The organism is Hahella sp. HN01, from assembly GCF_018986435.1.
GTDB lineage: Bacteria > Pseudomonadota > Gammaproteobacteria > Pseudomonadales > Oleiphilaceae > Hahella.
Window position 1 is genome coordinate 1 of record NZ_JAHMIN010000016.1, and the last position, 57671, is coordinate 57671.

Annotated in this window: 47 protein-coding genes and 1 tRNA gene (1 of these 48 running past the window's edge); 18 read left to right on the forward strand and 30 right to left on the reverse strand. The window is 53.8% G+C overall.

Annotated elements, in window-relative coordinates:
- The first annotated feature begins 27 nt into the window (after window positions 1-27).
- From KP814_RS16250 to KP814_RS16260, 3 genes are read left to right on the forward strand one after another with little or no spacing between them, the layout of a single operon-like run.
- A complete protein-coding gene (locus KP814_RS16250) occupies window positions 28-444 on the forward strand; it encodes a single-stranded DNA-binding protein (protein WP_216737734.1) in 417 nt (138 codons plus the stop codon).
- A gap of 30 nt (window positions 445-474) precedes the next feature.
- Window positions 475-693, forward strand: a complete 219-nt coding sequence (xisR, locus tag KP814_RS16255; protein WP_216737735.1) for an excisionase family protein — start codon at window positions 475-477, stop codon at window positions 691-693.
- Complete coding sequence (locus KP814_RS16260) at window positions 690-1943, forward strand: Arm DNA-binding domain-containing protein (RefSeq protein ID WP_216737736.1); 1254 nt, start codon at window positions 690-692, stop codon at window positions 1941-1943. Before xisR ends, KP814_RS16260 begins: the two co-directional genes overlap by 4 nt.
- Window positions 1944-2056: 113 nt before the next feature.
- Here the strand turns inward: KP814_RS16260 and KP814_RS16265 are convergent.
- From KP814_RS16265 to KP814_RS16275, 3 genes are all read right to left on the reverse strand, one after another.
- Window positions 2057-2147, reverse strand: a tRNA-Ser gene (locus KP814_RS16265).
- Between the two features lie 124 nt (window positions 2148-2271).
- Entirely contained in the window at window positions 2272-3096 is an 825-nt protein-coding gene (locus tag KP814_RS16270) for a protein-glutamate O-methyltransferase CheR (protein ID WP_216737842.1), read from the reverse strand.
- 69 nt (window positions 3097-3165) lie between these two features.
- The gene (locus tag KP814_RS16275) at window positions 3166-4110 is read right to left on the reverse strand and encodes a chemotaxis protein CheV (RefSeq protein ID WP_011398482.1); all 945 of its coding nucleotides are present in this window, start codon (window positions 4108-4110) and stop codon (window positions 3166-3168) included.
- Between the two features lie 179 nt (window positions 4111-4289).
- On the opposite strand from KP814_RS16275, the gene flgA reads away from it, so the two are divergent.
- From flgA to KP814_RS16290, 3 genes are all read left to right on the forward strand, one after another.
- Complete coding sequence (flgA, locus tag KP814_RS16280; protein ID WP_216737737.1) at window positions 4290-5000, forward strand: flagellar basal body P-ring formation chaperone FlgA; 711 nt, start codon at window positions 4290-4292, stop codon at window positions 4998-5000.
- A gap of 125 nt (window positions 5001-5125) precedes the next feature.
- Window positions 5126-5440: a flagellar biosynthesis anti-sigma factor FlgM gene (flgM, locus tag KP814_RS16285; protein WP_216737738.1), complete on the forward strand. Its 315-nt coding sequence runs from the start codon at window positions 5126-5128 to the stop codon at window positions 5438-5440.
- A gap of 18 nt (window positions 5441-5458) precedes the next feature.
- Complete coding sequence (locus KP814_RS16290) at window positions 5459-5923, forward strand: flagella synthesis protein FlgN (RefSeq protein WP_216737739.1); 465 nt, start codon at window positions 5459-5461, stop codon at window positions 5921-5923.
- A 120-nt stretch (window positions 5924-6043) separates the two neighbouring features.
- Here KP814_RS16290 and KP814_RS16295 read toward each other — a convergent pair whose 3' ends face one another.
- Entirely contained in the window at window positions 6044-6802 is a 759-nt protein-coding gene (locus KP814_RS16295; protein ID WP_216737740.1) for a type II secretion protein ATPase, read from the reverse strand.
- Between the two features lie 319 nt (window positions 6803-7121).
- On the opposite strand from KP814_RS16295, the gene KP814_RS16300 reads away from it, so the two are divergent.
- Genes KP814_RS16300 through KP814_RS16315 form a run of 4 tightly spaced genes read left to right on the forward strand, consistent with a single transcriptional unit; the run spans window position 7122 to window position 11525 of the window.
- Window positions 7122-8429, forward strand: coding sequence for a diguanylate cyclase (locus KP814_RS16300; protein ID WP_216737741.1), 1308 nt, complete (start codon window positions 7122-7124; stop codon window positions 8427-8429).
- Entirely contained in the window at window positions 8429-9019 is a 591-nt protein-coding gene (locus KP814_RS16305) for a peptidylprolyl isomerase (RefSeq protein ID WP_371824065.1), read from the forward strand. The genes KP814_RS16300 and KP814_RS16305 overlap by 1 nt, the downstream gene beginning before the upstream one ends.
- The gene (mnmC, locus tag KP814_RS16310; RefSeq protein ID WP_216737742.1) at window positions 9016-10896 is read left to right on the forward strand and encodes a bifunctional tRNA (5-methylaminomethyl-2-thiouridine)(34)-methyltransferase MnmD/FAD-dependent 5-carboxymethylaminomethyl-2-thiouridine(34) oxidoreductase MnmC; all 1881 of its coding nucleotides are present in this window, start codon (window positions 9016-9018) and stop codon (window positions 10894-10896) included. The genes KP814_RS16305 and mnmC overlap by 4 nt, the downstream gene beginning before the upstream one ends.
- 53 nt (window positions 10897-10949) lie before the next feature.
- Window positions 10950-11525 carry a CBS domain-containing protein gene (locus tag KP814_RS16315; protein WP_216737743.1) on the forward strand — a complete coding sequence of 192 codons (576 nt, stop codon included), beginning with the start codon at window positions 10950-10952 and terminating at the stop codon, window positions 11523-11525.
- A 13-nt stretch (window positions 11526-11538) separates the two neighbouring features.
- Here the strand turns inward: KP814_RS16315 and KP814_RS16320 are convergent, their stop codons facing one another.
- The 4 genes from KP814_RS16320 to smc all read right to left on the reverse strand — a co-directional run bounded on the left by KP814_RS16320 (window position 11539) and on the right by smc (window position 21665).
- Complete coding sequence (locus KP814_RS16320) at window positions 11539-14223, reverse strand: hypothetical protein (protein ID WP_216737744.1); 2685 nt, start codon at window positions 14221-14223, stop codon at window positions 11539-11541.
- A gap of 246 nt (window positions 14224-14469) precedes the next feature.
- On the reverse strand, window positions 14470-16518 hold the full coding sequence (ligA, locus tag KP814_RS16325; protein ID WP_216737745.1) for an NAD-dependent DNA ligase LigA: 2049 nt from the start codon (window positions 16516-16518) through the stop codon (window positions 14470-14472).
- A 178-nt stretch (window positions 16519-16696) separates the two neighbouring features.
- On the reverse strand, window positions 16697-18055 hold the full coding sequence (gene zipA / locus KP814_RS16330) for a cell division protein ZipA (protein WP_216737746.1): 1359 nt from the start codon (window positions 18053-18055) through the stop codon (window positions 16697-16699).
- A 121-nt stretch (window positions 18056-18176) separates the two neighbouring features.
- Window positions 18177-21665 (reverse strand): chromosome segregation protein SMC, encoded by a 3489-nt coding sequence (gene smc, locus KP814_RS16335; RefSeq protein WP_216737747.1) that lies wholly within the window; start codon window positions 21663-21665, stop codon window positions 18177-18179.
- 251 nt (window positions 21666-21916) lie between these two features.
- Between smc and KP814_RS16340 the strand changes: the two genes are divergently transcribed.
- The gene (locus KP814_RS16340) at window positions 21917-22114 is read left to right on the forward strand and encodes a DUF6316 family protein (protein WP_127969476.1); all 198 of its coding nucleotides are present in this window, start codon (window positions 21917-21919) and stop codon (window positions 22112-22114) included.
- A gap of 19 nt (window positions 22115-22133) precedes the next feature.
- Here the strand turns inward: KP814_RS16340 and KP814_RS16345 are convergent, their stop codons facing one another.
- The gene (locus tag KP814_RS16345) at window positions 22134-22799 is read right to left on the reverse strand and encodes a GntR family transcriptional regulator (protein ID WP_011398496.1); all 666 of its coding nucleotides are present in this window, start codon (window positions 22797-22799) and stop codon (window positions 22134-22136) included.
- A 178-nt stretch (window positions 22800-22977) separates the two neighbouring features.
- Between KP814_RS16345 and KP814_RS16350 the strand changes: the two genes are divergently transcribed.
- The gene (locus KP814_RS16350) at window positions 22978-24099 is read left to right on the forward strand and encodes an alkane 1-monooxygenase (RefSeq protein ID WP_216737748.1); all 1122 of its coding nucleotides are present in this window, start codon (window positions 22978-22980) and stop codon (window positions 24097-24099) included.
- Window positions 24100-24261: 162 nt separating this feature from the next.
- On the forward strand, window positions 24262-25302 hold the full coding sequence (locus tag KP814_RS16355) for a diguanylate cyclase (RefSeq protein ID WP_216737749.1): 1041 nt from the start codon (window positions 24262-24264) through the stop codon (window positions 25300-25302).
- A gap of 19 nt (window positions 25303-25321) precedes the next feature.
- Here the strand turns inward: KP814_RS16355 and rluB are convergent, their stop codons facing one another.
- The 13 genes from rluB to sdhC all read right to left on the reverse strand — a co-directional run bounded on the left by rluB (window position 25322) and on the right by sdhC (window position 40785).
- Complete coding sequence (rluB, locus tag KP814_RS16360) at window positions 25322-26293, reverse strand: 23S rRNA pseudouridine(2605) synthase RluB (RefSeq protein WP_216737750.1); 972 nt, start codon at window positions 26291-26293, stop codon at window positions 25322-25324.
- 35 nt (window positions 26294-26328) lie between these two features.
- Window positions 26329-26958 (reverse strand): SMC-Scp complex subunit ScpB, encoded by a 630-nt coding sequence (gene scpB, locus KP814_RS16365; protein WP_253938428.1) that lies wholly within the window; start codon window positions 26956-26958, stop codon window positions 26329-26331.
- The gene (locus KP814_RS16370) at window positions 26948-27826 is read right to left on the reverse strand and encodes a ScpA family protein (protein WP_216737752.1); all 879 of its coding nucleotides are present in this window, start codon (window positions 27824-27826) and stop codon (window positions 26948-26950) included. The genes scpB and KP814_RS16370 overlap by 11 nt, the downstream gene beginning before the upstream one ends.
- A 2-nt stretch (window positions 27827-27828) precedes the next feature.
- Window positions 27829-29004 carry a tryptophan--tRNA ligase gene (locus KP814_RS16375; RefSeq protein WP_253938437.1) on the reverse strand — a complete coding sequence of 392 codons (1176 nt, stop codon included), beginning with the start codon at window positions 29002-29004 and terminating at the stop codon, window positions 27829-27831.
- Window positions 29005-29259: 255 nt separating this feature from the next.
- Window positions 29260-30135: a succinate--CoA ligase subunit alpha gene (sucD, locus tag KP814_RS16380; protein ID WP_216737754.1), complete on the reverse strand. Its 876-nt coding sequence runs from the start codon at window positions 30133-30135 to the stop codon at window positions 29260-29262.
- The gene (sucC, locus tag KP814_RS16385) at window positions 30135-31301 is read right to left on the reverse strand and encodes an ADP-forming succinate--CoA ligase subunit beta (RefSeq protein ID WP_127969468.1); all 1167 of its coding nucleotides are present in this window, start codon (window positions 31299-31301) and stop codon (window positions 30135-30137) included. Before sucC ends, sucD begins: the two co-directional genes overlap by 1 nt.
- Before the next feature lie 319 nt (window positions 31302-31620).
- The gene (gene lpdA, locus KP814_RS16390) at window positions 31621-33054 is read right to left on the reverse strand and encodes a dihydrolipoyl dehydrogenase (RefSeq protein ID WP_127969467.1); all 1434 of its coding nucleotides are present in this window, start codon (window positions 33052-33054) and stop codon (window positions 31621-31623) included.
- A 113-nt stretch (window positions 33055-33167) separates the two neighbouring features.
- Window positions 33168-34403: a 2-oxoglutarate dehydrogenase complex dihydrolipoyllysine-residue succinyltransferase gene (gene odhB / locus KP814_RS16395; RefSeq protein WP_216737755.1), complete on the reverse strand. Its 1236-nt coding sequence runs from the start codon at window positions 34401-34403 to the stop codon at window positions 33168-33170.
- A gap of 31 nt (window positions 34404-34434) precedes the next feature.
- Entirely contained in the window at window positions 34435-37275 is a 2841-nt protein-coding gene (locus KP814_RS16400) for a 2-oxoglutarate dehydrogenase E1 component (protein WP_216737756.1), read from the reverse strand.
- A 292-nt stretch (window positions 37276-37567) separates the two neighbouring features.
- Window positions 37568-38272 (reverse strand): succinate dehydrogenase iron-sulfur subunit, encoded by a 705-nt coding sequence (locus tag KP814_RS16405; RefSeq protein ID WP_216737757.1) that lies wholly within the window; start codon window positions 38270-38272, stop codon window positions 37568-37570.
- Between the two features lie 21 nt (window positions 38273-38293).
- A complete protein-coding gene (sdhA, locus tag KP814_RS16410; protein ID WP_216737758.1) occupies window positions 38294-40066 on the reverse strand; it encodes a succinate dehydrogenase flavoprotein subunit in 1773 nt (590 codons plus the stop codon).
- Between the two features lie 3 nt (window positions 40067-40069).
- Complete coding sequence (gene sdhD, locus KP814_RS16415) at window positions 40070-40417, reverse strand: succinate dehydrogenase, hydrophobic membrane anchor protein (protein WP_216737759.1); 348 nt, start codon at window positions 40415-40417, stop codon at window positions 40070-40072.
- Window positions 40411-40785 carry a succinate dehydrogenase, cytochrome b556 subunit gene (sdhC, locus tag KP814_RS16420; protein ID WP_216737760.1) on the reverse strand — a complete coding sequence of 125 codons (375 nt, stop codon included), beginning with the start codon at window positions 40783-40785 and terminating at the stop codon, window positions 40411-40413. Before sdhC ends, sdhD begins: the two co-directional genes overlap by 7 nt.
- A 617-nt stretch (window positions 40786-41402) precedes the next feature.
- Between sdhC and gltA the strand changes: the two genes are divergently transcribed.
- Complete coding sequence (gltA, locus tag KP814_RS16425; protein WP_216737761.1) at window positions 41403-42677, forward strand: citrate synthase; 1275 nt, start codon at window positions 41403-41405, stop codon at window positions 42675-42677.
- Window positions 42678-42782: 105 nt separating this feature from the next.
- The gene (locus KP814_RS16430) at window positions 42783-43670 is read left to right on the forward strand and encodes an NAD(P)-dependent oxidoreductase (RefSeq protein WP_216737762.1); all 888 of its coding nucleotides are present in this window, start codon (window positions 42783-42785) and stop codon (window positions 43668-43670) included.
- 91 nt (window positions 43671-43761) lie between these two features.
- On the opposite strand, the gene topA is transcribed toward KP814_RS16430, so the two are convergent.
- Window positions 43762-46377 carry a type I DNA topoisomerase gene (topA, locus tag KP814_RS16435; RefSeq protein ID WP_216737763.1) on the reverse strand — a complete coding sequence of 872 codons (2616 nt, stop codon included), beginning with the start codon at window positions 46375-46377 and terminating at the stop codon, window positions 43762-43764.
- Window positions 46378-46601: 224 nt separating this feature from the next.
- Here topA and KP814_RS16440 point away from each other — a divergent pair, with 224 nt between their 5' ends.
- Window positions 46602-47300 (forward strand): hypothetical protein, encoded by a 699-nt coding sequence (locus tag KP814_RS16440; RefSeq protein WP_216737764.1) that lies wholly within the window; start codon window positions 46602-46604, stop codon window positions 47298-47300.
- Window positions 47301-47419: 119 nt separating this feature from the next.
- Here the strand turns inward: KP814_RS16440 and fadA are convergent, their stop codons facing one another.
- Window positions 47420-48595 carry an acetyl-CoA C-acyltransferase FadA gene (fadA, locus tag KP814_RS16445; protein WP_127969457.1) on the reverse strand — a complete coding sequence of 392 codons (1176 nt, stop codon included), beginning with the start codon at window positions 48593-48595 and terminating at the stop codon, window positions 47420-47422.
- 34 nt (window positions 48596-48629) lie between these two features.
- Window positions 48630-50777 carry a fatty acid oxidation complex subunit alpha FadB gene (gene fadB, locus KP814_RS16450; protein ID WP_216737765.1) on the reverse strand — a complete coding sequence of 716 codons (2148 nt, stop codon included), beginning with the start codon at window positions 50775-50777 and terminating at the stop codon, window positions 48630-48632.
- A gap of 564 nt (window positions 50778-51341) precedes the next feature.
- On the opposite strand from fadB, the gene KP814_RS16455 reads away from it, so the two are divergent.
- Window positions 51342-52172: a hypothetical protein gene (locus KP814_RS16455; RefSeq protein ID WP_216737766.1), complete on the forward strand. Its 831-nt coding sequence runs from the start codon at window positions 51342-51344 to the stop codon at window positions 52170-52172.
- Between the two features lie 45 nt (window positions 52173-52217).
- Here KP814_RS16455 and KP814_RS16460 read toward each other — a convergent pair whose 3' ends face one another.
- Window positions 52218-52694 carry a hypothetical protein gene (locus tag KP814_RS16460; protein ID WP_216737767.1) on the reverse strand — a complete coding sequence of 159 codons (477 nt, stop codon included), beginning with the start codon at window positions 52692-52694 and terminating at the stop codon, window positions 52218-52220.
- A gap of 201 nt (window positions 52695-52895) precedes the next feature.
- Between KP814_RS16460 and KP814_RS16465 the strand changes: the two genes are divergently transcribed.
- A complete protein-coding gene (locus KP814_RS16465) occupies window positions 52896-53324 on the forward strand; it encodes a universal stress protein (RefSeq protein ID WP_216737768.1) in 429 nt (142 codons plus the stop codon).
- A gap of 37 nt (window positions 53325-53361) precedes the next feature.
- On the opposite strand, the gene KP814_RS16470 is transcribed toward KP814_RS16465, so the two are convergent.
- The 4 genes from KP814_RS16470 to KP814_RS16485 form a co-directional block, all read right to left on the reverse strand.
- Window positions 53362-54051, reverse strand: coding sequence for a hypothetical protein (locus KP814_RS16470; protein WP_216737769.1), 690 nt, complete (start codon window positions 54049-54051; stop codon window positions 53362-53364).
- 143 nt (window positions 54052-54194) lie between these two features.
- A complete protein-coding gene (locus tag KP814_RS16475) occupies window positions 54195-56090 on the reverse strand; it encodes an ATP-binding cassette domain-containing protein (protein WP_216737770.1) in 1896 nt (631 codons plus the stop codon).
- A gap of 69 nt (window positions 56091-56159) precedes the next feature.
- Window positions 56160-56969: an MOSC domain-containing protein gene (locus KP814_RS16480; protein WP_216737771.1), complete on the reverse strand. Its 810-nt coding sequence runs from the start codon at window positions 56967-56969 to the stop codon at window positions 56160-56162.
- Between the two features lie 187 nt (window positions 56970-57156).
- Window positions 57157-57671: the 3' portion of a chemotaxis protein CheV gene (locus tag KP814_RS16485; protein WP_216737772.1), read on the reverse strand. It continues 418 nt past the right edge of the window; only the last 515 of its 933 coding nucleotides appear in the window; its start codon lies beyond the right edge, outside the window — the gene reads right to left on this strand; the stop codon is at window positions 57157-57159.

The window sequence follows — 57671 nt, forward strand, 5'->3', positions numbered from 1 at the left end:
CTCAATTAGGATCAAGTAGGAGATTTTATGTTTATTAAATTGTGCGCCCTCGGGCGTGACGCCGAACTGAGATACACCCCAAGCGGACAGGCAGTGGCTACGCTCGCCCTCGCCTACAGCATCGGCCACGGCGACAACAGGCGGACCCAGTGGATCGACGGCGCGCTCTGGGGGGACCGTGCGATCTCGCTGGAGCCACACCTGACCAAAGGCACAAAGCTGGTCGTGACGGCTGACGATTTGGAGTTGGAGCAGTTCACCAAGGGCGACGGCACACCCAGCGCCAAGATTCGCTGCAGGATAGTAAAGGTCGACTTTGCGAGCCCGAAACAAACCCAGCCTGCACCGCAACCATACAGGCCAGCAACGCCGCCACAGCCACCAGTTCAGATGCCAACCACAGGCCAGGCATATGACAACTTTGACGACGACATTCCTTTTTGAATGACACAAATCTAAACCAAAAGGACTTTTATGAACGACTTAAAAAATATTTCCGTAACGCCCGCTAAATGGGTTGCCCCGAAGCTTCTTATAGCAATTTTCGGGATCACTGTAGGGGCGGCAAAAAAATACCGCGAGCGCGGCAACTGGTGCGAAGGCATCCACTACAAGCGCCATCCAGGCAACTGCCGTGGATGGGTATACAACCGAGAAGAAATTGAAAAGTGGCTAGGAGAAGCTGCGGCATGAGTCTACCGAAGGGTATAACGAAGTTACCTCCCGGTGTAGAAATTCACGGTCAATGGCTGCGGATACGTTTTTCGTACCGCGGCCGGTACTACCGGGAACCCATCACCACGAAGATCACCAAGGGAAATATTGAGTACGCAAAAAACAAGCGCCAAACCATTAAGAATGAAATCTTAGAGGGACGGTTTGACTACGCACACCACTTCCCCAACTCACCCAACGCCCTAAAAGTTGATGGCTATGAAGCCACCGACATTAAGCGCACGGTGGAGGCAGGCATAGAGAAGTGGCTGAAAGTTCAGGAGGCGAAGAAAGCCCCCTCCACTTTCAAAAACTACAAAGTAAAAGCCAAGCACGTCCAGCGAAAGTTCCAAGCGCGGAGAATTTCAGACGTCACAAAATCCGATCTGGAACTATTCCAGACCGAGCTACTAAAAAGCGGCCTGAACCCAAAGACCGTAAACGACATATTCACGATAGTTCGGGGCGTGTGGGCAGATGCTTTTTCAGATGGGTTACTGAAGAGTAACCCGCTTGAGCGGATCAACAACCTGGAAAACGAAAAGGAGGATACAGCAGACCCTTTTACTTCCGCCGAACTGGAGCAGCTTGGAAAGCTCACGGACTACAGGCCGCAAGACGTGCATCTGATTATGTTCAACTGCTGGGCGGGGCTATCGGTATCAGAGGCGATCGCCCTCGCCTGGGAGGATGTCGACACAACAAGATGGACAATCAAAGTACAGCGCGCCCGCGTGCATTCTGAATACAAGGTGCCGAAGGAGCGCTCAAGGGTGCGAGAAGTAGAATTGATCGACCCTGCCATTGAATGGCTAAAACGTCAGAAACCATATTCGTTTATGCAGGAGCCGCACGAAATCAGAGTCAGGCAACGGGATAACGTCACGTTCAAATATGAGACCGTGCGCTTTGTATTTCTAAATGCGATTTCAAATCAGCCGTGGTACGACAACAGCCTTAGAAGATGGCAGGCCTATCTATTACGAAAGGCAGGAATTAGACACCGAGGACCCAACCAATGCCGGCACACTTTTGCAAGCCAGCTTTTAAGTCGCTACGTTCCGCAGGAGTGGATTGCGCGCCAACTTGGTCACTCTGACACGACAATGATAAAAAAACATTACGGGAAATGGATTCCTGATGATTCTCCCAGCATGGCTCGCTGGGTGTCAGAAAAGCTCTCAGATTCGCCCAAAAATAGCCCAGAAAAAAATCAGGTTTTTTCTTAGTAATCAGAAGGTTATATGGGACATAGCAGATCTAGAAACTTGCTGTATTAGCCCAGATTTAGCCCAAGCCGCATGCCTGAATTTCTAAATGATTGAATTAGAAGGGAATTCAATGGCGGTGAGGGAGGGATTCGAACCCTCGATACGGGGTGACCGTATACACGCTTTCCAGGCGTGCTCCTTCAACCGCTCGGACACCTCACCAGAGAACCAAAACAGGATTATTGCAACCCGTGTTTTGAGGTGCGCTAATGTATACGAATGCCCCTCGAAAGGCAACCTCTAATATTCCCTATCGCGCAAATATTTCACTGCGGCTTGCGGGGAGCTACTTCGCTCTATAAATGATGCCCGGGCTGCAGTGCACCATCTCGAACTTATCCGGGAGATTCCCCAGGGACTCCGAGGCGCCGAGAATCAGATAGCCGCCCGGCTTCAGAGCGGAGTGCATGCGGGACAGAATGTCCTTCTTCAGCTCCGCCGAGAAATAGATCAGCACGTTGCGACAGAAAATCACGTCGAACTTTCCTAGTAATGAATAGGAGTCCAGCAGGTTCAATGATCGAAACTCCACGCAACGAGCAACCTCCGGCTTGATTTTCCAGGAACCGTTGGGGGTCTTGGTGAAGTAATTGGTCATGCGCTCCTTGGACAACCCTCGCCCAATGGCCAGCATTTCGTATTCGCCCTTGCGCGCGGCGCTGAGCACACTGGCGGACAGGTCTGTCGCCACAATGCTGAGGGAAGCGCGCATGCCGCCCAGGTTTTTACGACGGTATTCATCCGTCACCATAGAAATGGAATACGGCTCCTGCCCTGTTGAGCAAGCCGCCGACCAAACGCGAATCTGTGTGACACCTTTGTTGGCGTTCAGCTCTGGGAGTATTTTTTCTTCCAGAATCCGGAATGGATGAACATCCCTGAACCAAAGGGTTTCGTTGGTGGTCATCGCATCGACCACCGCCTCCCGCAAAGGTGAGCGCATGGATCGACTCATTTTGTCGACCAGCTCGCCCACGGTCTCAATCTTTTCATCCGCCATAATTCGCCGCAGGCGGCTTTGCACTAAGTATTGCTTGTTATCGCCTAGTACAATGCCACATGCTTTTTGGAGGAAATCCCGAAACTTATCGTAGTCTGCGTTATTAACCAGAAAATATCCTGCCCTGACCGGTTATGCGCCAAGCGCGTCGACAGCTGAAGGTAATTACGCCAGCCGGTGTTATTGTCTTCTTTCTTCTATCGTTTTCAGCACAGATGTCACTCGCTGCGCCAGCTCATCGGGGTTGAACTTGGCCATGAAATCATCTGCGCCGACTTTCGCCACCATCGCCTTGTTGAAAACGCCGCTTAAAGACGTGTGCAGCATGATGTACAAATCCTTCAATGAAGGATCATTTTTGCAGTTGGTCGTCAGCGTGTAGCCATCCATTTCAGGCATCTCTACGTCTGAAATCATCAGACTGAGATGATCGTCAATGCGACTGCCGTCAGCGACCAGCGAACGAAGATAATCCAAGGCCTGGCGACCGTCATTTTTGGTGACGACCTCAACGCCCACCGCATCCATACAATGTACGATCTGGCGGCGCGCCACAGTGGAGTCGTCCACCACCAGCACTTTATGCTCAATCGCCTTGGCGGCCAGTTCCTTATCGATGAATTCATCCGCGACGGTATCCCGAGTTGGAGAGACCTCGGCGAGAATCTTCTCCACATCAATGACTTCAATCAGCTTGTTTTCCAAGCGGGTCACCGCCGTCAAATAATTGTCTTTGCCTGCGCCTTTTGGCGGCGGATGCATATCTTCCCAATTCATATTGACGATACGCTCCACCCCGGACACCAGAAAGCCCTGGGTCTTACGGTTGTATTCCGTGATGATGACAAAGCAGTTGTTGACGTCTTTTTCAGGAACGGGCATCTGCCCGGTGGCCATTCCCATGTCAAGTATAGGGATGGTTTCACCGCGAATATGAGCCACACCCCTGACCACCGGATGTCGTTTAGGCATCATTGTCAGCTTCGGGCATTGCAGAACTTCCTTAACCTTAAAAACGTTAATTCCGTATATCTGCTCACCCTGCAGCCGAAACAGGAGCAACTCCAGGCGGTTCTGTCCGACTAACTGAGTACGTTGGTTTACGCTGTCTAATACCCCGGCCATAAAGGGCGCTCCGCTGTTTGTTGTAGATTACCGAACTATCGGATCGGGGCGCTGACGAGGTGGCGCCCCGCATGAGCTCGCCAGCCCGGCACAGACTTTGCGTGCCTTGTCGCACACCGTCATTTTATTGGCGACGCGCAAGCGGCTACCCGGTAGCTAAGTAAAGCATAGGACAAAAAATGAAAATACGCATAACCGGCTTGATGTATATCGGCATTCTCGTTTTTTCAGCCCCGGCCTTATGCAATTCCATTCCGGTCTGGCGGCAACAAACTTCCGTTGCTGTGGAAGAATTTATGATGCGATTCGCTGCAGCGGCGGCTGAACAGCTTCAGGAACGGGTTGTTTATGAGGTCTCCGAACCTGACTCCCGCCTTAACTTCTCCCCTTGTGAACAGACGCCAGCTGTCAAGGAAGCCAGCTCCAACGGCGGAAGACTGACGCTAAAGGTAAGCTGCGACACCCCAAGCCCCTGGCAGATCTACGTGCCCGTACAAATGGAGCGGTATAGACAAATCGTGACCATCAAATCCGGCGTGCCGCGGGATTACGCGCTGGCGCCAGAGGATCTGGAAACCAAAGAGTTGAATATCATCGACTTACGCTATGGTTTCTACACAAATACCGCAGACGTGGTCGGCATGATCACGCGACGCCCTGTCACAGCAGGCTCCGCGCCCTATCCAAATATGCTGGAAGCGCCTAAACTTATTAATAAGGGCGACATGGTGGTGATAGAAGCGGCCACTTCCCACTTCAGCGTGAAAATGCCGGGGGTCGCCATGGCGGATGGCAGACGCGGTCAACAGATCATGGTGAAGAACAGCTCCAGCAACCGCATGGTACGGGCGGAAGTCATAGGATCAGGCCACGTCAGAACGCCCCTGTGAACGTACAGGTCGCGCTGTTTCAGGTAGAATGGCGACATTCATAAAATAATTCTGAAAATCTCGCTAAAGTTTCCCTGCATTGAGCCGATAAGTTAGTTAATTAAAGTTTTTAAGAGAGTAAGGCCATGAATATCAAGGGTGTCGGTTCACCTCCAGTGAACGATATCAAGTCCCGGGAAAACCTGCAGAAGACTGAGAAAGTCGATGTAGACGCCGGGAAAAATGCGGCGGCTCCCGAAAAAAGCGGAGATTCCGGGGATAAAGTCGTCCTCAGTTCGCAGGCTCAGAACATCAGGAAAGTCGAACAGCAACTGGCGAAACTGCCCGACGTGGATAGCGAACGGGTGGAAAAGATCAAAAAAGCGCTGGCCGACGGGTCCTATCAGATCAATTCACGCAGTGTGGCAGAGAAATTGCTTAATTTTGAGCAAGACTTCTGATAACACTGTGAGGGCATCATGTCCGCCGATCTGAAAGTATTTATTGATCTGCTTAAACAGGATCTACAAACTCTCTCCCAACTTGAAGATGTGCTGCAGCAGGAACGCGACTCTCTGGAGCAAAGCGATATTGAAACGCTGCAGCGCATCATCGAATGCAAGCTCCCCCTCCTGCAACAAATCGAAAGCCATGCGCGCACTCGTACGCAGTGGGTCAGCAAAACCGGTCTGCCCATCGATCGCTTTCTCTCTCTGCTGAAGGAAAAAGCGCCTCCCGTGATGAAGCTTTACCGCCAGTGCGAAAGCAGCCTCGCCAACATACACAAGCTGAATGAAGTCAACGGACGCATTATCGCCCGCTCACAGCAGCGCACGACCAAGATGATGCAGATCATCCGCGGCCAGTCCCAGCAAATGCAGCTGTACGGCAAAAACGGCGTGGAGAAAAGCGTTGGCGACGCCCAGGCCATCGCGCAGGCTTAGATTCCTGGACATAAAAAAGGCCGCAAACTGCGCGGCCTGAAACAACATCGTCTAAGGAAAAGATCCGCAACCGACGGAGCGCTCTAACTACCTCGCCCGCCGTGCGGAGGAACCGTCTACTCAGTAGGGTTTCACCACGATATACGAGTTATCGCTAAACTCGATCCCTTCCAAATGAATACTGCCCATGGTGGGACCATCCGCCGATACCCCCATCGGCCGAATATTGTTGAAACTGACCCGCTCGATATGATTCGGAAGCGTCACGTTCATGCCGCCGTCTTCATTAAACAAAGGTTTGATGCGGGAGGGATCGATTTGCACGCCGACCACTTCAACTTCGGCGTCCAGGACATTAGTGATTGGAAGCAATAGTTTTCCGAGAGACCCGAGCACCTGAACCCCGTCCAGCCCAGGCAATTCATCAGGATTATCAGAATTCTGACCTTCCAGCTGGGCCTTCGCGGCCATGTTGTAAAATTGCTGGAACTCTTCAGTGAAACCCTGCGCGCCGACATTGCTCATTTCACTGTCATCCAGCGCCTGCAGCCCCGACGCATTTTGATACAGGGTTTCAGAGGCTACCGGTGAAGATTCATTTTCAGACTGAGAGGCGGCGAACGCCACCATGGGCTGGAACGGCGCCACGGCCATAGCGACGAACGCCGCGGCGTAGCGATACCGGCTTTGGTGCCGGAGGGTACGTTGCAGCTCCTTGTCAGTTATCCAGCCAAAATCTACTAGCAATTCACCAAGGCGTTGACCATTAACGGTCTGCGCCGTTAATGCTTCATTAAGCTGACCTTCGGTAATGTATCCCCGGTTCACCAGGAGGCGACCTAGGCGGGATCTTTCAATAGCTTGCTGCTGAGTCGCCATGACTATAACTCCTTTTTTATTGAGTAGTAGCTCTTTAATAATGGAAGATGTTTAAAACTTGTACACCCGAGATAGGTTAATTTTTGTATGGGTTTTGCTATCGCCTACAACCAAGTATTAATGACTTACTACCGAGTATTAGCGGCCAACGCCGCAATATCTCTCGCCACAACGCCTAGATGCCTGAAACTTTTAAGGAATTTCTAATAATTTGTCGCTTATAACGCTGGCGGTAAAAGCATGGTTGGTTACACTTTTATAGAAGAGCCGGTTTTCAATACCTGAGACGCTTGCAGCAACCACACCCCAGGGGGCGGATTTGTCATTACCGAACAGTCACCAGGATATGTCCGCAGATACCGCGACCTACGTTCGCAGACTGCTGGACAACGGCATGCACGGACTGCAATTCGAAGGCGAATTGGAAAGCGAGTTTGAGCGTTATCACTTGAACCGTTATCTGCATCTGAACCGGGTATACCCACTACTGGGCGCGCTGGTGCTGGTGTTCTTCACATTCGCCGATCATTTAGTGATTCCCGCTCTATTTGAACAAACCCTGCAAATCAGAGTAGCGGACGCTCTCGGCATCATTCTGGTGACGCTGGCCAGCCGACTCGCCTGGGTGCGCAATCGTTATCAGATGACCCTGTGCCTGGGGGCGTTGTGCATTCACCTAAGCCTGATCGCCATCGCCATGAAGGCCGCCGCCATTGATCAGTTTCATTACCAGACCGGCTCGATCATCTCCGTCATATTCGTCTGCACGGTGCTGCGCCTGCAGTTCCACTACATATTTCCCTTTGCCCTACTGATGTGGCTGTCCCAGGTGCTGGCGATGCACTTTCTCATGCATCTGCACGCCTCGCAGTTCACTGAGCTGCTGTTCCTGCACACCTTTGTCACGCTGATTTCAGTATTGGTGTGTTATCGGGTGGAATACGAAACCCGTAAAAACTTCCTGCAACAGTTGCTCCTGCTGTATGAGCAAGAAGAGCTGCGCGCCGCCCATGCAGAACTGGAGCGGCTTTCCTTGATGGACAGCCTGACCCAGGTCGCAAATCGCCGCCACTTCAACAAAAGTCTGGAGACGGAATGGAATCGTTGCCTGCGCGACGACAAACCTCTGGCGCTGTTGATGGTGGATGTGGACTTCTTCAAAGCCTATAACGACGCCTACGGACATCAGCGTGGCGACGACTGCCTCATTAATGTCGCCGACTGCCTGACGCAAACGTCTCGTCGCGCCGCCGACTTGGTCGCCCGCTACGGCGGCGAAGAGTTTGCCGTCATTTTGCCTCATGCGGATCAGGCGTCAGCGCAGCGTCTAGCGGAACAGATTGTGCGCCAGATCTACGAACTCAACATAGAGAACGAAGGCTCACCGGAGCTGAAACGCCTGACCGTCAGCGTAGGTTTCAGCGCGCTCGCCCCATCCCAGGGCGACGCCCCCAACACATTGATTTCTCAAGCCGACAGCGCGCTTTACATGGCAAAACGAAAAGGTAAGAATCGTGCCCACGGTTTTCCCGCCAACGAGACCTCTGAGACAGCGGAACCCGTCAGCTCAGAGGACGAAGGCGAACCGAACATCCACGACGAATCCGAAAGCAATGGAGAAATCTAGTGAGACACAGCGTAAATGCGGGCAAAAGAGGATTACTTGGCCTGGCTTTCTGGGCGATCAGTTTGACGGCGATGGCCGCCGACCTGCCGACAGCCACCATCAGCACTTCCGAGGGCGACATCAAGATCAAGTTGTTCAGCGACAAGGCGCCAGTCACCGTTGAGAACTTCGTCGGCTATATCAAAGACGGCTACTACGACGGCTTGATCTTTCACCGCACGATTCCCCAATTCATGATTCAGGGCGGCGGCTTCAAGCCCGACATGGAGAAAAAAGACACTAAAGCGCCGATCAAGAATGAATCCGATAACGGTCTCGCGAACGATCGCGGCACCCTGGCCATGGCCAGAACCAATGATCCTAACTCCGCCACGTCGCAATTCTTCATCAATGTTATCGATAACGCCTATTTGAACGGAGCCAAAGGCAGACCCGGCTATGCGGTATTCGCCGAAGTCGTGTCCGGCATGGATGTAGTGGACAAGATCGCCAACGCGCCGACGCAGAACACCGGCCCTTATCAGAACGTGCCAGTCAAGACCGTCACTATTAACTCCATCAAACTGGATGAGGTTGCAAGCCAGCAGTGAAAGGTCCGCAACTTGATTACGCAGACCTCTCCTGGTCCGACAACGGCGCGCCGATCTCCAACGCTTACGGCGACATCTACTTCTCCAAGGAAAGCGGCCCGGAGGAAACAGATCATGTCTTCCTCACGGGCAATCGCCTGAGAGAGCGTTTCAGCAAGGCGCCGCCGGGCTCCCTATTCACCATTGCGGAAACCGGCTTCGGCAGCGGCCTCAACTTCCTGATGGCCTGGGCGCTTTGGCAAGAATGCGGTCCTGCGGACGGCCACCTGCATTTCACTTCCGTGGAGTTTTGTCCACTGGCGCTGGAAGATCTGACTCGATGTCACCAGGCCTGGCCGCAACTGGCGGAGTTCGCCCGGCAGTTACAAGCGCAATACCCCGCCCCCATGCGGGGCGTGCACCGTTGTCGCTTCATCGATCAGGGCGTCACATTGACGTTATACCTGGGCGATGTGGTGGACTGGCTGACCGATTGCCGCTTTAAAGCCGACGCCTGGTTTCTGGACGGATTCTCGCCAAAACAGAATCCCGAGATGTGGAGCGAATCGTTGTTTCCGCTGATCGCCAGCCACGCTGCGCAGGGTTGCACCGTCGCCACGTTCTCCGCCGCAGGCTTCATCCGTCGCGGCTTAAAAGAGCACGGCTTCAATGTCAGCAAAGCGCCTGGGTTCGGCTATAAAAGAGACATGACCGTCGGCGTATTCCAGACGGAAGAGCCAAGCCAACCCTCCGCCCTTCCCCGCAAGGAAGCCGTGGTGGTTGGATCTGGCCTGTCTGGCGCTAATGTCGCTTATGCCCTCGCTACTCGCGGCTGGAAAGTAACCGTACTGGAAGCAGCGGATCAAATCGCCCCGGACGCGTCAGGCAACCCACAGGGTGCGTTGTACATAAAGCCCGGCGTTGAGTGGAGCATCAACACACGCATCCACGCCAACGCCTTTTTGTACGCCAAACGCTTTTACTCGCAGATCGCCAACCTGCCTGCGCCCATATGGAATCCCTGCGGCGTGCTGCAACTTGCGCATAATGACAAGGAAGCCGTCAGACAGCAGAAGTTCTTCCGACACAATCACTACCCAGAAGAGGTTATCCATCCTCTCACCCAGCAGGAAGCGTCGGAACTTGCCGGCGTCAGCCTGCCAGCCAGCGCCATGCATTTGCCCGGCGGCGGCTGGTTGATTCCGCCGCAGCTATGCGCTCACCTGTTGCAACACCCTAACATTGAGGTGAGATTGAATTCGCCGGTCAGCGCATTAGAGCGCACCAGCGAAGGCGACTGGCGCATCCATATCGATTCCGGTGAGTCCGCACAGAAACTGGAATGCGCTACCGTGATATTGGCAACCGCCAACAATCAGGCCATGCTACCGACTGCAGCAAGCTCCCTCCCCCTCAAACCCATTCGCGGACAAGTCACCACGTTACAGGTGGAGCCCGCCGCATTACCGCAGTTGAATACGGTCTTATGCGGCGAGGGCTATCTGATGCCGCCTATTGAAAACCGACTGGTTACAGGCGCTACGTTTAAGCCCAACTGCGCCGACGCGCTGGTGACTGAGGCGGATAACAACGCTAATCTTGAGCAGCTGTTCCAGCTTACTCCCGCCTTGCGCGACGAGCTAACTGAACGCCCGCCCACCCTGCAAGGACGCGCCTCTGTCAGAAGTGCGTTGCCGGATTACCTGCCCGCCATCGGCCCGCTTATCCCAGAACAGGGAGAGAAAGGTTTATTGATCGTGACTGCAATGGGCTCCAAAGGTCTGGCGTTGGCGCCGCTTGCCGGCGAACTGATAGCAGACAGGCTGGAGGGAACGCCAGCGTCCATCGAAGACAGTCTGATCCAGCGCGTTTTGCCAACCCGCTTCGGCCAGGAGTAGACTGATTGCATTGGGGCGCCAAGCGCGGCGCCCTGTCGCAAGGAGCTTCGTTCATGCCGATCTACCTGGTCGACGCTGGTCACCGCATCATCACGCCGTTGAGCGTGGACCCTCGGGTCAAATCCGTGGAAGAGCTTAAATCCATCTCCGCCATTCACCCCATTGGTCCTCAAGATCAGGGTGCGCGAGAAAACTTTCCCTACTCCGGCAGCGAACAAGGGGGCGCAGCAGAAGGCGATATTTCCCGCCTTAGCGCCCAAGACGTCATGTCATCGCCCGTGCTTTACGGCAAACAGGAATGGAGTCTGGATGAGGGATTGCGCTTTTTACACGAGCACAAAGTAAGACATCTACCGGTGCGGGACGATCAAGAAGTGGTGGGCTTTCTTGTAGAGCGCGAGCTATTGCAGGCGAAACTGGAGCAGCCAGAAGCGACGCTGGCCGCTCTATGCGCGCCTTACCTGATGGTCGGCGACGACGCCGATCTACGCCGGATCTCTCTGGTCCTGGTAGAGAGAGATCTGGACGGCGCGTTGGTGCGCAATGTTCAGGGCGATGTGATTGGCGTACTGACCGCCACCGACATCCTGAAAGCCATCGCCCATTTCGAGGTGGAAGCCTGGGCTTAACCCAGGCCGACCATCAGCAGTCTCCGTTAGGGTCCGCCCGGCAGGCGGCGTTCAAGTCCACGCCATCGACAGTGGAGAGCGCCTTCAGGGTTACCGTCACGCCGCTGTCAGTCTGGGCTTCTTCCACCGAGATCAACTTAGCGCTGCCGAAGGTGGCCAGATTAGAGAGCTTTTCGTTGGCCGCCGCGCCGCGCTGGAAACGCCAAATACTCTTCAGCTTATTTACCTGCTCGCCTTCGCCCGGCTCTTCCCCGTCATCCAACACTTCTTCTTTCACAATGTCATAACGGGCCAGCCAGCCGTCCTCACCGCCCTGAGCTGCGCCAGCGTCAAATATATCCCCCGCCGTCACGCCTGACACATACACTTCATTGCCCAGGGACTTAACATCCAGCACAGAGTCCGCCGCCGCGCCGCCGATTTGCGCATAGGCCGTAATCTCACTGGCGTTTTGATGGTAGGCGAGGTAACCGTCCTGGCCGCCGCGATTGCTCTCTCCACTGACCAGCACGCCATGGGTGTAACCAGCGGAGACGAAACCTTTACTCACCGTACTGACATCGAGCGCCGCATCGTTAAAGCTGGAGCCGATCTGAGCCACACGGCGAGGATCGCCATCGTCGTTATAGGACACAGCAACGGCGTCATAGCCGCCAAGACTGGAGCCGTTATCCTCCACCGCGCCATCGCTGAAACCGACGACATTATGATTGGAGGAGGACTCCGGCGACGCTCCCAGCAACACATCGTCACCAGAGGAGCCAAAGGTTTTGGCGAACATGAGAGCGCCGTTTTTATCAAACTTAATCAGCATGGCGTCGCGACGCCCGGAGTTTTCGCCTTCACCAACCAAGCCTGACGTTGCGCCGACCACCAGCACTTCCTGACTGAGGTCGACAGACAAGGCGCCGGGCTCGTCATCCCAAACGCTGCCAATCTGCTTGGCCCACTGTAATTCGAAAGCGCCGACATTATTGATGCGCTGATACTTCTGCACCACCACATCCTTACCGCCCAGGTCGCTTTCCTGCAGCGGCTCCACGGGAGGCGCGAACAAACCGCCCACCTCAAGTAGCGCGTATATATCCTGGGTGATCTCATCCTCGTTGGCCGGATTGATCTTCTCATACAACCAGATGTCTTTGATGCGCACGGCGTAGGTCGCCGCTTCCAGCTTAATGCTCTGATGCAAGACGCCAAAGCGGTCATAGATCATGATGTCCGAGTTAACAGGTTTGCCGCCTTCTTCACCATTCATTCGTGCAAGAAACAGTTCCGACTGGGACCCCGAAATCGCCTCGGAGACGCTGGCGCCGCTATTGAGCGGCAACTCCACCGCATTCAACCATTGGTTTATGTAGACAGCCAGAGGCTCTTCGTCAGGATTCACCGTGCCGCTGCGTCGCCAATTAAAGGTCACTTTCTCATCCCGCAACGTAGCGTCGCCATTCGCCGTCGCCTGCAGCTTGACGGTTTTACTGGTTTCGCCCGCCTCAAAAGGCACGCTGACGCCGTCCGTAATCAGGCTGCCTGCCCCACCGTCCCCGGTATAAAGACGCAAATCCGCATCTGCGCCCTCAAAGTCGCCGTCGCTGTTATCCGCATCCACGACAAACTCTGCATAAACCGTCTGTTCCGGCTCCTTATCCAGCGTCACTTCCACATTCAGATAATTGCCTTCCGACACCGACGTCTTGGACACCTTAAAGCTGGCGACAGGCTCATTGTCTGTGATGGAGATAGTGGTATTGACCGGATCGGCGAACTCAAGCAGCCCACCTTCGTAGTGAGTGATCGACACCGCAATGTTCTCAGTTTTTTCCGCATCGCGATCGTCATTAATAAATACCGGAATATGACAGTAACGCACGCCCGGATCATAGGTCAGAAAGCCGTCCGCAACAGGGACGACCAGCCCGTCTTTTCTCGCTGTCTCGATAAGAAAATCGCTTCCCGGCGTCGCGCCGTCGCCCGAACCGCTGGTCAGAGAGTAGCGCAGTATGACGCGCTGAACCGAGGGCTGCTCCAGAAATACCGGCAGGTAGTGGAGCTTGGGACGCACCGCCAGCGAATCATCCTGCTGACGCTGTTCAAAGAAAGCGATGTCTTCCTCAGAGAACAGCGGCGTCCCTTCCGCGTCGGTGAAGCACAGCGGAATGACTTCCTTTTCCTCGCCCTCGTCTTCCCGACCGTTATTGTTGGCGTCGATCAACTTCGAGGGACGCTCGCCAACGTCGTTTTCCGCGACCGTCAGCGCTTCCGATTCATAGGTATTGGTGTCGACGAAAATAGAAAAGCGGGTCTCTCCTACACTGGAGCCGTCAGACACCGTCAGCGAAACTTCCTGCGCCTCGCCAGGCGTCAGCGCGTCTTCCGCCGTTCCGCCTCCATTAACGCCGGGAATCCCCCGCATAATAACGCCTTTGCGGAAGGTGTTGTCGACGTACTCCAACGCCAACCAGCGCGGCTGGTTGGTCATGGAAAAGTCCACCAGCCCATCGCCGCCGTCCACACCAAACTCATAGGTGTATTCAACGCCCAGATAAGCGGTTCCTGGTGGTTTTCCCAATATGCGAATGGCTTCGGGCGGCGCGGTATCGCTGCCGCAGGAGGCGAGTAGTAGAGAAGTGATAACCAGCGCAGGCGTTTTCAGCGCCAACTTAACTCCGCTGCGCTGGGCCAGACCCAGGTGACCCATAGATGTGCATTCCACGCTTTATTATTCAAGTTTTACAAAATCTTATAAAACTTTGTTTTTTGTAACCACAGCAGGGGGCCAGAAACCCAACCGGGATCACACTGCCGCCTTTTTATTTGCATCCGATTATTTGTATCCGACAGATAATTCCATTTCTTTGAAAGCGACTAGCACCGTGCTTATCAGCCCCTGGAATGCAAAACGGCCGCAGAAGCGGCCGTTGCAGGGAATCAAAGATCAATGCAATCAGGCGTCGCCGCCCAAATACGCTTGATGCTCTTCCAATAGCTGCTTGAATGCATCTTCATCCAGCACCTTCACGTCAAGATCCTGCGCCTTGGTGAGTTTAGAGCCCGCCTTCTCTCCCGCCACCACAAAACTGGTTTTGGCGGATACGCTACCAGACACCTTCGCGCCGAGACGGGTTAATAAATCCTTCGCTTCGTCACGGCTGTAATCCGCAAGCGTGCCGGTAACCACAGCGGTTTGACCGGACAGCGGCAGCGTCTCCGTGCTGCGCACGACCACTTCAGGCCAGCTCACGCCCTGATTCAACAGCGCACCGATCGTTTCCAGGTTATGCTCCTGTTGAAAGAAGGAACGAATATGGCCTGCGCTGATAGGACCGATATCCGGCGTTTCCACCAAGTCCTCCTCCGTGGCCTGCTTCAGCAGATCCAGAGTTGGGAAGTGTTGCGCCAATACCTTGGCTGTGGCTTCTCCCACTTCCCGGATGCCCAAAGCATAAATGAAGCGGGCGAATGTCGTCTGTTTGGAAACTTCAATTGCATTAATCAGGTTTTGCGCCGACTTGTCCCCCATGCGCTCCAACCCGGCTACATCCGGCGCTTTCAGCGAATACAGGCTGGCGGGTGAGTCGATTAATTCTTTCTCCACCAGCAACTCAACCAGTCGGTCGCCCAAGCCATCGATATCCATGGCTTTGCGGGATGCGAAGTGCTTGATCGCCTCTTTCAGCTGCGCAGAGCAGTTCTCGCCAGAGCAACGCGCTGCCGCTTCACCCTCCAGCTGCAACACATCGGAGCCGCAAAACGGGCAGTGCTTAGGAAAGTCTACTGGAACAGCACCTTCTGGACGACGATCTAGCACCACGCTGACCACCTGAGGAATGACATCCCCCGCTCGGCGAATGATGACCGTATCACCCACATGCACACCCAAGCGACGAATCTCATCCATATTGTGCAGCGTAGCATTGCTGACCGTAGCTCCCCCGACGAATACCGGATTCAAGCGCGCCACAGGTGTCATTACACCGGTCCTGCCTACCTGAAAGTCCACCGCTAACAACTCAGTCATTTCCTCATGGGCGGGGAACTTATACGCGATCGCCCAACGCGGAGCCCGCGAGACGAACCCCAGCTCCTGCTGCAGATCAATACGGTTAACCTTGAACACCACGCCATCGATTTCGTATGGCAATTGGTCACGAATGTTCATGATATGGTGGTAGTAATCCAGGCACTCCTGCGCCCCTGACGCCAACTTCATCTGGCTGTTTATCTTCAGGCCCCACTGCTGCAGTTGAGTGAGGATATCGTGCTGCGTACCCGGCAATTCACCTTCGAAATAGCCTACGCTGTAACAACACATTTCCAGCGCCCGCTTGGCGGTGATGCGCGGATCAAGCTGGCGCAGACTTCCCGCCGCCGCGTTACGCGGGTTAACGAACGTTTTCTCGCCCTTCGCCGCCGCGTCTTTGTTGATGGCGTCGAAAGCGGCCTTGGGCAGATAAATTTCACCGCGCACTTCTAATTCTGCGGGATACCCTTCCCCACGCAATTTAAGCGGAATATTTTTTACCGTCTTAACATTGGCGGTAATGTCTTCACCCGCAGAACCATCGCCGCGAGTCACGCCACGCACCAGATATCCATCGCGATACAACAGGCTGATAGCGATGCCGTCCAGTTTCGGTTCACAACAGTAGTCAATGCGCGCATCTTCCGCTTCCTTGAGGCGTTCACGCACGCGTCGATCGAAGTCCAGCAGATCCTGCTCTTCAAACGCATTGTCCAAAGACAGCATGGGCAGACGGTGAGATACGGTCTCGAAGCCATCCGCAGGCGCAGCGCCCACGCGCTGAGTCGGCGAGTCCGGCGTAATCGTCTGCGGAAATTCCGCCTCGATTTCGCGCAGCCGACGCATAAGACGGTCGTACTCCGCATCGGGAATCGAGGGGTCATCCAGTGTGTAATAACGGTAGTTATGATCGTTGATGGTTTCGCGAAGCGTATTCAGCTCTTCCTGAATGGCGGCAGGGACTTCCGACATGAGTTCATTCTTCCGAGGCAGATTATTGAATAATTATCAGACGACTCCGCCGCACGGGACCCCCAATGCGGCGGAATTGCTAGGTCTTTGATTCGGATTAAAGTATAGCGAATATAACGACAGTATTTTTCGTTACAAGCCAATACTCCGGGACATTCCCGAAAGCGGCGCCCCGGGTTTATACCCGGGACGACAACATGCGACGCTCAAACTCCCTGACGCGTTGACGGCAGTGCTCAATAGTCTGCGCCGTCATGACGCTGCGATTTTCATCCTTGAGTTCGCCGCCCAGATTACGCACCAGGCATTGCGCGGTTTCCACCATGTAGTCGAAGGCGCGCATACTGTTATCCGGTCCAGGCAAGCGCACAAAGAAGCATACGCCAGGAAAGCGCTGCGACGCCATGTCTTTTCCGAATACGCCGGGCTCCATAGCGTTCGCCATACTGAACTGGACAGGACCCTCATCGAAGTCATGTTCGTAACGATGAAAGATCGCCATATCGCCCATCTGCATGCCGCAGGCCTCGACCAGATTGCGTAACGCAACGCCATCGAAGCCTTCTTCGTCCTTGCTCAGCACATTGATCACCAGTATCTCTTGAAGCGTCTTGGACGACTTTCCTGGCGAGCCTGCCCTGCCTCCTTTCTCCTCACGACTTTTCGGCGCCTCATCGCTACGCGGGGTTCCTGCGTGGAGCCCGGTCTGTTGCTGAATCGCGCTGATTTTCTTCAGAAACTTGTCTTTAAACGCAAGCATAGGTTCATGTTGGGATTCCTCATGGGCGACCGGCCTGTCTATCGGCTCCGCATGCAGATCCTCTTCCTTTTCAACTTCATCCTGTGGCTCTTCCTGCTCGAACTCCACCTCAGGCTCTGGCTCATGTTCATGCAGACTGTCGTATCCGCCCTGATATCCCTGCACGCGGAAATTATCCCGCTTCAGAAACTCTTTATAGGGGCTGTCTCTGTATGGGCCGTCGTCATCCGCTTCCGCGTCTTCTTCGACGTACTCCTCTTCATACTGTTCATCCCTAACCTGCTCGAAGCGTTGATAAGGCGAGAAGCTTTCCTGCTCTTCCGGCAGGCGCTCTTCTATCTCGTCCTCTTCCACAAACTCCGGCTCTCTGCGTCCATAGCCCTGGTTTGACATGGACTCTTCCAACGCCTCATCCACTTCCAGAATCGGCGGCTCCGCCATGTCCTGGTCGTAGGGTTCTTCGTCCTGCCGACGCTCTCTTTCTTTAAGCTTCTCAGAGGGTTTGAAGGTAGGTTTGTATTTGACTTCCTTAATCGGCCGAGTGTAGTTCTGCTCCGCAGCTGGCTTGCCGTCTTTGATCACCCTGAAGCCACTGCCTGGCAGTTCTGGATTAAAGTCATCATCGATAGGCGTATTTTCGAAGTTGCCTCCCATACCCTGGGAGATTTCCAATGAATCCTTGCGCGCTCTTCTGACTCGGCGAAAACCATCTATAACCACGCCCAGGATTATGAGCAGGCCTATCATGATCAGCCATTCACGCAAACTGATATCCATTAATCTAATATCCCCAACTAAACATCATCATGGTATTCGCCAACCTGATCCCGCCTGTATTTCTTATCGATTGGCGAGTTAATTTATTCAATTCGCCGCTGCTTTACAATCCAGCGCGCCCTTACAACGCAGCCATTGCGGCCGCTTCTTCAACATCCACGGAAACCAGTCTCGACACGCCGGGCTCATGCATAGTAACCCCCATCAAGTGATCCGCCATTTCCATGGCGATCTTGTTATGGGTAATGTAGATGAACTGCACCTGACCCGACATTTCTTTCACCATTCGAGCATAGCGCCCCACGTTGGCGTCGTCCAATGGCGCGTCCACTTCGTCCAACATACAGAACGGCGCGGGGTTGAGCTGGAAGATGGAAAAGATCAGCGCAATGGCGGTAAGCGCTTTCTCTCCACCCGACAACAAATGAATGGTGCTGTTTTTCTTGCCCGGAGGCCGCGCCATAATGGCGACGCCGGTTTCCAGCAAGTCTTCCCCGGTTAACTCCAGATAGGCGCTACCGCCGCCAAAGACACGGGGAAACAAATTCTGCAGACCTTCGTTGACCTGATCGAAGGTTTCCTTGAACTTGTTGCGGGTTTCGCGATCGATTTTGCGAATCGCGTTCTCCAAGGTCTCCAATGCTTCCTGCAAGTCCTCATGCTGACCATCGAGATAGACTTTACGTTCGGCCTGGGCTTCATATTCCTCAATCGCCGCCAGGTTGATCGCGCCGAGACGCTCCACTTTACCGACGATTTGCTCAATGTCCCGTTGCAACTGTCCTTCGTCCGTATCTTCCGCCAGCAGTCCGATCACATTCTCGAGGTCGTACTGATCCTCCGCCATCTGGTCCCGCAAGGCGTTTTTACGAATATCCGTTTCCCGATGCTGCATGCGTAAAGATTCAATCCGGCTGCGCATGTTCTGGATCACCATTTCATTACGCTGCCGAGACGACTCATCGCCCTGCATCAACTGCTCCAAATCCGCGAGGCGGTTACGTTCGCGGGTCAGGATGTCCTCTTGTTGCATACGCAACTCAAGATAACCTTCGAGACGCTCCTGCAACGCATCATCTGGATCTTGCAGAGTCTGCAGGCTTTCCTCCACCCACTGCATACGTTCACGGTTGCGCCGCAAGTTGGCGTCGCTTTTTTCCAGCGCCTGTCGTATCGACTCTCTCCGCGTGCTGAGCGCGCTGGCGCGTAACTGCATCTGGTGCGCATGCTCCCGATCCATACGCGCCTGAGTGCGCAAACCATCCAGCTTCTGCCGGACGTCATCGCGGCGATTGAGCAACTGCTCCTTCTTTTCCACGCTGCCTTCCAGGTCCATCAAGGCGGCGTTCCACACGCCCTTGCTTTCCTGCAGCCCCATCTGTTCTTCGTCAATCTGGAACTGTATCTCCGCAATCTCTGCGGCGATAGACTCCACTCTGCGTTGGACCTGCTCGCGTCGCGCTTCTTTAGCACTCAAATCGGATTTGGTCTGCAACAATTGCTTGTTGATCTCAACCGATTCCTTTTGCAGCGTTTCCCTTTCTTCATCAAAACGACTCAGGGCCGCGTCAATGGTTTCCTTATCCTGAGACAACGACGCCAACTCCGCCGCCACCTCTTCCATTTCCTGCTCGATTTCCGCCAACCGACGATTGCGCGCGAGCAGACCATCGCCAGTCTGTTTCGCCGGCGGGGCCATAATCCAGTCCCGGCCGACCTGCATGCCGTCTGGCGTCAAAAAGAAAGCGCCATCAGACAGCTCAGAACGACGACCAATCGCCGCAGCAAAACTGTCGGCGGAACGAACGCCGTCCAGCCACGCCGCCACCGCACTGTTGACGGAGCTAGCGCTGGCGAACCGCAATGCCTCGCTGGCGACCTCGTCCTCACACACCAGCGCCACACCTTTGGGCGGGGCATCCTGCAGGCGAGTCAGAAATTCACGGCTGACCACGCGCGCGGACAAGCGAGCGCCCAGCACCGCTTCAAGCGCTGGCTCCCATTGCACCGCAACGCTCAACCGCTCTCCCAGCGTCGGCGCGTGATCAATCTCATGCAGCGCCAGCCACTCCAGCGCCTCCTGTCGGGAAGCCTGGCTATCGTGCTTTTGCAATGCCAACAGCGACGCCTGTTCGCCCTTCAGGGTTTGTTCACGGGTACGAGCGTCATTGATTCTGGCGTTGAGCGATTCTTTACGTTCCTGCTCTCCCTGCTCACGCACCCTCATTTCCTGATGAGACAGCGCCTGTTGATCCGCATGCATTTCCAGCTCCAGCATGCGTTCGCGCAAAATCTCCAAATCTTCATCATCATGAGCGCCGCCGATGAGGCTTTGCTCATCCGCCAGCTTACGCTTGCGCTCCATCAACTGCTGAACCAGTTTCTCCGCCTGCTGAATACGGGACTGCTCCACTTCCGCCGTTTTCTGCAGGTGCGCGGAGCTACGGGAAAAGTCATCCCACTCCTGTTGCCACAATTGCATGGCGTCTTCAGCCTGCGCCAACAACTCCGTGGACTCTTCTGATTTGGCCAGATGCTCTTCCAGCTCCGGCTCAATCATCATCAGCTCTTCTTCCAGCTCCTGAAGATGTTGCTGCTCACGCTCCAATTCTTCATTCAGTTCGCGATTGGTTTCCTGCAACTGCTGCATTTCCGCCTGCAATTGCTGCTCGCGCTCTTTCGCGTTGCGAATCTGCTGTTCCAGTTTGGCGATCTCAGCGCCACTGCCGTAATAATCCGCCTGCGCCCGATTCACCGCTTCATTGGCGTCCGCCCGTTTCTCACGAAAACCTTCCAGGCGGCTGTCAAGAGAGGTGCGTTCGTACAACAGACGCTCCAGCTCAACCTCCTGGCCGCGCAATTCTTCCTGCACACTGGTGGCGTCTTTATCCAGCGTTCGCCATTTCAGAGCATTTAACAGCGCGCGCTTGTCGCGTTCTTCCGCTTTCAACTCTTTGTAACGCTCCGCCGCCTTGGCCTGGCGATGCAGATGCTGCAGCTGTCGATCCAGTTCTTCCCGAATATCAGAAAGCCGCTCCAGGTTTTCCCGAGTCCGCTTCATCCGGGACTCGGTTTCCTTGCGTCGCTCCTTATACTTGGAGATCCCCGCCGCCTCTTCTATAAAAACCCGCAACTCTTCCGGCTTTGATTCAATCAGACGGGAGATCATGCCCTGTTCGATAATGGCGTAACTACGCGGCCCCAGACCGGTGCCTAGAAACAGATCCGTAATGTCTTTACGACGACATTTGTTGCCATTGAGGAAATAGAGTGACTGCGCGTCACGGGTGACTTTGCGCTTGACGGAAATTTCGTTGTAGCTGGAGAACTCGCCCTGCAACACGCCGCCGGCGTTATCGAAGATCAGCTCGATGGAAGCCTGTCCCACCGGTTTTCGGGTGTTGGAGCCATTGAAAATGACGTCCGTCATGGACTCACCGCGCAGGTGCTTGGCGGAACTCTCCCCCATCACCCAACGCACGGCGTCAATAATATTAGATTTGCCGCATCCATTAGGCCCCACCACCGCAGCCATATTGCTGGGGAAATGCACGGTTGTCGGGTCTACGAACGACTTGAAACCGGCAAGCTTGATGGATTTTAGTCTCATGATGCGGAGGCTGCAGGAGCTGTCACAGGGTTTGTCCAGATATGGAGCGGGAGTTTAACGGATTAAACCCGGGCGGACCAGCGCGAAACGCAGCGCTCCCGCGGCTCTAGGCTAAGCGCTTGTATCCGCTGAAATTGTGATGTGACAAGGGCTCAGCAGCAATGATGGGACAGAGCGTCGCAAAAATTATTGATTGAAAATCAGCCAACATGTCACTAAATTAATCTTTAGTCGAACAGGAGTTGTACGCAATGGAAATCAGCAAACGTAGTAACGACCAGCAATCGAACAAACATCACCGCTCAGACCGCTTCTTCGCTGTGGAAGGCAAGTGGTACTACCGCACGCGGGAAAAAATCCATCTAGGGCCTTATGAGGCGCTGGAGGAAGCGGAAGACGGCCTGATCGCCTATCTTCGCTATCTGCATGTAGCGGAACGCAGGGAGTAGTTCGTCCAAGTATTGGGGGTCAGGAAGATTCCTGCAGGATACTGATCACCAGATTCTTTTGATGCTCCGCAAAGCTCTCGATAACCAGCTTCACGCCAGCGAAGTCCCGCTGCTGCACGGCTTGTAATAAGCCGTTGTAGAAGTTCATTGATTGGTAAAGCTCCCCTTTCTTGCGCCTGATCGCCAAATGGTACGTGCGACTGATCGCCGGGCGCAGATTTTCCAGAATTTCCTCAAGATAGGGATTGCTCACCAGCGTCAGGCAGTAACTCATCACCGAAAAACCACTGTCGATGACCGATTCGAATGACGCCTCCTCATTCATCACTGCCCGGTTGATTTGCTGCACCTGGTTCATAACCGGGGCCAAATCGCTCTCCCGCCAGCTCTCCGCTACTTTACGCGCCAGCATCACCAGCAATGACGCATACACGTCATACAAACTTTCCACCTGATTGACGGTGAGGTCCGACACCACTGCGCCACGACGCGGATAGATTTCGATTAAATGACGACGCTCCAGAATCAACAATGCTTCGCGCACTGAGCCGCGACTGACTTCCAGGTCGCCAGCCACCTTAAGCTCCTGAATACGCTCATTGGCCCGCAACTCTCCAGTAATGATCAATCGACCTAAATGTTGCGCAATTTGTTCGGCCAAGCTTTCCGGCGCCTGAAACTTCATATCGGTGTGTTCCTAAAAACTCAGTTTAAGCAAAGAGTTGCGGTAAGAGACACGATTCTAGCATACCCCCGCCCAATGAAAATGGAGGAGTAAAAGTAAAAACTCCTTGATCAAATTGTTTGATTGTCAAACAATAAAACAAAAATCACTCCTCAAATAACAAGAAAAGGAGCCTCCTATGCTTGGACCTATTCGTCCACAACTTATGCTGCAAATAAAGAAGTGGGGGTATCTGATTTTCATGATCCCCCTGGGTCTCCCTATTCTGAGCTGGGCGCTGACTTCCCATTTCGGCCTGGGTGACGCAAGCGCCTGGATGACGATATTGTTCGTATTCGGCATTGTTCCGGTTTTGGACGCACTTATTGGCAAAGACGCCAGCAACCCGGATGAACAACTTCACACGCCCCATTTGGAAAAAAGTCTGTACTACCCCCTGCTGACCTTATCCTGCGTCCCCGCCTATCTATTCCTGATCATTTGGGGCGCGCACATTTTCAGTAGCGATCTCTATCACTGGGCGGGAAAGATTGGATGGCTGCTTTCCATAGGCGTCGTCGGCGGACTGGCTATTACGGTCGCTCATGAGCTGATCCACAAAAACTCCGTCCTGGAGCAAACAGCAGGCGGCTTACTACTCGCTATGGTGGGTTATGGCGGGTTTAAGGTGGAGCACATTCGGGGACACCATGTAAATGTCGCCACTCCGGCGGACGCCTCATCATCCCGTTACAACCAGTCCCTCTATCATTTCCTGCCTCGCGCCATTTTCTCCAATGTCAAAAATGCATGGGTGCTGGAGCAACGGCGGCTGGCCAGGAAGGGTCTGTCGCCACTCTCCCCTTACAACGAGTTGATCTGGTGGTATGGCGTCAGCGCAGCCCTGTTGGTGGGTTTTACTTTAGTTTGGGGACTGATAGGCGCACTGTTCTTTGTTGGCCAGGGAGTAGTCGCCATTTTGTTGTTGGAAACCGTCAATTATCTGGAGCACTATGGTCTGCATCGGCGCGCCAAAGACGGTGGGGGCTATGAACGCGTCACCCATCAGCACTCATGGAATTCCAGCTACCTGCTCACCAACCTGATGCTGTTTCAGCTGCAGCGGCACTCAGATCATCACGCCAACGCCAAACGCCGCTATCAAGCGCTGCGGCATTACGACGAATCTCCGCAACTACCGGCCGGCTACGCCACTATGGTGTTGCTGGCGCTGGCTCCGCCACTCTGGCGTAAGGTTATGAACCCTAAAGTGAACCATTACTATCAGCAGGACACAGGCGCAGCGGAGAATCCTCAATAAAGTTAAGGTTTTTCACTCTCTTGCGGCCGACAACAATTTGACGCCTGTTGCCGGTCGCCCCCTTCTTAGCGCCGAATCCCCGTCACACCGGCAAGTTCCTGCCTAGGTTCAATTGACTACATATTGCTGTTTTTCAAAGAATTAAAATCCGCTGGCATTGAAATGGCAGAGTTAGCCTTGCAAGCGCCGTTTTCGCCGTTGACGGCGGATATCTCAAGGCATAAGCAATACGCAAGTAGTATCTATCGACGGGAGCATTCCATGTCCAACCTGACCACAGAACGAATGAGCGCTGATAACAAGGTTGTTGCCCTCGCCACTTCCAATGACTCGCTGACTCTGCGGCTGGAGCACGTCGCCGGGACAATGCTGCGCAAGCTGCAAACGACGCTTGAAGTTGAAGAGTTACTGCAGATTTTCGTGGGTGAAGCCAGCGCGCTGGTCGCCATAGACGGCTACTCCCACGTTTATAACAATCGTACTTGCGGAGCGCGTAAGCGGGGAACGCCGCATCAATTGAATTATCGCCTCACGCTGGCGGAAGAAGCCTTGGGAGAAATCACTTTCTATCGGGGCGAGCGCTTTACAGACAGCGATATCCATATTATCGAAACACTGCTTGGCAGCCTGGTGTACCCTCTGCGTAACGGTTTGCGCTACCAGGAAGCCATGAACGCCGCGTTGTCCGACTCCTTGACCGGCGTCGCCAACAAACGGGCTTTTGACTATCAGTTACATAGAGAAGTGTCTCTGGCGACCCGTTACAAATACAAGCTGTCGATGCTGTTTTTCGATATCGACTACTTCAAGAAGGTCAACGACACCTATGGGCACGCCGCTGGCGATGCATTGCTGCAACAGTTGGCCAAAGTGGTTCAGGATAATTGCCGTGATTCGGATCTGTGCTTCCGTTTCGGCGGCGAGGAGTTCGCCATGTTGCTGGCCAAAACGGAATCAGAGGGCGCCTACGCCATTGCAGAGCGTCTTCGTGAGGCCGTTGCAAACACCACATTTCAACATGAAGGCCATGATATCTCCTTCACGATCAGCATTGGCGTAGCGACCTACGATGGCGTTGAGAATCGGAATGACTTTCTGGAGAGGGCGGATCAGGCCCTGTACGACGCCAAGCATGCGGGTCGCAACAGGACCAAAATTGCGCCCCAGGATCAAGAAGAGACGCTGACCCAGGCGGCGAACTGAGTTCGCCGCCATTCAACCCTTACTGAGGTTTACGTCTGCCAGGGCCTGGTTTACGACCCGTTGTTTGACGTGAGGGCGCCGATCTGCGCTCGTCCGAAGCGGCGGCCGGTTTGCGCGCAGGGGCGCGAGTTCCAGTACGGCCATTCGAGGGTTTAGGCTTGGAAGCGCCGCTCTTGCCCTGCTGACGCTGCAATTTTTCCTTTGTATGCGGCGTCAGAGACGCAATCGTCTTCGGCTGCATTCCCGCCATTTCATACAGTACATTGACGTCTTTTTGTCCCGCCATCTCCCAATTGCCCAAGCGAACACGGCTGGGCAGGAACATATAACCATAGCGCACCCGCTTCAAACGACTGACGGTAACGCCTTGGGACTCCCAAAGGCGACGCACTTCGCGGTTGCGGCCTTCCTGTAATACGACGTGAAACCAACGGTTGCTACCGCTACCGCCGGCTTCCTTGATGTCCGAAAATTTGGCGAGACCGTCTTCCAGCAGCACGCCGTCCTGCAGTCGGGCCACCATTTCTTCAGTCACTTCGCCATGTACGCGCACCGCGTACTCACGGTCAATCTGTGAAGAGGGATGCATCAATCTGTTGGCGAGTTCGCCGTCTGTCGTGAAGATCAACAAACCCGTGGTATTGATGTCCAGACGTCCTACCGCCACCCAACGACCACTTTTCAGTTTAGGCAAACGCGCAAATACGGTGGGACGACCTTCCGGGTCCTTGCGGCTGGTGACCTCACCTTCCGGCTTGTTGTATACCAGCACCATGGTTTCCTCAGCGTCCACCATGGAGATCTTGTGGCCATCGACCGAGATCTTGTCCTCAGCGGTGACGCGGTCGCCCAAATGCGCGACTTTGCCGTTGACGCGTACGCGACCGCCACTGATCCACTCTTCAGCCTCTCTACGGGAGGCAAGCCCTTGCCGGGCGATCACTTTCTGAAGTTTCTCGCCCTGCGCCTTTTCACCGGAAGGTTCTATCATCTATTTCGCCTTAACTGTAATCACCAACACCCTCATCAATGCAATGTGGCGTCGGAGGATGGCGGATCGGCTTCCATCGTTTCGGAAGTGTCCGCCGCATTTACTTGCAGATCCAGTTCCAGAGCCCGGCCGATTTCCTCCAGGCTTCTGACCTCCGCCAAGGGCGGCAACTGATCCAATGTCTTTAAATTAAAATAGTCGAGAAATTGGCGCGTGGTGGCGAATAGCGCCGGCCGGCCCGGCACGTCCTTATGACCAACGACGCGCACCCATTCTCTTTCCTGCAGCGTTTTCATGATCTGGCTGCTGACCGCCACGCCGCGAATGTCTTCGATGTCGCCTCGCGTAATGGGCTGTCGATAAGCAATGATCGCCAACGTTTCCAGCATAGCGCGGGAGTAACGCTGCGGACGCTCTTCCGTCAGACGCCCCACCCAGGGCGCAAACTCATCGCGCACCTGGAATCGATAACCGCTGGCCACTTCCACCAGGTTGACCGCACGCTTGGCATAAGCCGCCGTCAATTCTTTAAGCGCAGCCTTAACCTCATCCCGTTGCGGCGGCGTAAAGTCCTCGACGAACATCGTCATCAACTGATCCACCGTCAGGGGTCTGTCACTGGCGAACAGCATCGCCTCGATCAACTGCGTCAGATTAACCGCCATCGTCACCTTCGCTCGTTTCCACCTCAGGTTCGTTCTCGACTTCACCCCGGGCGCGCACATGAATTTCGCCAAACATTTCGGTTTGGACCAATTCCAACAAAGACTCTTTTACCAGCTCCAGCACCGCCAGAAACGTCACCACCACACCTAATTTTCCCTCATCAAAGGGAAACAGATCCGTAAACAGGGTGAAGTGGTCCGCCGACACTCTTTCCAGCACCTGGGTCATACGCTCCCGGGTGGAAAGCCTTTCTTTTTCAATCTGGTGATGCTCAAACAGCTCCGAGCGTTTCAGCACTTCCTGCAGCGCCAATAAAACTTCCGTCAACGACACATCCGGGTGCTTTTTTTCCCGCTGCAGTGTGGGTATTTCCGGATTCGCCGTATAGAAATCGCGATCCATGCGCGGCAATTCATCGATACGTTCCGCCGCTGTTTTGAAACGCTCGTATTCTTGCAAGCGTCGAATCAATTCCGCGCGTGGGTCTTCCTCTTCCTCATCATCGTCCTTGCGCCGCGGCAACAGGAAGCGGGATTTTATTTCCGCCAACATCGCCGCCATCACCAAATACTCCGCCGCCAACTCGAAGCGCATATCCTCCATCACCCGAATGTAATCCATGTACTGACGGGTGACGTCCGACACGTTGATATCAAGGATATCCATATTCTGCCGACGGATCAGATACAGCAACAAATCCAGCGGGCCTTCAAACGACTCCAGGAAAACTTCCAGCGCGTCCGGTGGAATATATAGATCCGAAGGCAGCTCGGTAAACGGACTGCCCCCCACCATCGCCAAAGGCAGTTCCTGCTGAACCGGAAGCTGCTCTGTCTGGCTGTCCGAGGGGGCGTCGGCGTTTTGCATTATCAGTCGTACGCCAGACCTATGGCGCTGCGAACTTCTTCCAAGGTCGCCTTAGCGGCGTCTCTCGCGTGATCGCAGCCTTCTGCGATGATGCTGCGCACCAGTCCAGGGTCTTCTTCGTAGCGCTTGGCGCGCTCACGCATTGGGCGTTGTTCTTCTATGATGGCGTCGGCCACCGGCTTTTTACACTCAATACAGCCGATACCGGCGGAGCGACACCCTTGCTGCGCCCAGGACTTAGTGGCTTCGTCAGAATATACTTGATGCAGCTGCCACACCGGGCATTTATCTGGATCACCGGGGTCCGTGCGGCGCACCCTCTGTGGGTCCGTCTGCATGGTGCGAACTTTTTCCGAAATGCTGTCTGCGTCTTCACGCAAACCAATCGTATTGCCGTAGGACTTGGACATCTTTTGACCATCCAGACCCGGCATTTTCGCTTCAGGCGTCAGCAATGGCTGAGGTTCGGGCAGAATAACTTTGCCCCCGCCTTCAAGGAATCCGTATAAACGCTCTCTGTCGCCAAGTGATATATTTTGCTGCTCTCGCAGCAGCGCCCGTGCTGTCTCCAGCGCCTCGCCATCGCCCTGCTCCAGATAGCGCTTGCGCAGGCTCTCGTACAGTTTGGCTGTCTTCTTGCCCATTCTTTTGATCGCCGCTTCAGCCTGCTCTTCAAAGCCCGGCTCACGACCATAAAGATGGTTGAAACGCCGCGCCACCTCGCGCGTCATCTCTATATGCGATACCTGATCCGCTCCTACCGGCACCCAGCCCGCGCGATATACCAGAATATCCGCGCTTTGCAGCAACGGATACCCCAGGAATCCATAAGTGGCCAGGTCTCTTTCTTTGAGTTTTTCCTGTTGATCTTTATAAGTCGGCACTCTTTCCAGCCAACCTAAAGGCGTGATCATAGATAGAAGAAGATGCAGTTCCGCGTGCTCTGGAACACGTGACTGTACAAACATGGTGGCGGAGCCAGGGTTGATGCCCGCAGCCAGCCAGTCTATCACCATTTCCCACACAGACTGTTCAATGTCGTAAGGGGTTTCGTAGTGAGTGGTCAGAGCATGCCAATCGGCGACGAAGAAGAAACATCCGTACTCATGCTGTAACTGCACCCAGTTTTTCAGCACTCCATGGTAATGACCCAGATGGAGTTTTCCCGTCGGTCGCATTCCCGACAACACACGACGCTGCGAATCCACAGAGGCCAAGTTATTTCCCCAAGTTTTTATTAAAGCAACCAGTTGTGACGGCGTCAGAAATTACGCCAAAAATGAGTCTAATTGCGTGGGATTATAGCGTTAAAAGGGCGGGAGTGAAATTTGGGAGTAGAATGCCGGCCTTTATACCGACTGGGTTGAAGGCGATAACCATCTGCGAAAAATAGAAAAGCCGCCATATGGCGGCTTTTCAGACAGGCGGAAAACTTATTTCCAGCCAGTCACTTCAGCCAGCGCCTTGCCGATATCGGCCAGACTTCTAACTGTTTTAACGCCAGCCTGCTCCAGCGCTGCAAACTTTTCAGCCGCAGTGCCTTTGCCGCCCGCGATGATCGCGCCAGCGTGGCCCATGCGCTTACCAGCAGGCGCTGTTACGCCGGCAATGTAAGAAACAACAGGCTTGGTGACATTGTTCTTGATGTACTCAGCCGCTTCTTCTTCCGCAGTGCCGCCGATTTCACCGATCATGACGATCGCTTCAGTCTGGGCGTCCTTCTGGAACATTTCCAGAATGTCGATGAAGTTGGAGCCAGGAATCGGGTCGCCGCCGATGCCCACGCAAGTGGACTGGCCGAAACCGAAGTCAGTGGTCTGCTTAACGGCTTCATAAGTCAGGGTGCCGGAACGGGAAACGATACCGACTTTACCTGGCTTGTGAATGTGACCAGGCATGATGCCGATCTTGCATTCGCCAGGAGTGATAACGCCTGGGCAGTTAGGTCCGATCAGACGCACGCCCAGCTCGTCGCACTTCACTTTCGCATCCAGCATGTCCAGAGTAGGAATGCCTTCAGTGATGCACACGATCAGTTTGATGCCTGCGTTAGCCGCTTCCAGGATGGAGTCTTTACAGAAAGGCGCAGGAACGTAGATAACAGACGCTTCCGCGCCAGTTTGTTCTACAGCTTCTTTAACTGTGTTGAACACAGGCAGACCCAGGTGAGTCTGACCGCCTTTACCAGGAGTCACGCCGCCAACCATTTTGGTGCCGTACGCAATTGCCTGTTCAGAATGGAATGTGCCCTGGGAGCCAGTGAAACCCTGGCAGATGACCTTGGTATTTTTATCGATCAAAATACTCATTATTTACCCTCCGCTGCTTTAACCACGGCTTCAGCAGCATGAGTCAGACTTTCCGCTGCGATAATGTTCAACCCGCTGTCGGCAAGTTTCTTAGCGCCCAGCTCGGCGTTGTTGCCTTCCAGACGTACGACCACAGGAATCTTGACGCCAACTTCTTCCACAGCGCCGATGATGCCGTCAGCAATCAGGTCGCAACGAACGATGCCGCCGAAAATGTTGACCAGAACCGCTTTTACGTTGTCGTCGGAGAGAATGATTTTGAACGCTTCAGTCACGCGCTCTTTAGTCGCGCCGCCGCCTACGTCCAGGAAGTTAGCGGGCGCGCCGCCGTGCAGCTTAACGATGTCCATGGTGCCCATGGCCAGGCCTGCGCCGTTAACCATACAGCCGATGTTGCCTTCCAGCGCAACGTAGTTCAGTTCCCACTTGGCAGCATGAGCTTCGCGCGGATCTTCCTGCGAAGGATCGTGCATGTCGCGAATGCGCGGCTGACGGTACAGAGCGTTGCCGTCCACAACCACTTTCGCGTCCAGACAGTGCAGGTTGCCGTCTTTAGTGATAACTAGCGGGTTCACTTCCAGCAGCGCCAGATCCAGATCTTGGAACAGTTTCGCCAGGCCCAGGAAAATTTTAGTGAACTGCTTAACCTGATCGCTGTTCAGACCCAATGCGAACGCCAGTTCACGCGCTTGATAAGGCTGTGCGCCCACCAGCGGGTCGATAACTGCTTTCAGGATTTTTTCAGGAGTCTCTTCAGCGACTTTCTCGATTTCAACGCCGCCTTCGGTAGACGCCATAAACACGATGCGACGCGTGCCGCGATCCATTACCGCGCCCAAGTACAGTTCCTGATCGATGTCCGTGCAGGACTCAACCAGAATCTTGTTAACAGGCTGACCTTTCTCGTCGGTCTGATAGGTTACCAGGTTATGACCAAGCCACTTCTCAGCAAATGCCTTAATCTCTTCCTTGGAAGATACTAACTTAACGCCACCCGCTTTACCGCGGCCGCCTGCGTGAACCTGCGCTTTAACCACCCACTGGCTTCCGCCAATGGAGTCAGCGGCAGACATGGCCTCTTGTGCGGACTCACAGGCAAAGCCCTTGGAGACGGGCAGACCATAGTCCGCAAAGAGTTGCTTAGCTTGATACTCATGAAGATTCATAACGTTTTCCGCTTTTTAGTCAGCTTTCGACTTATTTACCACCGTGCAAACGAGCACAACGTTTCACGTTCTCGCGAGCAGGCTTCCAGCATGAGACTCAAACTTCTCAGCCTGCGCGCAAAACTGCGCCATGTCCGCTTAGGTGACCTCTCTAACACACTCTTTATATCGAGAGCCCAGTTTTGGCGCCCTGTCTCTTCAACGGCGGCCGGCCAGACGCTTTGACGTCTCACCTACGCCGCATTCGCCGAAGGGGCGGTCGCGCTCCTTCCCGACGCTCTCAAAACAAAAGGAGGGGCAATCCCCTCCTTATTCAGCCTTAGCGCTTCTTGCGCTGGGCAATGTGGATGGCTTTGCCTTCCACCGCCAGAGCCGCTTCGTGCACCGCTTCGGAAAGCGTTGGGTGCGCGAATACAGTCATGGCCAAGTCCTCGGAGCTGGAGCCGAACTCCATCGCAATCACGCCCTGAGCGATCATTTCTGACGCCTGAGGACCTACGATATGCACGCCAAGAATACGGTCAGTGTCCTTATGAGCCAGAATCTTCACCATGCCCATGGTCGCGTTGGCGGCCATAGCGCGACCGCTTGCGGCGAATGGGAATGTGCCGACCTTGTACTCTTCGCCTTCCGCCTTCAACTGCTCTTCTGTCTTACCAACCCAGGCGATTTCCGGATGAGTGTAGATAACCCAGGGAATGCAGTCATAGTTGACGTGACCTTTGTGGCCAGCGATACGCTCCGCCACAACGATGCCTTCTTCAGACGCTTTGTGCGCCAGCATAGGGCCGCGCACGACATCGCCGATAGCCCATACGCCCGGCATATTGGTCTTGCACTGGTCATCAACAAAGATGAAGCCACGCTCGTCCAGGTTTACGCCAGAATCAGCGGCCAACAGATTGTCGGTGTTCGGCGCGCGGCCGACTGCGACAATCAACTTGTCCACTTTCAGTTCATGGTCGCCTTTGGTGTCGCTGTATGACACTTTCACTACGCCACGCTTCACTTCAGAGCCAGTCACCCGGGCGCGCAGACGAATGTCCAGGCCCTGTTTGGTGAACTGCTTGAGCGCTTCTTTAGCCAGTTGCTGATCCACTGCGCCCAGGAAAGTATCCTGCGCTTCCAGAACCACGACTTCAGAACCAAGACGCGCCCAGACGCTACCCAGCTCCAGACCGATAACGCCGGCGCCGATCACGCCAAGACGCTTGGGAACTTCGCTGAACTCCAACGCGCCGGTAGAGTCGACAACGTGCTCGTTAAGCGGAGTAGGAGGAATTTCGACTGGACGGGAGCCCGTTGCAATGATGACGTTTTCTGCGTCATATACGGTAACGTTGCCCGCGTTGTCAGTGACTTCCACTTGCTTGTTGGCCAGCAGTTTACCTGCGCCATGGATGGAAGTGACACCATTCGCCTTGAACAGAGAAGCGATGCCCTGAGTCAGGTTCTTGACGATGTTGTTCTTGCGACCCTGCATTTTGGCTACGTCGACCGTTACGTCTTGCGCCATGATGCCGTGGGTTTCAAAGTCGTGTTTGGCTTCTTCAAATTTGTGTGAAGACTCCAGCAGCGCTTTGGAAGGGATACATCCCACATTCAGACAGGTGCCGCCAAATACTGGCTTGCCTGCTTCGTTGCTCCATTTTTCCACGCACGCCGTTTTCAATCCGAGCTGCGCCGCGCGTATCGCAGCGACATATCCACCGGGACCCGCACCGATGACGATTACGTCGAATTTATCTGCCATATTACTTTCCAATTCTTAGTTATAGGTACATAAAAGGTTTTGCGACAATGCCCCTCCGCAACCGCGCGGAGGGAGCATGACGCGCCGGAAAACTCGGCGGCGAAAGCGCTGGATCAGATATCCAGCAGAATCCGCGCAGGATCTTCCAGCAGATCCTTGATAGTCACCAAAAACTGTACCGCTTCCTTACCGTCGATCATGCGGTGGTCGTATGACAGCGCCAGGTACATCATCGGCAGAATCACCACTTGGCCATTTACAGCCATCGGACGCTCCTGGATTTTGTGCATACCCATAATAGCGGTTTGCGGCGGGTTCAGGATCGGCGTAGACATCAACGAACCGAAAACGCCGCCATTGGAAATGGTGAACGTTCCGCCAGTCATGTCTTCGATTGACAGCTTGCCGTCGCGCGCTTTCTTACCGAAGTCGCCGATGGTGGATTCAATTTCCGCCAAGCCCATTTGATCTGCATCGCGCAGGATAGGCACAACCAGACCGCGCTCGGTGGATACCGCTACGCCAACGTCCTGATAACCGTGGTAAACGATGTCGTTACCATCGATAGAAGCGTTCACAGCGGGGAAACGCTTCAACGCTTCACAGGCCGCTTTAACGAAGAAGGACATGAAGCCCAGTTTCACGCCGTTATGACGCTTCTCGAACAGATCTTTGTATTGCTTACGCAGATCCATGATCGGCTTCATGTTGACTTCGTTGAAGGTAGTCAGCATTGCAGAGTTATGCTGAGCATCCAGCAGACGACGCGCGATGCTGGCGCGCAGACGAGTCATCGGCACGCGTTTCTCTGGGCGCGCTCCCGCTGGAGATTCAATAGCAGGCATAGCCGGCGCCGCTGCAGGTTGAGCGGAGGACTTCACTTCAGCAGTAACGCTGGTAGTGTTGGAAGACAAGTGGTTCATCACGTCTTCCTTGGTCACTCTACCGCCTTTACCTGTGCCCTGAATGTCGGAAGGATTCAGATTGTTCTCTTCCGCCATTTTGCGCGCGGATGGGCTCAGAATCGCTTCCTGACCCGCCTTGGCTTCAGTCGCCGCAGGCGCAGCCTGTGGCTTTTCTTCCGCAGCGGCAGGCGCCGCCGTTCCAGCCGCGCCTTCTTTAAATACTGCAATAACTTCTTCGCTAAGCACCGTCTCGCCTTCGCCTTTGAGAACTTTCTCAATGACGCCGGCTGCGGGCGCTACAACCTCGAGCACCACTTTATCCGTCTCGATATCGACCAGTAGCTCGTCCCTAGCCACGGATTCCCCAGGTTTTTTATGCCAAGTCGCCACTACGCCGTCCGCGACGGACTCTGGGAAAGTAGGAGCTTTAATTTCGATCGCCATCTTTTATCCTTTGTACTAACTAAGCGCCTGTTTAAATAGTAAAGGCATCGTTAACTAATTTAGCTTGCTCTTCCGCATGGACATGGCCATAGCCCGCAGCAGGAGCGGCGGAGCCCGGACGTCCAGCGTACTCGAGATAGAGTTTCGGGTGCGTCTTCGCGAGGACGTTACGCATATGGTGCTGACTGCAGTACCAGGCGCCCTGGTTCATTGGCTCTTCCTGACACCAGACGATATTGGTCAACTTCTTGTACGCAGACAAAACTTCTTCCAGATCGTCTTCGGGGAACGGGTACAACTGCTCTATGCGGATAATCGCCACGTCCTGTATGTTTTCATTACGACGCTTATCCAACAAGTCGTAATACACCTTACCGCTACACATAATGACCCGACGAACCTGCTTCGGATCGATATGGTCGTCGATCTCGCCAAGGACGGTGTGGAAGTGACCTTCGGCAAGCTCCTCAACCGTAGAGACCGCGTCTTTATGGCGCAGCAGACTCTTCGGACTCATCGCCACCAGAGGCTTACGCAGCGGACGCTTAACCTGACGACGCAGCATATGGAATACCTGCGCAGGCGTGGTCGGCACGCAGACCTGGATATTGTGCTCAGCGCACAACTGCAGATAACGCTCCAGACGCGCTGAAGAGTGCTCTGGCCCCTGCCCTTCATAGCCGTGCGGCAGCAACATGGTCAGACCGCATAAACGGCCCCACTTGTGCTCGCCACTGGTGATGAACTGGTCGATAACAACCTGGGCGCCGTTAGCGAAGTCGCCGAACTGAGCCTCCCAAATCACCAGGGTTTTCGGGTTAGTCGTGGCGTAGCCATATTCGAACGCCAACACCGCCTCTTCAGAGAGGTAGGAGTCGTAGATGTCGAACACGGACTGTCCTTCCGCCAAATGCTGCAACGGAATATGCAATCCGCCGTCCTTCTGGTTATGAAGAACCGCATGTCTATGGGAGAAAGTACCGCGACCAACATCCTGACCGGTCAGACGTATGCTATGGCCTTCATGCAACAAGGTTGCATACGCCATAACTTCTGCATAACCCCAGTTCACCGGCATAGCGCTTTGGGTCATTTTTTTGCGGTCTTCCAAGATTTTGGAGACCTGACGCTGAGGCACGAATCCGTCAGGCAGCACATCCATTTTCCGGCCGAGCTTCTGCAGCGTTTTAAGATTGATGCCAGTCTTGCACTTGGCTGTCCATTTGTGGCCCAGGTAGGGAGACCAGTCAACAAACAACTCTTTATTAGGCTCTTTCACCAAGCTTTTAACGACGTGATCGCCTTTATCCAGCAGATCGCGATATTCGTTTTCCAGGCGAGCGGATTCTTCTTCGGTGATGACGCCTTCGTTAATCAACCGCTGAGCGTAAATCTGGCGGGTGGTTGGCAGGCTTTTGATGCATTGATACATCAACGGCTGAGTCGCAGAAGGCTCATCCGCTTCGTTGTGACCACGGCGGCGGTAACACAACAGGTCGATTACCACATCTTTCTTAAAGGTGTTGCGGTAATCCATCGCTACCTGTGTAACGAACAGAACCGCTTCCGGATCATCGCCGTTAACGTGGAAAATGGGCGCTTGAACCATTTTCGCAACGTCGGTGCAATACTCGGTGGAGCGCGCGTCTTCACGGCGATGAGTAGTGAAGCCAACCTGGTTATTAATGATGATGTGGACAGTGCCGCCAACGCCGTAACCACGGGTCTGGCTCATCTGGAACGTTTCCATGACTACGCCCTGACCTGCGAACGCAGCGTCACCGTGCATGATCACAGGCACAACCGCATCACCGGCAGTATCGTCACGACGATCCTGGCGCGCTCTTACAGAGCCTTCCACTACCGGAGAAACGATTTCCAGGTGTGAAGGGTTGAACGCCAACGCCAAGTGAACTTCGCCACCCGGGGTCAGAACGTTGGAAGAGAAGCCCTGGTGATACTTCACATCGCCGGAACCTTCATCCGACAGACGCTTGCCTTCAAACTCGTCAAACAACGCTTTGGGGTTTTTACCCAGGGTGTTGACCAGCACGTTCAAACGACCACGGTGCGCCATACCGATAACGATTTCTTTGGCTCCGTAGCTTCCCGCTCTCTGAATCAACTCATCCAGCAACGGAATCAAGCTCTCGCCGCCTTCAAGGCCAAAGCGCTTGGTGCCTGGATATCGTGAAGATAAGTATTTTTCGAGACCTTCCGCCGCGCTCAATCTTTCTAACAGGTGATAGCGACGCTCTTTCTCATATACAGGATGCGAGCGCACTGATTCAAGACGCTGCTGAACCCAGCGCTTTTCTTCAGTATTAACGATATGCATGTACTCGGCGCCGACGGTATCGCAGTAGGTAAACTCTAAACCGCGAATGATCTCGCCGAAGGTCATGGTCTCTACGCCGAAGCACAATGAACCAGTCTGGAATACAGTATCCAGGTCCGCTCGGGTCAAGCCGTGATATTCCAACTCCAAGTCCGCGACATGCTCGCGCACCATCAGGTTGAGGGGATCCAGTTTGGCTTTCTGATGTCCACGAAAACGGTAGGTGTTAATCAGCTGCAGCACCTTGACCTGTTTACGTTCATGCTCAGTGCTGACCAATGATGTTGGACTGGCTTCGACAGCCGCTGCACGTCTGCGCGACAGTTTCAGGAACTGCTCTTTAATGACGGAGTGAGGAATATCCTGACTGGGCAGCCCTTCCTCTTTTGGCAGTTTGTCGAAATACTCACGCCAGGCCTGGGGTATGCCGTTAGGATCGGTGAGATAGGTCTCATAGAGTTGCTCAACATAGGCAAAGTTCCCACCTGCCAAATGGGAAGTCCGCCACAGCTGCTCCATCGTGCTTTCGTGCATATAGCTCGCCTTGGTTGCATCAGGGAACTATCTGCTTAAGGCCACTGATTACGGCTCGTTCCAGCGTCGCAAAGGCGTGCCAAACCACAGATAGCGCAGAGGACATCTGCATAACCCCGTAGGTTTACAACAGTAAACCACCCCGTCCTTAAAATAGAGGGAGTGGATTTCCTACCAGTTCAGTTTGTTTATGTCGCGCGCATGTTCTGCAACACGCGCGCGCTATTAGCTTCTTAGTATAGACAGCTAATTCAGCAACGACCGTAACAGTGTAATTTTTTAAATTATAGTTTTAAGTAGCACGCTGTAAGAGCATATTGCGTATGTGGCCGATGGCTCTGGTTGGATTCAGGCCTTTCGGGCAAACGCTTACACAATTCATGATTCCCCGGCAGCGGAATACGCTGAACGGGTCGTCGAGATTCGCCAATCTTTCTTCGGTAGAAGTGTCGCGACTGTCAACCAGGAATCTGTATGCCTGCAACAAGCCAGCGGGACCAACGAACTTATCTGGGTTCCACCAGAACGACGGGCATGAAGTAGAACAGCACGCACAAAGAATACATTCATACAGGCCGTCCAGCTTTTCACGCTCTTCGGGTGACTGCAATCGCTCAATCGCCGGAGGCGGATTGTCATTCACCACGAATGGCTTAATTTTCTCGTACTGCTTGTAGAAAATCGCCATATCCACAACCAGATCGCGAATAACCGGCAACCCTGGCAACGGACGCAAAACCAGCTTGTTGTTTTTCACCACCTGAGAAAGAGGAGTGATGCACGCCAAGCCATTTTTGCCGTTCATGTTCATGCCGTCGGAGCCGCACACGCCCTCACGGCATGAGCGACGATACGCCAAGGTCGGATCTTTCTCTTTCATCAGTCCCAGCACGTCCAGAACCATAAGGTCCTTGCCCGCAGGGACTTCCAGCTCCACATCCTGCATGAAGGGAGCTTCGTCAACTTCCGGATTATAACGATAGATGCTTACCAACATAACTCTGTCTCCCCAACGACACTAGTAACTACGAGCTTTCGGAGGAAATGGCTCCACAATTTTAGGCGCGAAGTTTACTTCCCGCTTGCTTACCCGCTTGTCCACAGGGAAGTAAAGAGAGTGCTTCAGCCAATTGTCGTCGTCCCGTTCAGTGTAGTCGTTACGGGCGTGCGCTCCGCGGCTTTCCTTTCTTTCTTCAGCCGCAACAGCCGTCGCATAAGCGACCTCGTACAGGTTATCCAGCTCTAAAGCTTCGATACGAGCGGTATTGAACGCCATGCTCTTGTCTTCAAGAACCGTGTTCTTCACACGTCCGCCCAATTCTTCCAGCAGCTTCAGACCTTTCTGCATGCTTTCGCCATCGCGGAACACACCGAAATATAGCTGCATAGTGTTCTGCAGGTCTTTACGTACTTCCGCCACTTTTTCAGAGCCGGAGCCGCTGTTCAGTCTGTCCAGACGCGCCATGGTTGCGTCGATATCGGATTCAGATGCGTCATCCACACCGTAACCGTCTCTCAGCATCTTCTCAATGTGAAGTCCTGCTGCGCGACCAAATACAACCAAATCCAACAGCGAGTTGCCGCCCAGACGGTTTGCGCCGTGTACGGATACGCATGCAGCTTCGCCACAGGCGAACAAGCCGTCGATGACTTTGTCGTTACCGTTTGCGTCCTGAGTCAGCGCCTGACCGCCGATGTTGGTCGGAATACCACCCATCATATAGTGACAGGTTGGAACAACCGGAATAGGTTCTTTTGCAGGATCTACGTGCGCGAATGTTTTCGACAACTCCACAATGCCAGGCAAACGCAGGTGTAGCGTTTCTTCACCCAGATGATCCAGCTTCAGCAATACATGGTCTTTGTTGGGGCCGCAACCACGGCCTTCAAGGATCTCCATAATCATGGAGCGGGCGACGACGTCACGACCAGCAAGGTCTTTCGCGTTCGGCGCATAACGTTCCATGAAACGCTCGCCTTCGCCATTGATCAGATAACCGCCTTCACCACGACAACCTTCCGTCACAAGTACGCCAGCTTCAGCGATACCAGTTGGGTGGAACTGCCACATTTCCATGTCCTGCGCCGGGAAGCCAGCGCGAAGAGCCATACCGACGCCGTCGCCAGTATTGATCAATGCATTAGTGGTGGATGCATAGATACGGCCTGCGCCGCCAGTAGCCAGAACTGTCGCCTTGGCTTTGACGTAAACAGTTTCACCAGTTTCGATGCAGATAGCCGTTACGCCAACTACCGCGCCAGACTGGTTTTTAACCAGATCAACTGCATACCATTCATTTAAAAAGGTAGTGCCGCCGCGCAGGTTGCCTTGATAAAGAGTGTGCAGCAGCGCATGACCAGTACGGTCCGCCGCCGCGCAGGTACGAGCAGCCTGGCCGCCCTTACCGAAATCTTTGGACTGACCGCCAAAAGGACGCTGATAGATGCGCCCTGTCTCCGTACGGGAGAAAGGCAGTCCCATGTGTTCCAGTTCAAATACTGCTTGAGGACCTACCGAACACATATATTCGATTGCATCCTGATCGCCGATATAGTCCGACCCCTTGACGGTGTCGTACATGTGCCAACGCCAATCGTCATTCGGGTCCGAACTGGCAATGGCGCAGGTGATCCCGCCCTGAGCGGAAACAGTGTGAGAACGGGTTGGGAATACTTTGGTGATACAAGCGGTTTTCACGCCGGACTGCGTCAACTGCAGCGCCGCGCGCATCCCGGCGCCGCCGCCGCCGATTACGATGGCATCGTAAGAAAGAGTTCTAAGTTTAGACATGGATTACAGCCCCCACAAAATTTGCACGCCCCAGATGAAGTAAACGAACATGATGGTTCCGCACGCGGCCTGCGCAACGAAACGGACCACGCCGTTTTTCATGTAGTCGGTGGTAATCGTCCACAAACCGATCCACGCGTGCGCACCAAGCGCCACCAGCGCAGCCAGGGAGAAAATTCTCATCCAAGTCTTGGCGAACAGTGCGCTCCATACTTCATAGGTCAGATCCGGCGTAAACACCAGGACGCCAACCATAAATGCGGTATAAAGAGCCAACACGACAGCGGAGACCCGCTGCACCATCCAATCATATGCGCCGCTACGGCCTAAATTGGTGACGCTGGTTACCATATCCAAACTCCCGCCAACAGAATGAGCACAACAGACACGGCTATCACAACCTTCGCTGCGATCTGCCCGCCCTTCAGGGTTTCACCGAAACCAGCATCCATAATGAGGTGCTTGATGCCAGCGACGAAGTGATAGAACAATGCGGCGAGAATGCCCCAAAGAATTAATTTTGCAAGAAAACTATCCATGACTGACTGAAGGGAAGCAAAACTTTCCTTGCTCGCCAGAGATGCGTCGAGCCCCCACAACAGGAACGCTATTGCAATGAAGATAATTACACCTGATATCCGATGCAGAATAGATGTAATTGCGGGTAGAGGAAAATGGAATTTCGTCAGATCTAGATTAACAGGTCTTTTGCTATTCACAGCTTCACACTCGATTATAGCCATACAGGCGGATTATTTAAGAATGGACCTATTTGGCGGCGGGAATCCTTATGAGGCCTCCGCTTACGGGTTGCAGATTATAGTTTCCCACCTGGTAAATTACAAACGCAACAACCGTTTATAGCCCACTTAATTTAGCGCCGGACATGAGCTTTTCTGATTTGGGCCGGCAATTTATTCTTTCATACGCAGTGTGAAGCCCCTCGGCTCAATACCCGGAAGTATTTTTTACGTATTCGAAGACTCCGTTTTCTTTACTGATAAAGCAACGCCCCTCCTCTTTATAAGCTATTTTAATTGGTGTTTTTTAAACACCATCGGCAGTATTTTCATTACAAGGGCTTAAAAAAAGTCGGTCAGACCATTATGATGACCTCGCTTTTTATTAAGCCGACCTTGTATAAAGCCAGAATAAAGGCTGAGAGGCCACTGACGAGCGTCAGTCTCCGCCCGCCGGTCCTAACCGGCGCCGGTTGTGATTGACGCCATTGCGCAAACAACGTCAGACCTACTTAGAAGTCGGCCTGTAAACACGACCGGGCGTCTATGCCCGGTAAACACGTACGCATCACTTTAAGTCGATATAGGAGAGCACCATGACTGACAAGAAAGCGACGTTATCGGTCAATGGTAAAACAATCGAGCTTCCGGTTTATTCCGGCACCACCGGCCCAGACGTCATAGATGTCAGAGGATTGGTTGAAGAAGGTTTGTTTACCTACGATCCAGGCTTCGTATCAACCGCAGCCTGCGAATCGCAAATCACTTATATAGATGGCGCCAATGGCGTACTACTACACCGTGGGTATCCTATAGAACAGTTGGCCGAAAAGTCCGACTATCTTGAAGTCTGCTACTTACTGATACACGGCGAACTGCCTACTGCGGAGCAGGCGGAAGAGTTCCGTAGCACGGTAAAAAATCACACTATGATCCACGAGCAGCTGAGAAACTTCTTTAACGGTTTCCGGCGCGACGCTCACCCAATGGCGATCATGTGCGGCGTTGTCGGCGCCCTGTCCGCGTTCTATCACGACACAATGGACTTCTCCGACGAGCACCATCGCGAAATCGCAGCATTCCGTCTGATCGCGAAAATGCCCACCCTGGCGGCGATGTGCTACAAGTACTCCACCGGCCAGCCGTTCATGTATCCCAGAAACGATCTGGACTATGCGGGCAACTTCCTGCACATGATGTTCGGCACTCCTTGCGAGCCCTATCAGGTCAACCCTGTAGTCGCCAAGGCTATGGACCGCATCTTTGTTTTGCATGCGGACCATGAACAAAACGCCTCTACATCAACCGTACGTCTGGCTGGCTCTTCCGGCGCCAACCCCTTCGCCTGTATCGCTTCCGGTATTGCTGCGCTATGGGGACCCGCTCACGGCGGCGCCAACGAAGCAGTGTTGAACATGCTCCTGGAAATCGGCGACGAATCCCGCATTCCAGAATTCATTCAGCGCGCCAAAGACAAGAGCGATCCTTTCCGCCTGATGGGCTTCGGACACCGGGTCTACAAGAATTTCGACCCACGCGCCAAAGTCATGAAGCAGACCTGTGACGACGTACTGAAAGAGCTTGGCTGCGAAAACGATCCACTGTTCCGCATCGCACGCGAACTGGAGCGCATCGCCCTGGAAGACCCCTACTTCGTAGAGAAAAAACTCTACCCCAATGTGGACTTCTACTCCGGCATCATCCTGCGCGCCGTCGGCATTCCGGTCTCTATGTTCACCGTCATCTTCGCCATGGCGAGAACCATCGGCTGGTTCTCTCACTGGCACGAAATGGTGAGCTCTTCTTACCGGATCGGTCGTCCGCGTCAGCTGTACACCGGACACACCTCCAGAGACTACCCAAGCAAATAAATAGTTTGCCGGTTGACTTGCAAAGGCCGCTTATGCGGCCTTTCTTTATTGGAGCAACCCGCGCACTATTAACCCATTGGATTTAACCACTCCAGGAAGATAAACATGGAATCAACTGAAACCGCCGCATTAGGAAGAATTTGTTTCATCGGCCTCGGCGTCATGGGATTCCCGATGGCCGGCCATCTCGCCAACAATGGCCACCAGGTCACCGTTTACAACCGCAACGTCGAAAAGTCGGAACGCTGGCTGAAGACCCACACTGGCAAGTTCATCCGCAAGCTGCGGGACGCAGCCCAATGCGACGTCATCATCTCTTGCGTCGGCGACGACAACGACCTGCGCAGCATCTACTTGGGCGAAGAAGGCCTGATCAATCAGTTACGCAAAGGCTCTCTGATCATCGACCACACCACTGCATCAGCCAGTGTCGCCAAAGAGCTGTTTGAAGCCGCCCAAGAGCGCAACATCGGCTTTCTTGATGCCCCCGTATCCGGTGGACAACAGGGCGCCGAGAACGGCGCGCTGACCATAATGTGTGGCGGCGAAGAAAAAGACTTTGCGAAGGCGGAACCCCTCCTTAAGCATTACAGCCGCGCAGCAACCCTGATGGGACATGCAGGCAGCGGCCAGTTAACCAAAATGGCCAACCAGATCGCTATCGCAGGGTTAGTGCAGGGACTGGCGGAAGCGCTGCACTTCGCAGAACAGGCTGACCTGGACCCGCAACAAGTGGTGTACGTCATATCCAAAGGAGCCGCGCAATCCTGGCAAATGGAAAATCGCCACAAGACCATGATCGCCGGAGACTACGAACACGGCTTCGCAGTAGACCTCATGCGCAAGGATTTATCCATCTGCTTACGCGAGGCCTCAAACAACAAGGCTCGACTCCCCATCACCGCTCTCGTCGATCAATTTTACGCCGAAGTACAATCCATGGGCGGGGGACGCTGGGATACATCCAGCCTGCTGGCGCGCCTAAAGAGATAACCCAGCACATTTACCTCAAAGCGCCAACTCAAACATCGGACAACAAAAAAGGGCGGTGATCAAACCGCCCTTTTCTTTTCGCACTTACAGACTACTTGTCTTTAGCCGCCCACTTTCCATCTTTGTAGAAAGCCGACCAGCCAGTGGGCTTACCGCCCTTCTCTGACATGACGTACTGCTGCTTGGTCTTGCGACTGAAGCGGATAATCGCCGGATTTCCTTCTGGATCACGAGTAGGCGCATCCAGCAGATAGTGATACTTAGGGTCAATTTCCTTCTTGTGAGGAATCAACTCCTCCACCAGAGGCGCCCGTGTTTCACGATTCTTGGGAAACTTACTCGCCGCCAGGAACAAGCCCGAAGCGCCATCACGCAGAACAAAGATATCGTCAACTTTGTCGCACGCGAGCTCAGGCATGACTACCGGCTCCATCTTGGGCGGCGCAGGCTCGCCATTCTTCAACAGCTTGCGGGTGTTGCCGCAGGTTGAACTGGTGCAGCCGAAGTACTTCCCAAAGCGGCCGGTTTTAAGCTGCATTTCAGCGCCGCACTTGTCACACTCCAGTGTCGGCCCATCGTAGCCAGCCACCTTAAACTGCCCGCCTTCGACCTCATAACCTTCACAGTCTGGATTATTACCACACACGTGCAGCTTGCGGGTCTCATCGATGACGTAGCTATCCATGGCGGTATCACAGATCGGGCAACGCTTTTTCGCGCGCAGCGCATTCGCTTCGCCTTCTTCATCGTCCGCGCGAATTACCTCATCGCCAGGGATCAGGTTAATCGTCGTCTTGCAACGCTCTTTCGGCGGCAGCGCATAGCCGGAACACCCAAGGAACACGCCAGTGGACGCAGTGCGAATCTGCATTGGACGCGAACAGGTCGGACACGTAATTTCCGTCTGCACCGCCTGATTAGCACGCATACCGCCTTCCATGTCCGCCTTTTCCAGCTTCTTGGCGAAATCGGAGTAGAAAGCATTAAGAACCTGCTTCCAGCCCTCGCTACCAGAAGCGATCTCATCCAGCTGACCTTCCATCTTCGCGGTAAAGCCGTAATCCATCAGATCCGTGAAGGCTTCCGTCAAACGATCCGTCACGATATCGCCCATCTTCTCCGCATAGAAGCGCCGGTTGGCCAGCTTCACATAGCCGCGCTCCTGAATGGTGGAGATGATTGACGCATACGTAGAAGGACGCCCGATACTCCGCTTCTCCAGCTCCTTAACCAAGGTCGCTTCCGTGTAACGCGGCGCAGGCTTGGTGAAGTGCTGAGTCGGCTCCAGTTTATCCAGATCCAACTGATCATTAATTTCAAACGCGGGCAACTCCGCCTCATCATCCTTCTTCGCTTGCGCAGGCAGCACTTTAAGGAAGCCGTCGAATTGCAAAAGCCGACCACGGGTTCTTAATTCAAAGTCTCCCGCCTGCACTTGGATACTGGTGCTAAGGAAGCGCGCATTTTCCATCTGACAGGCCACGAATTGACGCCAAATCAGGTCATACAGCTTCTCGGCGTCTTTTTCGAGACCGGAAATCTGGTTGGAGCCTACATTGATATCAGAAGGACGTATCGCCTCGTGCGCTTCCTGGGCCCGCTCTTTACTCACGTAAGTTTTCGGGTTTTCAGGCAGATATTTATCACCAAACTTCTTGCCGATAAATTCACGACAGGCGCTCACCGCATCCGCGGACAAGTTGGTGGAGTCCGTTCTCATATAGGTGATGTAGCCCGCCTCATAGAGACGCTGCGCCAACACCATGGTCTTCTTAACGCTAAACCCTAAACGGGTGCTCGCCGCCTGCTGCAAGGTAGAAGTGATAAATGGCGCCGGCGTCTTGGTGACAGAGGGCTTATCCTCACGATTGACAACCTTGAACGCCTGCAACTCCAGCAACGCAGTCAGCTTCTCAGACTGCTCTTTGTTGGTGGGCCGATAATTCTCACCCTTGTATTTGGCGACCTGGAATTTAGCTTGCTGCTTACTCTTGGACAGCAGCGCATGCAATTCCCAGTATTCTTCCGGCGTAAAGGCGCGGATTTCACGCTCACGCTCGACAATCAAGCGAACCGCGACGGACTGCACCCGCCCTGCGGACAAACCACGCGCAATCTTGGACCACAGCAGCGGCGACACCATATAGCCGACCACACGGTCAAGGAAGCGGCGCGCCTGCTGGGCGTTTACGCGGTTGTAATCAAGTTGACTGGGACTTTTGAACGCCTCCGTTATGGCGGATTTTGTGATCTCGTTAAAGACCACGCGACGATAACGGGAGTCATCGCCGCCAATAGATTCTTTGAGATGCCAGGCGATAGCCTCTCCTTCGCGGTCCAAGTCCGTTGCGAGATAGATCTGGTCGGCGCTTTTCGCCAGACGCTTCAGTTCTTCAACGACTTTTTCTTTACCTGGAAGGATCTCGTAGCGGGCCGCCCAATCATTTTCAGGGTCGACGCCCATACGAGAGATCAGCTGATCCCGGGCTTTACGTTTCTTGATGCTTTCGCGCTCTTCAGCAGGCAGCTTGCGCATTTTCGCCGCTTCCGCCGCACGCTCTTTCGGAGATGATGCTTCCTTACCTCCACTGGTCGGCAAATCACGAATATGCCCCACACTGGATTTGACTACATATTCCGAACCAAGATATTTGTTTATGGTTTTTGCCTTTGCAGGGGACTCCACGATTACCAGCGATTTACCCATAGCGGATGGTTCTTTGCTCCTAGTTGAAATAGCCGTCATATATTAGAGGTTGTAGTCGACGGGTCAAGTGATTGCCAGAAAATCTGGTATTTAATGTAAAAATAGCCGGCCAGGCCCAGTTTGTCGGCGTCTATTTAACTCCGATAACTTGCCCTACCCCACAATGTCGTTAACACTTAATAAGAACGACACATAAATTTATAAATGCTTCCGCCGCCTTTTATATGACAACTTTAATCGTCTTGCTCGCTATTTTCATAACCGCCTCGATCATCGTTAGCGGCGTTATGTACTCGCGACAGCAGGCGTTAGCTTACCGTCAAAGCCAACTGAAATCGTTAAAACAGAAATACGAAGAAATAAATTCGTTATTTCAGGTCATCATGCGAGTGGACGATTCCGCCAACATCGCTATCAGCCTCAACCACGCCATGATTGAAATCGCCCAGTCCATGACCAAAATGGACCGCAAATCGGAAGAGCTGCGCATCCTTTTAGACAACCTGAAACAAAGGGAGCGCGACTTGAAAACCGGCGTTCTTCTTCCCCAAGCGCAGAAAACGGTGACCAGCGACGCAGCGGTCGCCGCCATTCAGCGCTCTCTTTCTGAGTGCCTGCAAAAGCTGCAACGCTTCAAACTGCGCGGCTCACTACCCGTTCCTCTTTATGAGGAATACAGCCATCACCTGCGCGAGATGGCGCTTGACGTGGAAGTCGGCAGCCAACTACAAATGGCGGAAAGTCTGGTGGCTCAAAACGACAAAGCCGGCGCCGAGAAGCATTTCAAGCACGCTCGCGAGGCGCTCAAGCGCACACGCCTGGAAATCCCCAACAAGAACGACCAGATCAAAGAGATATCCGACAAGATCAAAAGCCTGATGCGAGACGGCGAGCCCCAGAATCGCTCCCAGGAAACCCAGTAAAAGCCTTGCGCCAACTTCAAGCCAACCAGCTTCACCCATAAAAAAATCCGGAGCCCCTTACGGGACGCCGGATTTCATCGCTTCCGATTCAGGTTTCCCCAAACCGAAGCCTCAACGTATTAGATACGCTCCCAAACGGTCGCAATACCCTGACCCAGACCGATACACATGGTGGATACGCCCAGCGTACCGCCTTTGGCGGCCATGACATTCAGCAAGGTAGTGGAGATACGCGCACCAGAGCAACCCAGAGGGTGACCCAAAGCGATAGCGCCGCCGTTCAGGTTAACTTTCTGGTCAACCACATCCATAAGCTTCAGATCTTTGATAACTGGCAAAGACTGTGCGGCGAACGCCTCATTCAGTTCCCAGAAATCAATATCTTCCACTTTCAGGCCTGCGCGCTTAAGCGCTTTCTTGGTCGCCGGCACAGGACCATATCCCATGATGGCGGGATCGCATCCGGCAGTAGCCATGGAGCGAATTTTCGCCATTGGCGTCAGCCCCAATGCCTGAGCCCGCTCAGCGGACATCAGCAGCATAGCGGATGCGCCATCCGTCAATTGAGAAGACTGACCCGCTGTCACTGTGCCGCTCTTAGGATCAAAAGCAGGACGCAGCTGCGCCAGACTCTCCGCCGTGGTTTCAGGACGAATCGTTTCATCATTCTCGATCAGCGCAGGGAAGCCGTCGTCGTCATGCCCTAAAATAGAGATGATTTCGTTACGGAAGCGCCCTTCCAGCGTGGCTTCGTGCGCCAAACGGTGAGAGCGAGCGCCAAACTCATCCTGCTGCTGACGGCTGATGCCGTGCATTTTCGCCAGCATTTCCGCCGTCAGACCCATCATGTTGGACGCTTTAGCGGAATACTTGCTTGCTGCCGGGTTGTGATCGAAACCTTGAGTCATGGGCACGTGCCCCATGTGCTCAACGCCGCCCACCACAAACACGTCGCCATTGCCCGTCATGATCGCCTGCGCCGCAGTATGAATTGCGGACATGGCGGAACCACACAAGCGGTTTACTGTTTGCGCTGACGAAGTATGCGGAATGCGGGTCAGCAGGGAAATCTGCCGCGCCACGTTGAAGCCTTGCTCCAGGGTCTGATTTACACAGCCCCAGATCAGATCTTCAACTTCCGCAGGGTCCACTTTGTCATTGCGGTCGAATAATGCGTCAATCAACGTCGCTGACAGCGTCTCTGCGCGCACGTTGCGGAAACAACCCGCCTTGGCGCGCCCCATCGGGCTGCGAACACAGTCGATAACGACAACGTCTCTTGGATTCAGACTCATATCATTTTCTCCGTCGGGAATTCTCTATCAGCAATTAGCCAAAAAACTTCTTGCCGGACTTAGCCATGTCGCGCAGCCCTTGGGTCGGATGATACAGAGCGCCCAGATCCGCATATTTATCAGCGATCTTGCAGAACTCTTCCACGCCCAGAGAGTCAATGTAGCGCAACGCGCCCCCACGGAACGGAGGGAAACCGATGCCGAAGATCAAGCCCATATCCGCTTCCGCCGCAGTCTCCACGATGCCGTCTTCCAGGCAGCGAACGGTTTCGATGCACAAAGGCACCATCATGCGCTCGATGATTTCCTCTTCAGAGAAGTCGCGCTGAGACTTCTGCACAGACTTAATCAGTGCGTCAACGCTGTCATCGACAATTTTCTTCTGCTTGCCTTTCTTATCCAGCTCGTAAGCGTAGAAGCCCTTGTCGCTCTTCTGACCGTAACGACCTTTATCGAACATGACGTCGATAATAGTTGTTTCGGAGTAGCTCATGCGATCAGGGAAACCTTCCGCCATTACGTCGCCGGCGTGCTTCGCTGTGTCCATACCTACCACGTCAAGCAGGTAAGCAGGACCCATCGGCCAGCCGAAACGCTCCATCACTTTGTCGACCTGCTGGAAATCGGCGCCGTCGCGCACCAATCCAATGAAGCCGCCAAAATAAGGGAACAGGATGCGGTTAACCAGGAATCCAGGGCAGTCGTTCACAACGATAGGCGTTTTACCCATCGCTTTGGCGTACGCCACAGTTGTCGCGACAGCTTTTTCACTGGTTTTCTCGCCGCGGATAACTTCCACTAAAGGCATCATGTGCACAGGGTTGAAGAAGTGCATGCCGCAGAAGTTTTCCGGACGCTTCAGGTTTTGCGCCAGACGATTGATGGAGATAGTAGAGGTGTTGGAGGTCAGGATAGTGTCCTCTCGCACCAGATCTTCCACTTCACGCAAAACGATGTCTTTGACCTTAGGGTTTTCAACAACCGCTTCAACTACCAGATCCACCGTTCCGAAGTCGCCGTAGCTCAACGTCGGAGTGATGCGGTTCAGCACATCCGCCATTTCACTCGCATTCATGCGGCCTTTGTCGACGCGCTTGGTCAGCAGTTTCTTGGCTTCTTTCAGGCCCAAATCAATACCGGACTGATTGATATCCTTCATCAGGATAGGCGTGCCTTTCAGCGCTGACTGATACGCCACGCCGCCGCCCATGATGCCTGCGCCCAATACCGCCGCCTGCTTTACTTCGCCGGCTTTAGGCTCCAGGTCTTTCGCTTTCTTCTTCAGCTCCTGATCATTCAGGAACAAGCCGATCAAGCTGTGCGCCACAGAGGTTTTCGCCATTTTCGCGAAACCTTTGGCCTCTACTTCGATCGCCTTGTCGCGAGTCATGCCCGCGTGCTTTTGCATCACCTTGATGGCTTCAACAGGCGCTGGATAGTTACGTCCAGCCTGGCCCGCCACGTAGCCTTTGGCGGTTTCAAACGCCATCATGCTTTCCATCGGGTTCAGCTTCAGCTTGCCGGTTTTTTCTTCCCGACGCGCCTTGTAGTCCAACTTGCCTTCGATCGCCTGACGCAACACAGACAGGGCTGCATCCATCAATTTCTCAGGGGCGACCGCTGCATCTACAGCACCTTCTTTCAAGGCCTGTTCCGCTCGTTTCTCGCCACTGGCGCAGATCCACTCGATCGCGTAGTCGGCGCCAACCAGACGGGATAAACGTACTGTTCCGCCGAACCCGGGGAAGATTCCCAGTTTCACTTCCGGCAGACCCACTTTCGCGCTGGTGGACATGACGCGGAAGTCAGTAGAGAGACACATTTCAAAACCACCGCCCAGAGCGATACCGTTAATAGCGGTCACAGTGGGGAATGGCAGATCTTCAACGGCGGAGAAAATCTTATTGGCTTCCAGGTTGTTGGCGACCAACTCTTCTTCGGAGCCGGCAAACAATTCCTGGAATTCAGTGATATCAGCGCCAACGATGAAACAATCTTTGTTGCTGGTAACGACAAGGCCGGTAATGCCTTGTTGACTTTGTAGTTTCTGGGTCGCTTCCGCCAACTCAGTCAGCGTCAAGCGGTTAAATTTATTAACAGACTCGCCTTGCAAATCGAAAGTTAGTACCGCGATACCATCCTCGATCTCTTTGACTGTGATGGCTTTACCTGCGTAAATCATCAACGGATCTCCAAGCATTGTTTAGCACTGGTTTATTGCCCTATAAACGGGTCCCAACGGACGCCTTGCCGGGCCGCCCTTCTCCGGAGCTTCGGAATCAAAGCCGATGCATCGAACAACAATTCATACGCTCGTTTGAATCAGGTCGCAACAACATGGATAATTTTGGCCCGTTTGTCAATCTCTTCCAAAAAAATTGGCGGCGATTTTTGTCAATAATTGCTTACACTTATGACATTTTCAGCCGCTTTAAAAATTTTTAAGATTTATTTTTCATGAAATTATGCAGTATATTTCACCTTACTTTTTAAGTTAGGCGTCCTCTGAATGCGCCCTGAGCGCATTCGCATAATAGGACAATAAGCTTATAACTTTTTGACTAGCGCAGGCATTTCCCCTATTTTTTCTACTTATAAACCGGCGGTTGGTAGCTAGGCCGGCCATTAAAGGCGTCGTTGGAAATAATTTTAAAAATATAGTGGGAAGCCGCACCGACAAGTCGGAAACATAATTATAAAAATAGCGGGTGGCCTTCTGCGCCCAAATTTCCTGGAGAGCGTGTCTATGAGCCAATCGGGTATACACCGGAATCCTCTCTGGTGTTGTTTTATTGCACTTCTCGCCCTGTATTCATCACATTCCTTTGCGCTGAACACTGCGCAGGCTGAAGCCATTCTCAAGCATTTGCACGATGTGCAGACGCACTCCTATCAGACCATTAATGCGTATTACAACTTCACTTTGAATCCTGGCGACAAGGACATCCAGTCAGAGGTGAACCAGGAAATCGATTTTATGAATGCGACTTTCAAATCGCTGGAGTCCCAAGACGGCATCGTCGAAGTGCAGGGAGAGTTGAGCGTTATGAGCGCCACCTGGCTCAAGTACAAGGAACTGCTGAACACCAATATGAACGACATTGTGAAGGTGGGCTACCCTGACCTGCGGCTGGTGGGCGACATGGCGCAGGTAAATATCGATCTGGTAGGCGCGACAGAGAGAACCTACGACAAAACCATGGAAATTTCAGGCCACCGCCCCCCAGAGGTAATTGAGCTGGTGCGCAACTCCAAAATCATCCTGGAAAGCATGCTGACCAAATATTCCGCCCGTAGCGCCTCCAACGTGACGCAAATATTCCAGGGAGCCAAAAGCGAAGAGCCCATGGACGTCCAGGCGATCAGTTTTGACAAGAACATCGCCCGACTCCTGGCGTCACAGCAAAACACCGACGCCACGCGCAAGACTTTGGACGCCATTTCCACGAAATGGGAGTTCATCAAGAACTCTTATATCAACTACAACGAAAACAACGTTTCCTACGTCGTGAATCTGTATTCAAAAAGGATCATCAGCGACCTGGACAGTCTCGCCAAAGCCTACAGCGGCGCTTAGACACGCCGCTGCATAGCTCACATCACTAGATCCGAGGGCGCGCCATTAACGCGCGCCAGCAGCTACAGCCACCTTGTTGACGCGCTGCAGCATCTGCTCCAAATCTTCCGACGTTCCCCGCTCTTCCCACAGGAAGCCCACTTCATGTCCTGTGATCTGAACTGCTTTAACCTGGGATGACAGCTCACGCAGATCCTCATCCGAGAGCAGCTCATGAGGAAAGTTGCCACTGATGGACAGCTGTTTCAATTCACCCTCCTGATTGGCGTATAACGCCCTGCGAGGCGTGCGTGACGCCGGGATGGCCTTATAGTAAAAGTGGGTGCGCCAAGCGTCCGCCTCCAGTTTTTTCAAAGCGTCGTCCAGCTTTTCCGGCGTAGTCTGTCGCACTCTAAACCCCGCCGCGAGCGCCTGCTGCCGCAAACGCATGCGGCGTCGCTCTTCCGGGCTAGGCAACACCCAGAAAATTGAGCCGCCGACGATTCCCACCACACAAAAAATAATAATCAAAGCTGTCGTCATTCGTCGTTCATCCTGTCCAAAGACCACTCAAAGCGCGTCAGCGCCCACGAAACCAGGAAACACTTTTTCACCTGATTTTGTCCGCTGTCATCTCAACGCATGTTTCATTAGCATTAAGCTGTTTTCAGTTTTGCGGACACTACCGAAAAGTTACACACTTGGAAAACACTTTCGGAACTATGCAGCCAAAAGGAGCACACCATGTACAAGAATATTCTCGTCGCCCTGGACCTGAGCGATGAAGGCGAACAGGTCATCACCAAGGCCCTGAAAATGCAACAGGCGACCCAGGCCCGCCTGCATCTGGCGCACGTTATCGAGCCCATCAGTTACGCCTATGGCGGCGACATCCCGCTGGATCTGGGCGACATTCAGCAGCAACTGCAAAAACACAGCGAAGAAAAACTACAAAAACTGATTGAAAAGCACACGCTGACCAATAGCGCCGCTGCGGTGCTGGTGGGACGCCCCGAAGGGGAAATTCATCGCTACGCGGATGAGAATGGAATTGATTTGGTCATTGTCGGCAGCCATGGCCGCCACGGACTGCAGTTATTGCTGGGCTCCACGGCGAATGGCGTATTACATGGCGCCAAATGTGACGTCCTCGCGGTCCGCATTAGCGACTAAGCACTCAATGGAATAAAATTCGGACTGACGCGCTCCGCTACAGCGGAGCCACCCACTCTCCCGATTCAAACGACTTGCGCAGCTTCTGCAACTGCGTCTCCAGTGAGAATGTGACGCTCGACGCCAACGAAAAAAAGCTCAATAGCGCCTTCAAGTTGGAGTCGCCGTCACAGGCGGAGTGAATGCGTTGCCACAACGCTTGGTTCACCAGCTGAAGACGACGGTTGCGCTCCACCAGCCCTTTAAGCTCCCAGTCAGGCTTTTCACCATCGCGAAACATAAAGTACTGCTGCACCAGATAGATGGAAACAGATCTGAGAATGAATTCTTCGCCGTTGGAAAACGGCATGTGATGAATAGCCATAGGCCTTAACTCGCCGAGTATGGGGCAATGACTGGTCGCCATGACCAACCCCATCAACGAGCGCAACGCCTCTTCCAGACCAGTACGCTTGTGGTAGTTGCGCTCTTTGGTGAAAACGGTGACCTCGACTTTCTGGAAAGCCGGTTCGGAGCGAAAGTCCGCCACAATCTTTTGCATGTCGAGAGCGGCGGGACAATAGCGTTCAGCGTCCTTCTTGAGAGGGCAATTCGAGCACTGACAATTCTTCAGCTCAGTCCACTCGGCGGGCGGCTCTGAGTGCATGCTCTTATCTTCTCTCTCCGTTTCAATGATGTAGTCCAGCACTCGGTTATCATCGAAACGGAATTCGTAACGCACCCGCATAAGGCTTTATCTCTCCGTAATCAATTGAGGCGACAGAAGACTAACACTTTCTCAACGGAGTCCGTCGGCTGCTGAAGTTACTCCTTTATTCTCAAGTGTAGCGGATTTGCGGATGCCGATATTTTTAAATTTGTAACCCCCGATCAGCCCCCGCCCGCCATTTCTTCAAGCTCCATCCACCTTTCCATGGTCTTCTCCAGAGTTTGCTCCAACGCAGTCAGAGACGTGAGCGCACGATTCACATCCTCATGGGGACGACTATAAAAGTCAGCGGCAGACACCTCTTCCTGCATAGCCGCCACTTCCGCTTCCAGTCGCTCGATTTCCTTGGGTAAAGCGTCCAGTTCGCGCTGCAGTTTGTAGCTTAGCTTGGCCGCTTTGCCGCCATCCGACGCTGTTTTCGGCTTGGCAGCCTGAGCCTTGACTTCAGCGGGCTTGACTTCCGCTTTGACCACCGGGCGTTGCGCCAACCAGTCGTTATAACCACCCGGATATTCGGATATCTTGCCATCTCCCTCGAACACCAGCGTGCTGGTCACAACGTTGTCGATGAAGAAACGATCGTGGGACACCAGCAGAATGGTGCCGTCAAACTCCGCCAGCAGATTCTCCAGCAGGTCCAGCGTATCCATATCCAGGTCATTGGTAGGCTCATCCAGCACCAGAAAGTTCGCCGGCATGGTGAACAGTTTGGCCAACAACAGCCGGTTAATTTCACCGCCAGATAACGCCTTGGCGGGAGTACGCAATCTTTCCGGGGAAAACAGGAAATCTTTCAGGTAGCCGGTGACATGAACGTTACGACCGCCAACCTCGATAAAGTCTTTTCCTTTTGCGACGTTATCCCAGACGCTGGCTTCCGGATCGATTTGCCCTCGCAACTGATCAAAATAAGCCACCTGCAGACGGGAGCCCCGTTTTATGACGCCCTCCGTCGCCTCCAAGCCGCCCAGGATCAACTTTATAAACGTCGATTTACCGCAACCGTTCGGGCCCAATAAGCCCACCCGATCTTTGCGCATCAACTGCCAGCTGAGACCCTTCACCAGATTGGGCTGGTCTGCGTAGCCAAAACTGACATTTTTCAGCTCCGCCACCAGGTTACCGGAGCGTTCCTCGGAATCCACTTTCAGGCTCACCTGCCCAACGCGGTCGCGTCGCTGCCTGCGCTCGTCTCGCAGTTTCTTCAGCGCCCTGACCCGCCCCTCATTACGAGTGCGGCGCGCCTTGATGCCCTGGCGAATCCAAACCTCTTCCTCCGCCAGCTTCTTATCGAAGCGCTCCCACTCTTTTTCCTCCGCCGCCAACTGCTCCTCTTTTTTGGCCAGATAGGCTTCATAAGGCGCCGGCCAGCTCGACAATTTGCCGCGATCCAGCTCAATGACACGCGTCGCCAGACGGTCGATGAACGCGCGATCGTGAGAAATAAACAGTACGCTGCCGCCGAACTGCAACAGCTCTTCCTCCAACCAGGTAATCATGTCGATATCCAGATGGTTGGTAGGCTCATCCAGCATGAGCAGGTTTGGCTCCTGCACCAGCGCGCGCGCCAGAAACACACGCCGACGCCAGCCTCCAGACAATTCGGAGATAGACTTGTCGCCAGGCAGTTCCAGACGCTGCATCACTGCCTCGACCTTCTGCCGCAAACGCCAGCCGTCATGAGTTTCGATCTTGTTGTGCAGACGCTCAAGCTCCGCCACATTACCTTCGGCGCCTTGCTGAGTCAGCGCGTCGTAGGCCGCGAGCCACTCTCCCACTTCCGCCAAGCCTTCCGCCACCACCGAGCGCACACTGGCGTCACCCCGCTCTGGAAGCTCCTGCGGCAGATAGGCCATTTTCAGATCCCTGCCTCTATTTATTTCACCGCCATCCGGCTTGATTTCACCGGCGCACACTTTCAAAAGCGTGGACTTACCTGCGCCGTTGCGACCGACCAGACAAAGCCGCTCTTGAGACTCAATCACCAAGTCCGCATGATCCAGCAACGGAGCCATTCCAAACGCCAGGGAAACATCTTTCAGCCGTAGCAACGCCATCGTAACCTTCTAAAATCTAATAGTTTCTGAATTCGTTCTTTGAAAAGAGAGCACCTCGGCCCGACCGCTTTAGTCGAGCAGCTCTACTTTATCGCCGACGCAAATGATCCCGTGATTCAATTGCACCAGGTTTTGCCCAAAAATCGCGCCAAGTTCCGTCTTGCGATAAGACGCCAGAGTGCGCAACGGCTCAGTGTCCGGGGATTTCTGACCCGTAGCAGGATCAATCGTCGTAAAAACGCATCTTGAACAAGGCTTGACCGCCGCAAACTCCACTTCGCCTATACGCAACCGACGCCAATGATCTTCCGCGAAGCTGTCCGCGCCAGCCACCACAATATTCGGGCGGAAATGCGTCATTTTAACAGGATTTTTTAAGCGGCCATTCAGATCCTCCAACGAGGACTCAGAGGTCGCCAGAACAGGGTAGCCATCCGCAAAGCTGACTTTTTGCGGCGCATCGTAATAAGTCTGATCCACTTGCCGAAAACTGCGCTCAGGAATATACACGAGGCGCGCCTGCTCACCCAAGAACTCACTGAACCAGGCATCTGCGCGCGCATCGACAAACAACGCAGACACCTCGTCTTTCCATACTTGCACAGTCTCCAGAGCGCCTCCCTCTTGATCCGGCGCCTCAATATACAAGCCATTCATACCCGGCGCCGACAACATCAGCCCCTTATCCGCAGTAACCGCCCTCACCAATACCAGCCGATGATGCTTTCTCGCCGTGATGAATTTGCCATTGGCATCCACCAACATAAAACGGCGATCGCGATCCGCCCCCCAATTCGTAATCGCCACTTTGCTAAGGCTAACGCCCGCACAGGATTTGATGGGGTAAATATTTAACTCGGTAACTCGGATATCCGTCATAACTCTCTCCTAAGCGCGCACTAGCCTCAACGCAGGCGTAGCGCACGGGGCATACAGGGAAGGGACAAAATGCGTGGGTCGTCGACGCGAAAAACTAAAACAGCCTACTCTAAGCAGGCGGAAACAGGCAGTCTAATTAGGTCTACATCGGAGGACAAGGGTCGAGACAAGCGCTCTTTGCGACGCTCTAGCGAGCCGCCAATGAATTAAGCCGCGATTGCACCAACGCCGCCAATTCATCCGGCTGGAACTTGGACAAGAAGTTATTACACCCTACCTTTTCCACCATCGCCTTGTTGAAGCTACCGCTTAGAGAAGTATGCAGCACCACGTACAGGTCTTTCAGGCGGGGATCGTTACGAATCTCCGTAGTCAGCCTGTAGCCATCCATCGCCGGCATTTCAGCATCAGTCACCACCATTAGAAGCTTTTCAGGCACATTGACACCTTCGTCAGCCCATTTCTTAAGAAGGTTATAGGCTTCCAGGCCATTTCTGGCGGTAATCACTTTCAACCCAACTTTCTGCAAAGTCCCAATCGCCTGACTGATCGCCACCGGCGAATCGTCCACTAACAGGACTTCCTTACCCTGAGCAACTTTTCGAATACTTTCCGTCAGCGCCGTGTCGGAAACGTCAGTGGAATACGGACGAATATCCGCTAGCACCCGCTCCACATCGATGATCTCAACAATCTGATCGT

Coding starts and splice junctions, on each gene's coding strand:
- KP814_RS16250 (WP_216737734.1), top strand. CDS start 28: ATGTTTATTAAATTGTGCGCCCTCGGGCGTGACGCCGAACTGAGATAC.
- xisR (WP_216737735.1), top strand. CDS start 475: ATGAACGACTTAAAAAATATTTCCGTAACGCCCGCTAAATGGGTTGCC.
- KP814_RS16260 (WP_216737736.1), top strand. CDS start 690: ATGAGTCTACCGAAGGGTATAACGAAGTTACCTCCCGGTGTAGAAATT.
- KP814_RS16275 (WP_011398482.1), bottom strand. CDS start 4,110: ATGGCCGGGGTATTAGACAGCGTAAACCAACGTACTCAGTTAGTCGGA.
- flgA (WP_216737737.1), top strand. CDS start 4,290: ATGAAAATACGCATAACCGGCTTGATGTATATCGGCATTCTCGTTTTT.
- flgM (WP_216737738.1), top strand. CDS start 5,126: ATGAATATCAAGGGTGTCGGTTCACCTCCAGTGAACGATATCAAGTCC.
- KP814_RS16290 (WP_216737739.1), top strand. CDS start 5,459: ATGTCCGCCGATCTGAAAGTATTTATTGATCTGCTTAAACAGGATCTA.
- KP814_RS16295 (WP_216737740.1), bottom strand. CDS start 6,802: ATGGCGACTCAGCAGCAAGCTATTGAAAGATCCCGCCTAGGTCGCCTC.
- KP814_RS16315 (WP_216737743.1), top strand. CDS start 10,950: ATGCCGATCTACCTGGTCGACGCTGGTCACCGCATCATCACGCCGTTG.
- KP814_RS16320 (WP_216737744.1), bottom strand. CDS start 14,223: ATGGGTCACCTGGGTCTGGCCCAGCGCAGCGGAGTTAAGTTGGCGCTG.
- ligA (WP_216737745.1), bottom strand. CDS start 16,518: ATGTCGGAAGTCCCTGCCGCCATTCAGGAAGAGCTGAATACGCTTCGC.
- zipA (WP_216737746.1), bottom strand. CDS start 18,055: ATGGATATCAGTTTGCGTGAATGGCTGATCATGATAGGCCTGCTCATA.
- smc (WP_216737747.1), bottom strand. CDS start 21,665: ATGAGACTAAAATCCATCAAGCTTGCCGGTTTCAAGTCGTTCGTAGAC.
- KP814_RS16340 (WP_127969476.1), top strand. CDS start 21,917: ATGGAAATCAGCAAACGTAGTAACGACCAGCAATCGAACAAACATCAC.
- KP814_RS16345 (WP_011398496.1), bottom strand. CDS start 22,799: ATGAAGTTTCAGGCGCCGGAAAGCTTGGCCGAACAAATTGCGCAACAT.
- KP814_RS16350 (WP_216737748.1), top strand. CDS start 22,978: ATGCTTGGACCTATTCGTCCACAACTTATGCTGCAAATAAAGAAGTGG.
- KP814_RS16355 (WP_216737749.1), top strand. CDS start 24,262: ATGGCAGAGTTAGCCTTGCAAGCGCCGTTTTCGCCGTTGACGGCGGAT.
- rluB (WP_216737750.1), bottom strand. CDS start 26,293: ATGATAGAACCTTCCGGTGAAAAGGCGCAGGGCGAGAAACTTCAGAAA.
- scpB (WP_253938428.1), bottom strand. CDS start 26,958: ATGGCGGTTAATCTGACGCAGTTGATCGAGGCGATGCTGTTCGCCAGT.
- KP814_RS16370 (WP_216737752.1), bottom strand. CDS start 27,826: ATGCAAAACGCCGACGCCCCCTCGGACAGCCAGACAGAGCAGCTTCCG.
- KP814_RS16375 (WP_253938437.1), bottom strand. CDS start 29,004: ATGCGACCGACGGGAAAACTCCATCTGGGTCATTACCATGGAGTGCTG.
- sucD (WP_216737754.1), bottom strand. CDS start 30,135: ATGAGTATTTTGATCGATAAAAATACCAAGGTCATCTGCCAGGGTTTC.
- sucC (WP_127969468.1), bottom strand. CDS start 31,301: ATGAATCTTCATGAGTATCAAGCTAAGCAACTCTTTGCGGACTATGGT.
- lpdA (WP_127969467.1), bottom strand. CDS start 33,054: ATGGCAGATAAATTCGACGTAATCGTCATCGGTGCGGGTCCCGGTGGA.
- odhB (WP_216737755.1), bottom strand. CDS start 34,403: ATGGCGATCGAAATTAAAGCTCCTACTTTCCCAGAGTCCGTCGCGGAC.
- KP814_RS16400 (WP_216737756.1), bottom strand. CDS start 37,275: ATGCACGAAAGCACGATGGAGCAGCTGTGGCGGACTTCCCATTTGGCA.
- KP814_RS16405 (WP_216737757.1), bottom strand. CDS start 38,272: ATGTTGGTAAGCATCTATCGTTATAATCCGGAAGTTGACGAAGCTCCC.
- sdhA (WP_216737758.1), bottom strand. CDS start 40,066: ATGTCTAAACTTAGAACTCTTTCTTACGATGCCATCGTAATCGGCGGC.
- sdhD (WP_216737759.1), bottom strand. CDS start 40,417: ATGGTAACCAGCGTCACCAATTTAGGCCGTAGCGGCGCATATGATTGG.
- gltA (WP_216737761.1), top strand. CDS start 41,403: ATGACTGACAAGAAAGCGACGTTATCGGTCAATGGTAAAACAATCGAG.
- KP814_RS16430 (WP_216737762.1), top strand. CDS start 42,783: ATGGAATCAACTGAAACCGCCGCATTAGGAAGAATTTGTTTCATCGGC.
- topA (WP_216737763.1), bottom strand. CDS start 46,377: ATGGGTAAATCGCTGGTAATCGTGGAGTCCCCTGCAAAGGCAAAAACC.
- KP814_RS16440 (WP_216737764.1), top strand. CDS start 46,602: ATGACAACTTTAATCGTCTTGCTCGCTATTTTCATAACCGCCTCGATC.
- fadA (WP_127969457.1), bottom strand. CDS start 48,595: ATGAGTCTGAATCCAAGAGACGTTGTCGTTATCGACTGTGTTCGCAGC.
- fadB (WP_216737765.1), bottom strand. CDS start 50,777: ATGATTTACGCAGGTAAAGCCATCACAGTCAAAGAGATCGAGGATGGT.
- KP814_RS16455 (WP_216737766.1), top strand. CDS start 51,342: ATGAGCCAATCGGGTATACACCGGAATCCTCTCTGGTGTTGTTTTATT.
- KP814_RS16460 (WP_216737767.1), bottom strand. CDS start 52,694: ATGACGACAGCTTTGATTATTATTTTTTGTGTGGTGGGAATCGTCGGC.
- KP814_RS16465 (WP_216737768.1), top strand. CDS start 52,896: ATGTACAAGAATATTCTCGTCGCCCTGGACCTGAGCGATGAAGGCGAA.
- KP814_RS16470 (WP_216737769.1), bottom strand. CDS start 54,051: ATGCGGGTGCGTTACGAATTCCGTTTCGATGATAACCGAGTGCTGGAC.
- KP814_RS16475 (WP_216737770.1), bottom strand. CDS start 56,090: ATGGCGTTGCTACGGCTGAAAGATGTTTCCCTGGCGTTTGGAATGGCT.
- KP814_RS16480 (WP_216737771.1), bottom strand. CDS start 56,969: ATGACGGATATCCGAGTTACCGAGTTAAATATTTACCCCATCAAATCC.